Source organism: Amycolatopsis sp. NPDC043887, from assembly GCF_056435665.1.
Window position 1 is genome coordinate 531,489 of sequence record NZ_JBWKEB010000003.1, and the last position, 40,878, is coordinate 572,366.

Genomic DNA, 40,878 nt, shown 5'->3' on the forward strand with positions numbered 1-40,878 from the left:
ATCGAGGATCGCCTTGGTGACGGCCTCCGGGGTCAGCGCGCCCGGACCGTACTCGTGCGCGAGATCGATACCCAGTTGCACGGACGCCTGGTCGGCGGGATCGGTGGGATGGCCGTCCTTCCAATCGGCGGCGTTGGCGCCGGCGTGCAGGGTCCATTCGTCGATTCCGCCGACGGTGCCGACGTATCCGTAGTGGATGTTGGACCAGACGTCGTACCGGATCTGTCCCTGCAGCCCCGGCAGCGGGGTGAACGTGTTGTCCCCCGTGGTCATGTCCAGGATCCTGCCCTTGTGGTCCCACTGGGCGCCGGTGTTCACGAGGTCGTACCACTCCTTGAGCGCCTCGACCTTGTCACCGATCGAGGTGAAGGGATTCACCTTGTCCTGCAGGAGATCCCGGATGTTCCGGATATCCGTCGACTGCCCGTTGCGCACCATCTCGTCGGTGATGAACGCGAGAATGGCGTCGTATTCGGCGACCGGGTTCTCCGAAGGGTTCTGAGTGGTGACGCCCGAATCGAGACCGGTGACCGACGCGACGCCCGCGGTGAGCAGGTCCCGGACCGCGTTGGCCACGACGAGGACGAAATCGCGCCGTTCCCCTTCGTCCCGCATGTTCGCGTAGGGCTGCTCCCGGTCGTCAACCGTCGCGCGGATGGCCTGCTTCACTTGCGCGACCAGCGACGCGAAACGGCTGACGTGGTCGAACAGCTGCTGACAGCTCGTCCTGACGTTGGTGGTCGTGCGTATCGTGCCCTCGACGCGCTGCGCGAACATCTCGCCGGCCTTGTCCCGCCACGCGTCCCGAATGTCGTTCGGCTCGACCCGTACCGGCGTGAACGCCAGTGAGGCGTCACGCCAGGCGACCGCGAGCGCCTGGACCTTGTCCTCGTCGGTGTCGGGCCAGGCCATCGCGGGCTCCCGGCTCCCCCGGACCGCTTCGATCTCGGCTCTGACGGCCGCCCACAATCCGTGGGCGTTGTTCGGCGGCGGCACGACCATCCGGCCCTACTTCCCGAACCCGGAGGCGGCGTCCCGATCCGCCTGGGCGTAGGTCGCAGCGGAGATCTTCGCCCCGTAGCCGTCGGCCTGCCACAGCGCCGGGAGCGGATCGGTGTGACTCAGCACCGAGATCTCCGACGGCCGGTATTCGTCGAGGAAAGCCGTGCCGAGCGGGTCGACGCCGATCCCGGCCCGCTCGGTTTCGACGGTCCGCCGGAACTTGTCCCACTCGCGTTCCATGTCGTCGCCGATCGCGACGAGTTGTGCCCCGATCCGGTTCACCGTGGTGATATCCATGTCGACGGACATCGGCCCTCCCTTCCCTTCGGGTGATTCTCCGGCCGCTCGACGAGGACCGGGCCGTCGTGACCGGTACCGGTCAGACCGTGTCCCCGGCGTGTCAGCGCCGTGGCGGTCCGGTGTCAGGCCGGTCGGTGATCGTTGCTTTCACCAAGAGAGATCACCACCACCGAGGAGTTCGAGATGTCTGTTTTCCCCACGCCGGAGCCGATCACCGCCACGCTGACCATCGCCGGTGCCCGGGTGCGCGTCGCCGCGAGCGAGCGCCCGGACACGGTGGTGCTGGTCGAGCCGATCGACGCCGCGAGCAAGTCGGACGTGAAGGTCGCCGCGAACACCAAGGTCGGCTTCGACGACGGGAAGCTGTCGATCGAGACGAAGAAGGCGGGCGGCAAGGAAGGCTCGGTCGCGATCACCGTCGAGGTGCCCACCGGTTCGCGACTGGTGCTGAACACGGCTTGGTCGGACGTCACCGCCGAAGGGCAGTTCGGCGACTGCTCGCTGGAAATGTCGTCGGGCCGGGTCCACATCGACCACGTCACGGCGGTGCGCGGCGACCTCGCGGCCGGCGAGGTCACGATCGGGCACGTCGCCGGGACCGCGGACGTCGAAGGCGGCTCGGCCGGGGTGCGGATCGGCGAGGCAGGCGGCGTCGTCAAGTACTCGGGTGCGACCGGCAAGGTCTGGATCGGGCACGCCCGGTCCGACGTCGACCTCTCCGGTTCGAGCGGGAGTTTCGACATCGACCGCGCCGACGGCGACGTCGTCGCACAGGCCGCCAACTGCCCCATCCGCGTCGGACGGCTGTCGCGCGGTTCCGCCGAGCTGGCGAACGCGTCCGGCGGTATCGAGGTCGGCGTCGACGGGGACACCGCGTCGGTGGATGCCAAGAGCACCAAGGGTTCCGTGCGCAACTCCGTCGCCGAGGGCGGCGGCGTCAAGGTCCACGCGCGCACGCGACTCGACGACATCGTCATCCACCGCGCCGCGTGAGCCCGGTCCGAGGTGGTCGCAATCAGTCGGCTGATTGCGACCACCTTGCGCTTTGCGTTCGCTTAATGCACTTCTTCGCGTCTTCGCGCTTCTTCGCGACTTAAGCGTGCTTCGCTGCTTTAAGGTTGCTTCGCATCTGTCGTCACCGGTCCATTCGGAACACTTTTCTCCGCTGGGCCGTTTGGCCTAGCACAGGTGTTCGATTCGGAGTAATGTCGGTGTCGTGGCCAGCAACGATGCACCTCCAGGGACGTCCACCGAGTGGTGGCGCGTCGACACCGCGACGCTGCATGCCCGCAAACAAGAACTGGAAGTTCTGAAGCGTCGGGCGGATGCGGAGCAGAACGCTATTTTGGCGGAAATCAATTCCCGTGGGGTGCGTGGGCGCAGTGGTCATTCGACGTTGGCGGCGTTGATTTTCGAGGACTTCCTGGTGACGGACAAGGAAGCCAGTGCCCGGGCCGACCGGGTCCTGGCGCTGCATCCCGGCCCGGCCATCGGCGGTGAGGCTGAGCCTCCGCTGGCGCCGTTGACCGCCCAGGCCGCCGCTGAGGGTGCGATCGGCGGTAGCCAGATCGACGCGATCATCCGGACCCTGGCCCGGATTCCGTCCAGCGTGCTGGAGGAGGATGTGCGGGCCGGGGAGGCGATCTTGGTGGAGTTGGCGCGGCGGGCGGGGCCGCGGCAGATCGCCCGCGCCGGACGGCGCCTGCTGGACAAACTGGATCCGGACGGGAAAGAGCCTCGCAGCGAGGACCCGAAGGACGCCCGGCCGGAGTTGCGGTTCGTCAAGCACCGCGACGGCACCCTCGGCTTGAAAGGCACCCTCGACCTGGAAACCTATGCGCGGTTGAAGTCCGATCTGGATCCGATGGCCAAGCCTCATAAGGCGATCGACGGGGTGCGGGATTCCCGCAGCCAGGACGAGCGCTACGGAGATGCTTTCACCGACTATGTGCGGTTGAAGACCACCAGCCGCAACCTTCCGGGCCAAGCCGGCGAGGCGACCCACATTTTGGTCACCATGTCCTACGAGGACCTGATCAACGATCTCGGTGAGGCGCATTGGGATTTGGCCGGCCCGATCAGCGCCACCGACGCGAGGATCCTCGCGTGTGATGCGCGGGTGCGACCGGGTGTTCTCGGCACCGCGGGAGAACCGCTGGACATCGGCCGGTCGAAACGCACCGTGTCCCTGGCCCAGAAGTACGCGTTGACGATCCGCGATGGCGGCTGCGCGTTCCCGGGCTGCGACATGCCGGTGCCGCGCTGTACGGCCCATCACATCGTTTTCTTGCGTCATCACGGCGAGACGAAGATCGACAACCTCGTGCTGCTGTGCACGAAGCATCACCGGTTGATCCACCACAGCGAGTGGAAAGTCCAGATCGCCCAAGACGGACTTCCCGAATTCACCCCACCCGCCTACCTCGACCTCACCGGCACACCGAGACGCAACACCATGCGCCTCAGGACATAAGCCGACCCCAGCGAGAAACCGTCTAAGCTCGACGACAACTCACCTTGGAGTCGCGTGATGAAGCTGGCTTGGATGGCTGCCTCAACGGCCGCGACGTAGGCGGACTGCCCTCGGCCGATGGCCGGCGGATCCGGTTCGGCGCGTTTTTCCGATCGGACAGCCACGACCGGTTGACGACCGACGGAATCGCCGCGGTCCGCGGCGCGGGAATCGGTCGCATACTGGACCTCCGGTGGGCACGGGAGACCGTGTCGGGCCCCAGCCCGTTCGCCGGCGATCCCGTGTACCGCAACACTCCCCTGATCGCCGAATTGGCCGAGCAAGGCACCACCATGCCGGACGCCTACCGGACCATGCTCGACGAAAAACCGGCGCCGGATCACCGGCGTCTTCGTTCAGCTGGGTGACGCACCGCCCGGCCCGCTCGCGGTGCATTGCGGCGCGGGTCGCGACCGGACGGGTGTGCTCGTGGCACTCGCGTTGAGCGTCGCGGACGTACCACCCGCCTCGATCGCCGAGGATTACGCACGCACGGATGGTTGCAGCGGTGACACGATCCTCCGGACGCTGGCACATCTGAACGACCGTCACGGAGGCGTGCACGCGTACTTGCTGAAGGGCGGAGCGACCCACGCCCAGCTCGCGCAGGTGCGGAACCGCCTGCTTTCCTCTTGAGAGGTAAGACGAACGCGTCCCAGTACCCTCAGACCGCGAACCGCTCCAGCGCCGCCAGCTTCCACGCTCGTTTCACGTCGCTCGAGTGATGTCCCGAGTCGTCGTCGATCAGCAACTCCGCTCCTGGCCAGGCGCGGGCGAGTTCCCAGGCCGTGTCCACCGGGCAGCTCAGGTCCCGGCGGCCGTGGATCAGCACGCCGGGAATGTCCCGCAACAGACCGGCGTCGCGGATCAGCGCGCCGGGTTCCAGCCAGCCCGCGTGGGAGTAGTAGTGCGTGACGAGGCGCGCGAACGCGAGTTCCCACTCGCCGATCGGGCCATTGTGGACGGTCGCGCCGGGTTCCAGTGACAGCACGGTGTCCTCCCAGACGCACCAGGAGCGGGCGGCCTCGGTCCGCACCCGGGCGTCGGGATCTTCCATGAGCCGGGCATAGGCGGCGACCAGATCGCCGGTGAGATCACCGCGGAAGCGGGCCCATTCTTCGGGGAAGAACCGGCCGACGCCGTGATACAGCCAGTCGATCTCGGACGGCCGTGTCGTGCTGATCGAGCTGACGACGATCTCGGTGACCCGCTCCGGGAACCGTTCGGCGTAGGCGAGCGCGAGCGTCGTGCCCCACGAACCTCCGGTGACGAGCCAGCGTTCGATACCCAGATGCTTCCGCAGCCGTTCCATGTCGGCGACGAGATGATCCGTCGTGTTGTGCCGCAGGTCGGTCGCCGGGTCGCTCGCGTGCGGGGTGCTGCGGCCGCAACCGCGTTGATCGAACAGCACCGCGCGGTAGCGGGCCGGGTCGAACATCCGCCGCATGCTCGGCGTACAGCCCTGCCCAGGGCCGCCGTGCAGCATCACCGCCGGCTTCCCGGCCGGACTCCCGCAGGTCTCCCAATAGACGAGGTTGCCGTCACCTACATCGAGCAGTCCTTTGTCATACGGCTCGGCTGGGGGATACAGATCGATCATGAACCAAGGCTAGACCGTCAGTGAGACCCCGAAACACTTTCGCCGCAACGAAGTTCAGCACACCGGCCCTTTCCTCGCCGCGCCAGAGGAGGCAGATTCAGTGACACCGGCGAAACCACGGAACGGGGAACCATGTTCACCCTGGGTATGGAAGAAGAGTTCGTCCTGCTCGACCCGGTGGACGGCTCGGTCGCGTTGCGAGCCCCCGAACTACTCGCCGGCCTCGTCCCCGGGCCGGATGTCACCGGTGAGCTGATGCGGTTCCAGATCGAGACCGCGACCGGCGTCTGCCGCGGCCTGGACGAGGTGCGCTCGGAACTGACGCGGCTGCGGCAGATCGTCGCGACGGCGGCGCGGGCCGACGGTTGCCTGATGGTGGCGACGGGCATCCCGCCCTGCGGCCTGCGGGGAGACACGCTCACGCCCGAGCCCCGGTACCTGCGGATGGCACAGGCGTTCCCGGACCTGATCCGCGAGGCGGGGACCTGCGCCTGTCATGTGCACGTCGGTCTGCCGTCGCGGGATCTCGGCGCACGGGTTCTCGCCGGGCTGCGGCCGTGGCTCGCGCCGTTGCTGGCGCTCAGTGTCAACTCCCCGGTCGAAAACGGCATCGACTCCGGATGGTCGAGCAGGCGCTTCCCGCTCTGGGACCGGTGGCCGACGGCGCGACCACCCGACGAATGGTCCGGCGCGGCCGCGTACGACCGGAGCATCGGGGAGGCCGTGCGCCACGGCGCCGCCCTCGACTCGGCGGGGGTGTACTTCTATGCCCGCCTTTCCCCTCGATACCCCACGGTCGAGGTGCGGATCGCCGACGTCTGCCTGTCCGTCGACGACGCGGTGCTGCTCGCCGCGCTGGTGCGCGGACTGGTCGCCACCTGCGCGGCGACGACGAGACCGCCTCGCGCCCGCGGTGCACGGATCGGCGCGGCCTTGACGGCGGCCGCGCGCCGAGGGCTGGACGGGCCGGGCGTCGACGTCTTCACCGGCAGGGAGGCCGAGCAGCGTGATCTGCTCGGCGACCTCGTCGAGTTCGTCCGGCCGGCGCTCAGGGCCGCGGGCGACGCGGACGACGTCGAACGAGGATTGGAAGCGCTGTTCGACCACGGCACCGGCGCGGCCCGGCAACGCCGGTTGCTCGCGGAAGCGGCTTCCCCCGGCGAGTTCGCCGCGGAACTCGCCCACGCCACGATGACCGTCCCGGCCAGGTGAGGCGCCCCCGCGTCACAGCCAGCCGGACTCCCTGGCGATCCGCACCGCGTCGACCCGGTTGCGGGCGCTGAGCTTCGAAACGATCGTCGTCAGGTAATTCCGCACGGTACCGGCGGACAGGAACAGCTCGGCGGCGATCTCGGTCGGGTCGGAGCCGACCGACGCCAGCCGGAGCACCTCGATCTCGCGGGTGGTGAGCGGGCATTCCTCGCTGTCCCAGGCGGCGAGCGCCAGGTCGCCGTCGACGACGCGCCGCCCGGCGGCGACCCCTCGGACCGCGTTGGCGAGCCTGTCGGCGGGCGCGTCCTTGCGCAGGAAGCCGTTGACCTTCGCGGCCAGCGCCCGCCGCAGGGTTCCGGGGCTGCCGAGCGAGGTGAGGATCAGCGTGCGGACCCCGGGCAGCCGCTCATGCAGCTCGGCGGCCGCGGTGAGCCCGTCCTTGCCCGGCAGGTCGATGTCGATGAGCGCGACGTCGGGGCGCGTGGACTGGGCGAGCGGGAGGATCTCGTCGCCGCTCGCGCATTCGGCGACGACCTCGATATCGGCTTCCAAGCCGAGCAGCGCGACCAGTGCCCCCCGGACAATGTGCATGTCCTCGGCCACCAGGACCTTGATCATCGACCCCATCTGCCTTTCCGCCCGCGTCGCTCCCCCGACCGACGATACTATCCTCACATACCCGTTCCGCGAAATGGAAACCGGCCCTTGACCACCGAGGGGTGCGCGGTCAAGGGCCGGTTCTGTGTTGTCGCGGGAATACGTTCTTCGCACCACGCCAACACGGTCGGGGGGTTCCGACGTGAATGCGTTGCCAGGAATTCTGCGGCCACCCGGCGCGGGGATCCAGTGCGCGCACCATTGCCGGACCGTGGTTTTCGCATGGGCCTGCCGAGGTACGGATGACCGTGAAATTTTCATGTCGCCGCGCACATGAATTCATATCGGACGATGAATCAAGCACTTCAGGAGTAGCGGTCGCGAACAGTAGTGTCGAAACCGCAAACAACCCAGAAATCCTCGAGCGAAAGGACGGCACAATGGATGAGACTGTCCGGCGAGCCGTGGAGCGAGCCATTGGGGCCATGCACGAGAAACTGGGCGAAGAGCTCACTATCGACGACATCGCCCGCGCCGCGACCTTCAGCAAATTCCATTTCAGCAGGGTGTTCCAGCAGGCCACCGGCGTCTCTCCCGGCCGGTTCCTGTCCGCGCTGCGGCTCGACGAGGCCAAACGCCTGCTGCTGACGACCTCGATCTCGGTCGCCGACATCAGCCACCGCGTCGGCTACAACGGTGTCGGCACCTTCAGCACGCGGTTCAGCAACCGCGTGGGCCTCTCTCCCTCGGCGTACCGCCGGCAGGCTGGTTTCCAGCACCGCCTGGCGGGCGAACCCCTTCCCGGCGCGAAGCCGGCGATGGTCCGCGGTTTCGTGTCCGCGCCGCCGGAGATCTCACCCGGCCTCGTGTTCGTCGGTCTCTTCCCGACCCGCATTCCCGAGGGCGCGCCCGTGCGGCACACGGTCATCGACGTCCCCGGCCCCTATCAGCTGACCGACGTCCCGGAAGGCACCTGGCACCTCGTCGCGCACTGCGTGACCGGGCCGCTCACGCGCCGCGGCTCCGGGCTCACCGGGCACCACGGGCCGATCACCGTGGAGCCGGGTGTCACCGCGCGGCTGGCGGACCTGCGGGTGCGCCCCAAGCACCTGTTCGACCCGCCGGTCCTGCTCGCGCTCCCCGATCTGCGGCACCGGCCGGAGCCGGTCAGGCGGGCGGCCTGACCCTCACCCGCATGTCAGGAAAGGGTCGTTCAAGACGCAGGACGTCTTGAACGACCCTTTCCTGACGTCCACACCGACCTCAGGCGGACAGGCGGCCCGCCGCGGGGGCGAGACCGTCCCGGATGTTCTGCCGCCACAGCTCGTACGCGGGTGTCCCGTCCTCGGCGTCCTCGGTGACCTCGGTCGAGTCGGCCAGGTCGACGGCCTCCTCGATGCTCAGCCCGGCGAGCGTCCGCGCGGCGCGGCGAGTGTGCGGCGGGACGAACGACGAGAACGTCCTCGCCTTCACCGCGAACACGACGCCGAGACCGAGCTCGTCCCGATGCTCACCCGCCGACTCGCGCAGCCTCACCAGCCCTGGCTGGTCGCAGCCGCCCGCGAAGGTCGAGGCCAGCCCGACGCCGCTCCACAGGTCCGGGCGGCGTCCGGCGGGGAAGCGGTTCACCGCCTCGGCGACCTTCCCCGGGTCGCCGCCGTTGATGAACCACAACGCCCGCCCGATGCCCTGGTCGCAGGCGCGCGGGAAGTAGGCGGGGGCGCCCGCCCACGGGTACGGCTTGGGGACGAACTGCTCGCCGACCCACTTGCCCGTGTCGAAGTAGGCACGGTCGAAGGCGTATCCGTCGACGGCCAGCCAGCTCATCGTCGGGTGGAACGGGACGCCGTCGAGGTCGGGCAGCACCTTCTTCCACAGCGGCCGGGGCAGGCGGGCCATCGCGAACCCGATGCCGATGTAGGTCAGGAACACGTGCGGGAGCCCGGGACCGCTCATCAGTTCGGCCGTGCGGTCCTTCCGGCCGCCGGGCATGACGTCGAGGATGGTGAACGCCATCGCCGCGCCCTCGTAGGCGAAGCCGCGCATCTCCGGCTCGACCATGTCCAGCCGCCGTTCGGCCTCCCACAACGCCGGCGCGTCGATCCCCCATTCGAAGCCGCACACCACCGACTGCGGGATCGACTCCAGGCGGGCGGTCGCCGGCGTCGGCGGTACTCCGAACCCGCGCCCCTCGAAGCCGACCGAAGCCAGCGAAGGCGCGAACATCAGCTTACGCAGAGCACCCAGCAATGAGCTCATCACATACGTCCTTTGTGGATAGTGGTGAATTCGCGCGCGAACCGGCTAGTGCCGAGGACACCACGCCGCGATCTCCACCCGCTCGACGCCCGATCGAGTCGGCGCCGGGTACCGCCGAACAGGCCAACCCCGCTTTCGCGAAAGGGGGCGGATTCACCCGTTCGCCGAGCGAATTCACCTGAATGGAATGTACTCGACAGGGAAGGAAAAGCACTCGGACCACCGTTAATGCCCGCCACTGGTCATGACAGTGAGTAATCGGCCGCTCGCAGTTTCAGCACACTCGAAGCGCACCATCGGCCCAGCTCACAGTGAATCGATCATGCTGAACCTGCCGCCGCGAAAACCGCAACCTTGTATCGTGCGAATCAGATTCACTCTTACGGGTTTGCTATGTACACTGAGAGTTACGGCATTTCTGGGGAAGAGGAGGTCGGAGTGATCCGAGTCCTGTTGGCCGAGGACATGCACCTGGTCCGCGGCGCCTTGGTCGCTCTGCTGAACCTCGAACGAGACATCGAGGTCGTCGCGGAGGTGGGTTCCGGCGACAAGATCCTTCCGATGGCGGCGGAGTACCTGCCGGACGTCGCGATCATCGACATCGATCTGCCCGCCAAAGACGGGCTCACGGCCGCTTCCGAGCTCTGCCAGCAACTTCCGGACGTCCGCACCCTGATCCTCACGTCGCTCGGCCGTCCGGGCACCGTCCGCCGCGCGCTCGACGCGAAGGTCAACGGCTTCCTGCTCAAGGACGCGCCCGCCGACAAACTCGCCAACGCCGTCCGCTCGGTCGCCACCGGCCGCCGGGTCATCGACAGCGAACTCGCTTTGTCCGCATGGGAAACCGAGGACTGCCCGCTGACCCCGCGGGAACTCGAGATCCTCCGCCTCGCCGCGAACGGGCACACGGTCGCCGACATCGCGGCGGAACTGTTCCTGTCACCGGGAACGGTCCGGAACTATCTCGCCACGGTGGTGACGAAACTCAACGCCCGCAACCGGGTGGACGCCATCCGCATCGCCGTCGATTCGGACTGGCTCTGACCTGCTTCGCGTCTTCTCTTTTGCCACAACCGGATCAGCGCTCCAAGTCGTGACGATCGCATGCGAGGCAAAGAAAAAATCACGGTCCGCCATGTGTTTCCGGCACTGTTCCGAAGGTTCCGCCTCTGTCACCGTCATTGCGGGGGAGTCCGGAGGGGCAGGGGATGCACGCGATGACGATCGAACCGGGTGACACGGTCGGTGCGCCGCGCGGGGTGCGCGCGCGGCTCCTCGGCCCGCTCGAACTGCACATCGGTGCCACCGATCGTGCGCCGAGCACACCGAAACTCCTGCAACTGCTGGCGATGCTGCTCATCCGCCCCGGCAGGACGGTCCATGTCGACTCCCTCGTCCACGAGCTGTGGAACGAAGCCCCGCCCCGCAGTGTCCGCCGGACCCTGCACACCTACGTCCACCACCTCCGCCGTCACCTCGATCCCGGCGGAACCGGCGATCTGCTGGTCACCAGCCCGCCTGGGTACCGGCTCGAGATCGACCCGGGAGTGGTCGACGTGGGGGAGTTCCACCGGCTCCACCGGCTCGGCCGCGAACTGCTCGAAGAAGGCGACGACGCGGCGGCGGCGCACACGTTCCGTACCGCACTGGACCTGTGGTCCGGTCCCCCGCTGGCGAACATCCACTGTGGACCGACCTTGGCCGCCTACACCGTCTATCTGCTGGAGCACCGGCGCGATGCCCGTGACCTGTGGATCGACGCCGAGATCCGCGCCGGCAACCACCGGGAGATGCTCGGCGTGCTGCGGTCGCTGACCACGGCGGACCCATTCGACGAAACCCTGCACGCCCACCTGATCCGTGCGCTGGGGCTCAGCGGACGGCGCAGCGACGCCCTGGCGTCCTACGAATGGCTGCGCACCAGGCTCGAGGACGAACTGGGGGTGAAACCCAGCGCAGAACTGCGAGAGCTGCACCGCGAACTGCTTTCCGAGGGACACCCGGTCCGCTGACCGAGCACCACCGCCACCACCAGATCAAGGAATATGAGGAGACAAGCATGACCGCTCGCACCTATGGCCAGTTCTGCGGCCTCGCCCGCGCCCTCGAGATCATCGGGGAACGCTGGTCCCTGCTCGTGATCCGTGACCTGGTACTCGGCCCGAAACGCTTCGACGAGCTGCAACAGGGCTTGCCGAAGATCCCGATGAGCATCCTGTCGACCCGGCTCAACGAACTGGAGCGGCACGGTGTCGTCCAGCGCCGGGTGCTCTCGCAGCTCGACGCCGGCGTGGTCTACGAGCTGACCGAGTACGGCAGCGACCTCGACCAGATCGTGCTGCAGCTGGGCCTGTGGGGTGCCCGTTCGCTCGGTGACCCGACGGCGGACGACCTGTTCACCCTCGACTCGGCCGTCCTGTCGCTGTACACCACGTTCCAGCCGGACGCGGCCCTAGGCGTCCGCTGCGCGTTCGAACTGCACTACGGCGGTGAGATGGTCATCCACGCGGTGATCGAGGACGGCGAGCTGACCGCGGGCGAGGGCCCGCACCCGGACCCGGACCTCGTCATCGAGCCACGCGGCCCGGTCATGCTGAAACTGCTGAACGGTGAGATGGACGCCGCGAGCGCGCTCACCAGCGGCGCCGTGGCGGTCAAGGGCGATCCGGACAAGCTCGAGCTGTTCACCCGGATGTTCCACATCCCCTCGGCGCCGACGAAGACCGAAGGGCTCGTCACGCACTGAGGACGTTCCAGCGGCGGGACCGGGGCACCGGTCCCGCCGTTCCTATTCGAACCGTGAGGTGTCGCCGGCGCCCCGCCGCACGATCTCCGGTTCCCCGGACGAGAAGTCGATGACCGTGGTGGGTTCGACCCCGCAGTCACCGGAGTCGATCACCGCGTCCACCACGTGCTCCAGATGTTCCTTGATGTCCCAGCCCTGGGTCATCGGCTCCTCCTGGTCGGGCAGCAGCAGCGTGCTCGACAGCAGCGGTTCGCCGAGTTCGCCCAGCAGCGCCTGGGTGACCACGTGGTCCGGGATGCGCACGCCGACGGTCTTCTTCTTGGCGTGCAGCAGCCGGCGCGGAACCTCCTTGGTGGCCGGGAGGATGAACGTGTAGCTGCCGGGGGTGGACGCTTTGACCGCGCGGAAGACCGCGTTGTCCACGTGCACGAACTGGCCCAGCTGAGCGAAATCCTGGCACACCAGGGTGAAGTGGTGGCGGTCGTCCAGCTTGCGGATGCTCCGGATGCGGTCGATACCCTGCCTGTTCCCCAGCTGGCAGCCGAGGGCGAAGCAGGAATCCGTCGGATACGCGATGAGCCCGTCTTCGCGCAGGATGTCGACGACCTGTCCGATCGCGCGCCGTTGCGGATTTTCCGGATGTACGTCGAAATACCTGGCCATGCGCAGAGCTTAAGGCCACTGGGCCCCGCCCGCCGCGAGAGGCCGCACGGCGCCGCGTACACAGTGGATCTCCCCGGACCCCGTCTTCGGCTCCGGCGTCTTCCATCGTGGCATGTTCCGCGACGAAGCCGGTGGTGCGAACAGCCCACACCCGAGCGGGTGGCCGGCGGAATTTCCCTGTCCCCAGCGGGGAAAGCGTCTCCCTGTTCGCCGTTCTTCCTTGTCCGTAGGAGCAACCCGGGTAACGAACATGGGTTATGATCCGAAGCATAGCCATGGAAGGCCGTAGGGCGGCCGGGCCGTCGCGAGGGGAACGCGACCCGATCGAGCCGTCTCCTGTTACCACTGGGGTGCCTGTGCCGGACCAGCTCGCTGTGACCGCCGAACCTCTGGGAACCGCCGGGATCGACCGGCGGCCTCGCCGGGCGCTGTTCCTCGCCGGGCTGATCATCACCGTCGTCTTCGTCAACTCCTGCCTGGTCGGTCTCCTCGCGGTGCTGCTCCGGCCGGACATGGACTTCTGGCACGGGCTGCTCGCGGTGCTGTACGTCGGCCCCGTACTGGCGATCCAGCTGTTGTACTTCAGCCGTCCGGCGGTCCGCCTCGACACGGGGCGCGCGAAAGCGATGCTGGTGGTCCAGGCCTGCCTGGCCTACTTGCCGACCTTGCACTTCGACGCGGCACTGACCTCGCTGACCACGCTCGCGGCGGGCAGCGCGCTGCTGCTGTTCCGGCCGCGGACGGGGTGGACGGTGTTCGCCGTGCTCATGACGGCCACGACCTGGATCCTGTGGACGTACGACGCCACCTGGCATGGAGCAGTACTCGACAGCCTCACCGCGATCCTCTACGGCCTGGTCGTGTACCTGCTGACCTGGCTCGCGCGGCTGGTGACCGAACTGCACCAGGCCAGGACCGAGCTGGCCAGGCGCGCGGTGGCCGAACAGCGGCTGGCCTTCGCCAGGGACCTGCACGACCTGCTCGGGCTCAGCCTGTCCGCGATCGCGCTCAAGGGTGAGCTGGTGCTCCGGCTGCTGCGCAAATCCCTGGACCGGGCGCGTGCGGAACTCGCCGAGATCACTGGGACCGCGCAGCGGACGCTGTCCGACGTGCGATCGGTGGCGAGGGGTTACCGGGAGCTGTCGCTCGAGAAGGAGTCCCGGACCGCGGTGTCGCTGCTCTCGGCGTCCAACGTCGCCGTGCGGGCCGACCTCGAACCCGTCGAGCTGCCGGTGAAGCTGCGCACCGTGCTGGCAAAGGTGCTGCGGGAGGGGATCACGAACGTGCTCCGCTACACCGGCGTCGAGCACTGCGAGATCTCCGTGCGCGAGCACGAAGGCCGGGTCGTGCTGGAGATCGTCCACGACGGGACGGCGCACGAGGACCTCCCGGAGGAAACGGCGGAGAGCCTGCGCGAGGTGACCGAGGAGGTCGCCAGGCACGGCGGGGAGCTGAGCGCCGGTCCCGACGCGGCGGGCCGCTGGCGGCTGCACACCGAACTCCCGGTGCCCGACCAGATCGAGCCCGCCGAGACGGTACTGGCCGAGGCGCCCGGCCACTGGTCCCGGATCGACGCCAGGAACGTCCAATGGACGCTGACGGTGATCTTCATCCTCTTCGGTCTCTCGGCGATGACCCGGGCCTTCATGCTGACCGAGGACCTCTGGTCCATCGCGCTCATCGCCGGGTACCTCACCGCGTCGATCACGCTGCAGCTGTCCTATTTCGCCCGGCCGAACGTCCGGCTGCGCTCGCGGCAGAGCTACGCGCTGTTGTTCGTCCAGGCCTGCCTGATCTTCCTGCCGCTGATCCCGCTCGGGAACGCCTGGGTGAGCATGCCCAGCCTGTTCGCCGGCACCGCGCTGCTGGTGTTGCCGCCGCTGGCAGGCTGGACGGCGTTCGCCCTGACGGCCGCGGGCGTGCTGTGGATCCGGCTCGCGGCGGGCGCCGACTTCCTCGGCGGCTTCTACACCTTCGCGTCCATGCTGAACACGGGGCTGATGGTCTTCGGGCTCATCTGGCTGATCCGGCTGGTGACGGAACTGGGCGAAACCAGGAAACGCCTAGCCGAGGTCGCGGTCGCGGAGGAACGGCTGCGGTTCGCCCGCGACCTGCACGACCTGCTGGGGATGAGCCTCTCGGCGATCGCGCTGAAGAGCGAGCTGACCGGCCGGATCATGGACATCGACATCGACCGGGCCTCCGACGAGCTGCTGGAGATCCTCGGGCTGACCCGGCAGGCGCTGACCGACGTCCGCTCGGTCGCCAGCGGCTACCGGGAACTGTCCTTGGACCAGGAGTCCCGCTCGGCGCAGGCGGTGCTGACGGCCGCCGACGTCCAGGTGCGGCTGGAGGTCGAGCACGAGGACCTGCCGGCGACGGTGCGGACGGTGCTGGCCGTGGTGCTGCGCGAGGGCGTGACGAACGTGTTGCGGCACAGCAAGGTCGAACGCTGCGAGATCGCCGTGCGGCGGACCGGCGACGGCGTCGCGCTCGACATCGTCAACGACGGCGTCCAGAACGGGCACCCGCCGGACCCGGATCGGCCGAGACGGATCGAGGCCCCGGGCAGCGGCATCACCAACATGTCCGACCGCGTCGCCGGGCTCGGCGGGGAACTGACCGCCGGTGTCGAATCCGACGGCCGCTTCCGGTTGCGCGCGGTGGTGCCGGTCTAGCGGGTCGTACTCGGCTTAGATCCAGCCGGATTCCCTGGCGATCCGGATCGCGTCGACCCGGTTGCGCGCGTTGAGTTTCGCGACGATCGAGGTCAGGTAGTTGCGCACGGTCCCGGTGGAGAGAAAGGCCTTCGCCGCGACCTCCAGCGTGTCGCGGCCTTCGGCGGTCAGCCGCAGGACGTCGATCTCCCGCGGGGTCAGCGGGCATTCCACGGTGTCCCAGGCGGCGAGGGCCAGGTCGCCGTCGACCATGCGCCTCCCGGCCGCCACACCGCGCACGGCGTTGGCGAGTTTCTCCGCGGGGGCGTCCTTCAGCAGGAATCCGTTCACCTTGGCCGCCAGCGCCCGGCGGAGCGTGCCCGGCCTGCCAAGGCTGGTCAGGATGAGGGTCCTGACTTCGGGAAGCTGCTCGTGGATCTCGGTGGCCGCGGTGAGTCCGTCCTTGCCTGGAAGGTCGATGTCGATGATCGCGACCTGGGTCCGCGACGCCCGCGCGGCGGCGAGGATCTCGTCGCCGGACGCCACTTCGGACACCACTTCGATATCCGGCTCCAAGCGCAGCAACGCCACGAGGGCCCCTCTGACGATGTGCATGTCTTCGGCCACGAGAACTCTGATCGTCATACGCCGCCCCCTTCGTGCACACCCCCATAACCCAACATAAACACGCCAGTTCGGAACGCGTTCCACCGTTCGAGTGATGCGCCCGATCTGTCCCTTTGGGGGCGATACGCCGAATGAACCGCACCGCTACGAATTCCATGCCTCGCCCGGTCGCTTTCCGTCATCGTGCCGTGGCCTCCGCACACGAAACCGGCCGCCGCTCGCGTTCGGGGGCGCGAGCGACGGCCGGCGTGGTGCCCTCAGCTGGCTTCGGCCAGCGGCGGAGCGGTGGTGCAGACGGTGGTGAAACAGTTGAAGACCTTGCCGCACGGCTGGTTGTTCCAGTTGTCGAACCGGTCGATCACCAGCTCGACCTGGTGCTCGGCGGAAGCGGTGTCGATCCCCCGGACGGCGAAGAGCGAACGGACGTTGTCGGTCACAGCGTTCTTCATCGAATGGCTCCCAGGCTGGTCGGGTTTTCTTGTTCGATGAGGTAATCGTGCCCGAGTGCCCAGTTCACAGCCAGTGTCGTACATCATCGCGGGAATGTGCTTTTTACCTACTCCGGAAGGTTCTCCCGACTGCGCCATTCCCGCGATCAGCGCCATCGAATGGAGTAGCGCGCACCGTCATCGGTGACGGTGCGCGCCGAAGTGATCTCTTTCCGACACGGATCACCGACAGTCACGGGAATACCCCGAACAGACCAATCAAATGTCCACAATGGACAGCGGGTCAGGAGCCGAGCAGGGTCGCCAGGCCGGCGTATCCGCCCTCTTTCAGCCGCACGCCGGACGTCCGCGCGTACGCGGCGTCGGCGCGGATCCCGAGTCCCTCGACCATCCGGTTCATGAAGTTGAACAAGGCGCACACGAGCACCGCGTCGTGCAGCGCGGCTTCGTCCCAGCCCGCCGCGAAGACGGCCTCGGCGTCCTGTTCGGTCATCTGAGACGGCGTACGGGTCAGCTTGCCCACATAGGCCAGCACGGGCTTCATTCGCTCGTCCACGGGCGCGGAGCCGAGGTCGTCCAGCGCGGCCGCCAGAAGTCCTTCCGGCACACCGAAAGCCTCCGCGGTGACGGTGTGGACGCCGTGGCAGTACTGGCAGTCGTTGACGCCGGAGACGTAGGCAGCGATCAGCTCCCGTTCCCCAGGGCCGAACGCCGACGGCGCCCGCATGATCAGCTCGTGCAGGTCCAGCAGCTTCGACGCCGGAGCGGGAAACCGCTGGAACACCTGCAGCAACGTGGCGTCAGTCGGCAAAGATCCGAGATAGGACATCGTGTGTACCGCTCCCCTGTTCCGGCGCCCGCCCGTGTTCGGCGAACTCGTCGACGTCGTCGCGCCGCAGCCAGCAGGCCGCGAGGCAGGACACCGACGCCGGTCCCAGCCCGGTCACCGTGGCGGTGACCCGCGCGGTCGCGTGTTCCCATTCTCGGCGCAGGGAACCCGCCGACGCCATCTCCGGACCTGCTTCGATCAACGGGCGGACCGCGCGCCAGCGGAGGATCCCGGCGTCCACCAACGCTTCGGTGCCGAGGTCGAGCGCGTCGTGCCGGGCCTGGTCCACGGCGAGGGCGACCAGCGCGGGCTCGTCGGCGAGCCGGGCGAGCCCGACGCCGGCGAGCAGGCGTCCGGCGTCCAGGCCCAGCAGGATCACCCCTGCCTCGGTCGAGGGAGCGTCGTCGATCGACGGCAGGGTGAAGCGGGAGTCGTAAGGCTCAGACACGGGCGACGTCCTTCGTGGCCGCGCGCAGCGGGACGTCCCGGCGCAGGTTCTCGGCGACGGTGGCCGCGACCCGCGCGGTGGCGACGCGGTGACCGTCGATGTTGCGGGCTGCGGGCCCCAGCGCCATCCCCGCTGCCGCGCCGACGGCGAAGACCCGGGGCGCGCCGAGGTAGGCGAAGGTGCGTTCGTCCAGTTGTGGCCAGCCGCCGCGGTCGAGGACGGCCTCGCCGGGCATCAGGCCGTCCCCGATCGACGGCGTGGTGCCGAGCGCCAGTACGGCGTGGTCCGCGGACACCCGCGAACCGTCTTCGAGGTGGAGGCCGACACCAGGCGTCACCTTCGTGATCGCCCTGCCGCGATGCACGATCAGGCGCCCTTCGGCTTCGGCCGCTTCGAGCATCGGGCGGAACTCGAACATGATCGACGCGCGGCGGAACCGGCCCATCAGTTCGAGCCTGTCGGACCAGCTCACCCCGTCGAAACGAGCGCGGCCTTCCGGCCGGAAGAACGACGAGTTGACGTCGGCGCACTGGTAGCGTTCGCCCGCTTCACGGACCACCCAGTGCACCTCGCGGCCCTGGGCGAGCCCGTTGGAGATCAGATGCGCGGCGGTGAGGCCGGCACCGACGACGGCGAGGCGCCGCCCGTCGCCGGGAACGGGTTCGTCCCAGTAGCTCACCCCGCGCGGCGGATGGCCGCCGCCCCACCAGGTGTCCGGGGCCGACCGGCGCTCCTCGCCGAGGCACAGCACGACGTGCCGCGCGGTGACGGAGAACCGATCGGCGCGCACGGTGACGGAGTCCGGGGTCGGCAGCACCTCGCGGACCGAACCGCGCCAGGTCCGTTCGGTGACGTGGTGACTCGCCGCCAGATGACGGCAGTAGGCCTCGAAGACGTCGACGGGGACCACCGAGCGGTGCCCGGCCTGCGCCATGCGGATCTCCCGGCGTTCCACCGGGGTGAGCACCGACCAGTGCAGCCGGGCGAAGTCCAGGAGTTCGCAGTCGCGGTACCCCTCGACGCCGGGGTGGTGTTCGTACGGCGACCGCAGCACGCGCTGGCCGAGCAGATCGATCCGGTCGAAGAACCGGCCGCAGGGACGGCCGTCACGGTCGGCGACGACGATGTCGCGGACTCCGTGGTGCCACAACGCGGACGCGACCGCGAGGCCGGCCGGGCCCGCCCCGACGACGACCACGTCGGCGGCGGACGGCGGTTCGGCGGTGGCCGCCGCGCGGATGCCGGGGAGCACCGGCCACTCACGCCCGCGCGGCGATTCGAGGAGATGGGGTTCCGGGACGAAGGTGATCACCGGCGTACTCAGCCGATCACGGTCACCGGGACGATCAGCTCGATCACGGGACGCTGCTTCATCCCGTTGCCGATCATGTCGTCCAGTGTCTGCCGGGACTGCTCGGCGGTGTCGGTCGCGATCGGGCTGTAGCGGGAGTAGGAGTAGGTCGGCTTCCGCCCGCCCGCGTCCAGCGAGTACACCTTGAGCACCGCTTCGCCGGGCCGGACTTCACCGTCGTAGAAGGTGAGGCGGCGCTGATCCGGCGTCATGAAGGATTTCGAGAACTGGCGGGAAAGGACGAGCGTGTCGGCGTCGTTGACGAAGGTCGAGTCCTCGTCGGTGACGACCTGCATCGCGACCCAGGTCTTGTCGGTCAGGTTGGTCTCGGACTTGATCACCTGCCAGCGGCCAGGCTCCGGGAGATTGACACTCACCGAGATGTCGTGCTCGGTGGTGTCGATCGCCCCGGAGATCATCAGCACCCGCCGCCGGACGTCGGCGACCCCGGCCATCTGAATGTCACGTGCGCGTACCCGAGTGGAAACATCCAATCCCGGGAATTCAGGTGATGACATCTTTCACGCCTCCCAGACCTCGATATCGCAATTCAATCCCCGGCATGATCCCCCCAGCCGCAAACACCGGAAGAATTTCACGCTGAACTGGGCGATGTCAAGATGAGGAACACATGATCCACTCCCCGCCCGGACTGGGCCGTTCGGCGGTACCAGGGTCAGGATTCGTCGGATTCCTCAGCCCAGGCCGCCGCGGGTGTGCCCTGCTCCAGCGCCCCGATGTAGACGATCTCGAACGAGGAATCGGCGCGATCGATCCCGATACGAATGACGAGATCGTGTTTCACCATAAAAAGAAACTGATGCGGTTCCCTGCTGTCGCCAAAAATGTCGTAGATGAGGAAGGCGGAGCCGTCCGCCACCGCGAAAAGCGCTTCGTAGACGACATTGCGGTCGGCCTGCGGAGCATTGATCGCCCATTCTTCCAACACCTGCAAACCCGACGTGAGCTGGAGGCGCATGGCCACCGGAGGCCTCCTCGTGGTCTGGCCGGTTCGCGGGCGATCTTCATGGTCGCGCGCGCGATACCGGGCGGTCTTCTTCGTCCGTGCGCCGTGTCTAGTTGTAACCGAGGACGATGTGCTCGGCCGGGAAATCGTTTTCGACGGCCTGCCTCGGCTCCGGGACGATCGCCGCCGCGCCGGCCTCCGTGGCCCCGCGCGGGTCGAAATCATCGGTCACGACCCAAATTCGCACCTGTGCCGTCATGATGTTCCTCCCGGCCTTCGATGAACGACTCACTTGACAACCAAGGATGGACCCGTCCGATCGTGACCCGCTCGAGGACGAGCGGAGGTCTCTGTGAGCAAAGGAAAAGTCGCCGCCGACGGGCCGCCGGTAGTGCCCTTGTGGTACCTCGAAACCCAGGGAGCGCACCATGACCGAACGCCTCGACCCGTACGAGATCTACGCCGACGACGAAGTCGACGTCGACTTGCTGGGCCTGTCGTGGCCCGACCCGGCGGTACCCGAGCAGCGGGATCGGCAATGAGCGCCGCGGAGCGGCAGCGGACCTGTGCGGCCTGCGGGGGACCGTTCGAGCCTGGGGAGCGAACGGATCTGGAAGCAGTGCTCGACGGAGGGATCCTCTACGTCGCGGTGCACGCCCGCCACAGTACGTATCCACCGCGGCGGGAGACCGAGGCCGCGCGACGTCTCGCGTGAGCACACGCGAGTTCTCTTGAGAGGCAAGTCAAAGGTGGCGTGATCATGTCAACGGTGGAGTAGGCCGCCAGGAGCCTGGCGCGCTCTTGGCCATCCGCAAGGGACGCCGATCAGGCGATAGTGTCCATTTTGGGCACTTCACGAGGGGGTCGTGAGTGGCGTTTCGAGGTATTGAGGGGAAGGTCAAATGTGGCGCGATCGAATCCCTGGTCACGCGGGCCGTCTTCGCCGACTTCGTGATGAGATCGCCGCCGTAGACAACAGGGTTCCGGACTGACTTGCCGGCCGACTCCGGCGTGAAGTGTCCTCCTGGGACGCTTCACGCCGATTGTGCGCCCGATTGATGTCATGATGTCCGCTTCTTGCCGGGGTCGTGAGTGGCAAAGACGGTTAGAACGATCATTGCCACCCACGACCCTCGCACAAAACGCCCAAATCGGGCACGCAGGGGTGTTTTGTGTCCCTTGTAGACAGCGAGGTCGCGATCAGCCCGGCAGGCCGGGCCTCCAGCACGCAGCACGCAGCACGCCACATTTGACCTTCCCCTCAATAGAACCCGAAACGCCACTCACGAACCCCTCGACCCACGACCAGGGCCGAAGGCGCGGCAGTGTCCCTTGTGGACACTCAAGACGTGACCGGCTCCCATGACCAGGCTCAGCTCACCTCGTTTGCCTTACCCTTTCAAGAGCGCAGCGTCGAGGTACGCCAGGTCTCCGGGGTTCGAGGTGACCAGGCGGAGCGGTCCGGGGCCGCGGGCGGGGGCGCGGCGGAGGCCGACGCGGTGATGACGGCGACGAGTGCCGCCAGTTCGGCGTCTTCCGGGTCGCCGCGCAGGACCCGGAAGGCGGGCGCACTGTCTATTCCGGACGGTGACATGGTTCCCCCGTTCAGATCGGGTGGTTGCCGTGCTTGCGCTGAGGCGCCGCCTTTCGCTTGTCCTGCAGCATGTCCAGCGCCCTGGCGACGGCGGACCGGGTGTCCGCGGGGTCGATGATGTCGTCGACCAGCCCGCGTTCGGCCGAGTACTGCGGGTTCATGAACTCTTCGGTGTATTCGGCGACCAGGTGCGCGCGCAACGCGTCCGGATCGGGCGCGGCGGCGAGATCCTTGCGGAACAGCACGTTGACCGCGCCCTCGGCGCCCATCACGGCGATCTGGTTGGTCGGCCACGCCAGCGAGAGATCGGTCCCGATGGACCGCGAGTCCATGACGATGTACGCGCCGCCGTACGCCTTGCGCAGGATGACCTGGACCCGCGGCACGGTCGCCTCGCAGTAGGCGTGCAGCAGCTGGGCCCCGTGCCGGATGATCCCCGAGTGCTCCTGCTCCACCCCCGGCAGGAACCCGGGAACGTCCACGAGCGTCACCAGCGGGATGCTGAACGCGTCGCAGAACCGCACGAACCGCGCCGCCTTCTGCGACGCCGGGCCGTCGAGCACGCCGGCGAACACCACCGGCTGGTTGCCGACCAGGCCGACCACCCGCCCGTCGATCCGCGCGAGCGCGCACAGCACGTTCTGCGCCCATCGCTCGTGCAGTTCGAAGAACTCGCCGTCGTCGGCCAATTCCGCGAACACGTCGCGCATGTCGTACGGCTTGTTCGGCTCCACCGGGACGAGTTCGGCGAACCTGGGCCGCCGGTCCTTGCCCGCGTCCTGTGACGGCTCGCGGGGCGCGGGCTCCAGGTAGTTCGACGGCAGCAGCGAGACCAGGTAGCGGACGTCGGCGAGGCAGCTCTCCTCGTCGTCGTGCACCACGGTCGCCACGCCGGACGACGCGCCGTGCACGTCCGCGCCCCCCAGCTCGTCGTGGCTGACCCGTTCCCCGGTCACGGTCTCGACGACGTCCGGCCCGGTCAGGTACATGCGGGCGGTGTCGCGCACCATGAAGACGAAATCCGCGAGCGCGGGCGAATACGCCGCCCCGCCCGCGCATGGCCCCAGCACCACGCTGATCTGCGGGATGACGCCGGACGCCTCGACCTGACGGCGGAAGATGCCGCCGTAGCCGTTGAGCGCCATGACGCCTTCCTGGATCCGCGCTCCCCCGCTGTCGTTGAGCCCGATCAGCGGCGAACCGGTGGCGATCGCGAGATCCATCACCTTGTGGATCTTCGCCGCGTGCGCCTCGCCGAGCGAACCACCGAAAACGGTGAAGTCCTGCGCGTAGACGAACACGCGCCGTCCGTCGATGGTGCCCGAGCCGGCGATCACCCCGTCGGTGTACGGCCGGTTCTCCGCCAGCCCGAGCCCGCTCGCCTGATGTCGCCGGTAGAGCTCGACCTCGGTGAAGGAACCGGCGTCCAGCAAGAGATCCAGCCGTTCGCGCGCGGTGTGCTTCCCGAGCGAGTGCTGGCGGCGGACGCCGTCGAGCCGCCCTTCGACGATGTGCTCACGCAGCTCGTCGCGCCGGGCGCGCAGCAACGGCATCGTCGGTTGCGGTGGGTGCACCGGTTCGGCGCCGCGGGCGAGGGGGATCACCCGCCCGTCGCCCGCCCTCGGGATCCGGGAGCGCCGCAGCCGGTCTTCCGGCAGCGGCACCACCTCGGAGTCCTCCGTGCGCTGAGCGCCCGGATCACCCTGCAGGCTCACGCCGCCTCCCGCATACGGGCGTCACGCTCGAGTTCGTCGAGTTCGATCTCGCGCACGATGTCGCGCCAGCACACCCCCCGTCCGAGCCGGGGCATCGTGGTCACCACCGGCGGCCGCTCGGGCGTACGCGCCGGGGAGGGCGTCTCGTCCGATCGGGCGGTGGTGGCGGATTCGTTGATGGTCATGACATTTCCTCTCCCATTGTGGTGGCCATCGGAAGTCCTTCGGGGTGTTCGGCGGATCCAGGTTTCCGCTGGGCGTGCGGCCGCGAGGTCCTCGTACCGGTGCTGTACGCGGGCCTTGCGGCCGTGCGTCCAGCGGGAAGCTGGGCCGTCGAGACCCCTGGAGGACTTCCGATGGTGACCACTTAGGCCGATGCCCGGATCCGGCCGTCGATCTGGTGGTAGCCGCCGCCGTAGAAGACCAGCGAGTCCTGCGCGGTGCCGCGGCTGGAGGCGACCACCTTGCCGAGGAAGATCGAGTGGTCACCGCCTTCGTAGACCTCGGCCAGCTCGCATTCCAGCCACGCCAGCGCGCCGTCGAGCAGCGGGGCGCCGGTCTGCGGACCGGCCGTCCAGTCCACCGAATCGAACTGGGCGAGCCCGGCCGGGCGGCGCCAGTCGGCGAAGTACTTCGCCAGCTCCTTCTGGTCCGACGCCAGCACCGTGACCGCGTACGAACCCGCCGTCACGATCGCCTCGTGCATCCGGGCCGCGCGGGAAACGCAGCACAGCACCATCGGCGGTTCCAGCGACACGGAGGTGACGGCGTTGGCGGTCATCCCGTGGGCCCGTTCGCCGCCGGCGGTCAGCACGGTGACCCCGGTGGCGAACTGGCCCATCACCTCCCGCAGCCCGGCCTGCGCGGACAACCGGCGACGGGCGATGGGCGACGGCAGGCGTTTCAGCACGGGCCGCGAAGGCTCGTCCGGCGTGCCCACGTCATTCCCCCTTGCCGTCGACCGCGTACGGGGCCAGTGCCTCGCGCAGCTGTTCGGGCACCCGGCTGGGCACCGTGGCCGTGTTCGGGCCGCGCATGCACGCGATCCGCTGCCTTCCGCGGGCCACCAGCCGCTCGCCCTCCTCGGTGAGGTGGACGTAGTCGAAGGTGAACTGGACCTGGGTCTGGGTCAGCTCTTCCAGCCGCAGCCGGATGGACAGCTCGTCGAACGCGGTGATCTCCGCGTAGAACTCGCAATCCACCTTGAGCGTGAAGAGCTTGAGGTCGTCGCGGACCTCCTCGAGGACCGCGGGTGCCTTCTCTTTCAGGAACATTTCGCGGCACCGGCCCTGCCAGCGCACGTAGTTCACGTAGTAGACGTTGCCCACCAGGTTGGTCTCTTCGAACCCGACGGTATGCAGGATTTCGTAGTAGTCGGCCATGTCAGTTCTCCTCTCCCTGGAGCACCGCGAAGACGACGGGATCGGTCCGGTCGTTGACGGTCGTCACCCAGGTGGCGATGCGGGCGGCACCGTGGGAAAGCACCGCCCAGCCGTCCGGGTCGACCCGGTGCACGGTGAGCGCCTGCGTCATGTCCCCGGTCTTGCGCACGCATTCCAGCGCGCTCCAGACCCTGGTGTGCGCGACCGAAAGCGGCTCGCGGGCGTCCGCGGCGAGCAGTTCGCCCACCGACAGCAGATCCTCACCGAGCAGCCCGGCCCAGTCTTCGGGCGTCCGCTCGATCGCGGTTTCGACGTCGCACGCGACCCGGCCGCTGCCCGCGATCGCCAGGGTGAGGTCGGCGCTGTGCGACGCGCTCACCTCGACCCCGTCGGCCTCCGGTTTCCCGTCCGGGCGGTAGCGGATCTCGAGCGGGGCGTCGACGGCGCGGCCGGCGGCCAGTGCCGTCTGCGCCCGCCGTTCCGGCGTGGTCTCCACGGAGACGCCCACCGGGTCCGGTTCCACGACGATCGCGCGGGACGAGCCGAGCAGCCGTTCGACGGAACGCTCCAAATAGGACCCGAGCATCGACGGGACCCAAGGTCCTTCGCCGTCACGCTTGCGCACCGCGCGCAGCTTCAGCCCTTCCCACCGCTCGACCAGCTTCCCGTCGGGGTTGCGGACGTCGAGGTCGTAGAGGTAGCTGTCGCCGTCCTGCGAACGCTCGCGGGCGTCGAGGAGCACGTACTCCGGGTCCTGCTCGCCGGGTTCGGCGAGGTACAGCCGCTCGATCCCTTGCGGCAGCAGGGTCGCGTCCGGGACACAGCACTGGATCGCGTGCATCATCGCGTCGCGCGTGCCCGGGTCGGCCAGGAGCTTCTCCTGCGGGAGGAACGGCGCGAACCAGTCGACCTCGGCGCCGGTCGCGATCTCCGCGACCGCGTGCCGCGCGCTGGCCCGCCGGTACCCGGTGACCCGCTGGAATCGCTTGCCCTGGAACAGGACCGTGCCGTACAGCTCGGTCGTCGGGTCGACCGGGACGGGCGGCAGCGCGACGTCGCGGACGACGGTCTCGCCGAGCGGATCCGGCCGGGAGAACCGCAGCCGGGCCCGGAAGTGGTCGGCGCTGAACCCGGTCTCCCCGCTGCGCAGCACCACGTCCACCGTTTCGGCGTCCCTGGCCAGCGCGGCGAGCCGGATCGTGGTCGCCCCGCCCGGCGAGACGATGATCGGGCGCAGGAACTCGACGTCGGAGAACACCGGCGCCGGCAGCGTTTCCGCACCGAGGGCGGCCTTGGCGACCTGGGTCATCGCCTCCATGCCGATCACCGCCGGGAACAGCAGCTGACCGTCGAGCAGGTGGTCGGCCAGATACGGGTCGCTGCCCGCGGACAGGTCGGCCTCGGTGATCAGCTCGACCCCCGGGTAGTGGACAACGGCCCGGTCGACGAAGCGGGTCAGCGGCAGTTCGCGCTTCTCCACCGGCAGGGTGACCAGCCCCGCGGTCCGGCCGCAGACGACCAGTACCGACGGGGCGGCCGGATCGCCGACGACCTGGCGGAGGATCTCGATCCCCTCCTCGGTCGGGATCGGGGTGATGCCGTCGCGCATCAGAGCACTGACGACACCGAGCTTTTCGCCCATGCCCGTGCCCGACCAGACCGACCATTCGAGGGCGATCGCCCTGGCCTGGGGGTGCTCCTGGCCGAAGCGAACGGTCAGTTCGGTCATCCAGTCGTTGGCCGTGGCGTAGTGCGCCTCACCGCGCAGGCCCGCCCGTCCGATGATGCTGCCGAAGGTCACCAGCAGCTTGATCTTGTCCTTGTCGACGGCGTCGAGGACGGCGTTGAGCCCGCCGATCTTCGGGGCCAGCGTCTTGCGGAAGCTCTCCTCGGTCAAGGAGAACAGCGCGGCGGGCTCGTTGCGGCCCGCGCCGTGCAGCACCGCGGTGACCGGGCCGAACTCGGCCTGCACGCGGCCGATCGCGTCGGCCACCTGACGGGCGTCGGTGACGTCGGCGCGTTCGTAGCGGTAGGTGATACCCGCCGCCGCCATACGGCCGAGGTTCTCCGACAGTTCGGCGTCGTCGGCCGGGTCGCTCCGGCCGAGCAGCGCCAGTTTCGCGCCGGAGTCCTTGGCCAGCGCCAACGCGCTCTCGGCGGTGATGCCCTTGCCGCCACCGGTGACGAGCAGGACGTCTTCGGTCCCCAGCGGGGTCCCTTCGGCCTCGGACGGGGTCAGGGCGGCGAGCTTCGGCACCGTGCGGACCCCGGCGGCGTCGTAGCGGACCTCGCTGAAGTCGGTGGTCGCCGCCACTTCGGCGACCACGGTGGACACCGCGGCGCCGATGGCATCGAGGTCGACCGGGTTGATGTCGGCGAGATCGACGATCGTGGTGCGGGCCGACGGGTCCTCCAGCCGCAGCGTCTTCGCCAGACCGGAGGCACCGAGACCGTGCTGCACCACCACGAAGCGGGTGCCGTTGGGCGCGGCCAGCACCGCGCGGCCCGCGTCGAGGAACAGGCCGACGTCGCCGGCATCGCTGTCCGCGTTCAGGCAGAGGAGGACACCGTCGCCGGCACCCGAGGTGGCCAGTGCCGCGCGCAGCGGCTCCGCCAGCGGATGCCCGTCCGGCGCGAACGCCGTCCACTCGGCCGTGGAGAGGCCCGGCGTGAGATCGGGCGACGGCTTCGGCGCGACCACGTACTCGACCCCGAACGGCCGGACCCACGGTCCGACGCCGGCGACCTCGGCCTGGTTGCTCTCGGCGGGTTTCGCGGTCTGGGCGAGTTCGTCGATCATCTCGGCGAGTTCGCCGAGACAGACGGTCGCGAAGTTCGGCATGCCCTCCAGCGCCGGGCGGCCGAGCGCCCGGGTCACGTCGTTGACGAGCTGCCCGACCGTGATCGACGAAAGGTGCAGGTCGTCGAGCGGATGCGTGTCGGCGGTGACCGCTTCGAGCGGCAGTTCGACCCGCTCGGAAGCGAGCTTGCGCAGCAGGTCGAGGGTGCTGCTGCCACCGCTTTCCGAAGCCGTTCCGGCCGGGGCCTCGGCAGGGTCCGCGGGGTCGGCGACCCGATCGCGGGTCAGGTCGGCACCGATGGACGGCGCGGCCTCACACGGGCTGGCGAGGAACGAGAACTCCCCGTCCAGCGGCAGGGTCCGCACGATCCGGCCGTCGAACAGCGCGGAGGTCTCCAGCGGGGCACCGAACGCGAACGCGGCGCCGGCGACCTTCAGCAGCGCGGCCAGTTTCGGGCTGTCGGTGTCGATCGCGAGCACCGGCTTGCCGGGCGCGATCTCGCCGAACAGACCGGTGAGCACGTGGCCGGGGCCGACCTCGATCACCAGGTCGCTGCGCTCGGCGACCTTCGCGGCCGCCTCGCGGAAGCGGACCGGCAAGACCACCTGGTCCCGCAACAGGTCGCGCAGATCCTCGGCGGCGTGCAGGACGTCACCGGTCACCGTCGAGACGACGGGCCGGTCGAGCCTGGCGAAGTCGAACGCGGCGAGCTCCTCGGTCATCGCCTCGGCTGCCGGGACGACCGCCGGCGAGTGGAACGCGTGCGAGACGTTGATGCGGGTGGCGGTGACGCCCTCCGCGCGGGCACGGGCGACCACGCGGTCGATCGCCTCCGCCGGTCCGGAAAGGACGGTCTGCTCGGGCGCGTTGTAGCCCGCGATGACGACGTCTTCGCCCTCGGCGAACCGCTCGGCGACCCCCGGCCCGGCGGCGATCCCCGCCATGGCACCGTTCCCGTCGCTCGCGGTCGCCATCACCTTGCCGCGGATCTTGGCCAGCTTGAGGACTTCGCGTTCGGTGAGCGCGCCGCCCCAATGCAGGGCGGTGAGTTCGCCGAGGCTGTGGCCGGCGACTGTCTGCGCCTCGATGCCGAGGCTCTTCAGGACGCGGAGCCCGGCGAGCGAACCGGTGACGATGCGCGGTTGCGCGACCTCGGTGGCGACCTGGTCGGCGCCGGTCGAAAGGCCCGCCGCGCGATAGATGTCGTCGGCGTGGGCGAAGCGCTTGCGCAGCGCGCCGACCGTACCGCGCCCGGAACCCTGGCCGGGGAACAGGAACCCGATCTTCGGGTCCTTGACGCGGGAGCCCGCGAAGATGCCGTCTCCGGTGGAGAAGACTTCCGGCTCTCCCTCGCCGAGGAGGTCGAGCAGCTTGGCCAGCTTGCGCTCGGCGTCCTCGGGATTGGTCGCGACGATCGCGGCGCGGACCGGTTTCCCGGACAGTTCCGTGGAAAGCGTGGCCGCGAGGTCCCCGAGCTCCGCCAGCGAGAGCTTCGGCACGACTTCCAGCAGACCGGTCAGCCTGCCGCGCAGCGACGCGGCGTCGTCGGCGTCGAGGAGCAGCAGTTCGCTGTCCTGCCGTCCGGCGACCAGCGAGCGGGTCCGCTCGTCGAGGTCCTTGCGCCGGGCCGCGCCCGGCGCCTCGGTGACGGTGACGTGCGAGTTGATGCCGCCGAAGCCCATCGCGGAGACACCCGCGCGGACCGGGTGGTCCGCGGGCCACAGCCCGGCCTCGGTCGGGACGTACATCCGCGCGGAGTCGCCGACCAGCGACTCGTGTGGCTCGAAGTGACCGGTCGCGGGCGGGATGACCTGGTGGTAGACCGCCAGCGCGGCCTTGATCAGCCCGGCGACACCGGCCGCGGCCTTGGTGTGGCCGATATTGCCCTTGATCGTGCTCAGCGCGGCGCGGTCGGCGAGCGGGTCGGCGTCGCGGCGGGCGGTGGAGAGCGCCTCGATCTCGGTGGCGTCGCCCAGCGCGGTCCCGGTGCCGTGGCCCTCGAAGTAGGAAACGGTCTCGACGCCGTAGCCCGCCTTCTCGTAGGCCCTCTTCAGCGCGAGACGGTGACCCGACGCCTCGGGACGGGTGATGCCGCCCTTGCCGTCGGAGGAGACGCCCCAGCCGCCGATGCTGGCGTAGATCCGCTTGCCCTGCGCGATCGCGTCCTCTTCGCGCATCAGCACGAGCATGCCGGAACCCTCACCGGGCCAGAACCCGTTGGAGTCGGCGTCGTAGACCTTCATCTCGCGCTTGGCGAGCGCGCCGGTCTTGGCGAAACCGATCACCTCGAACGGGTCGATCGACAAGTCGACACCGCCCGCGATGGCGACGTCGAGGTCACCCTCGGAAAGCGCGTTCGCCGCCGTGACCACGGAAAGCAGCGACGACGAGCAGGCGCCGTCCACGGTGAACCCGCCGCCACCGAAGTCGAAGAAGTTGCAGACGCGGCCGGCGATCGTGTTCGCCAGCCCGCCCGCGAGCGTGTCCTCGTCGATCGCGGGGAACGGAGCCTTGTACTGCGCCTCGAGGTCGTGGAGGAAGGCGGCGGTGTCACTCTCGGCCCAGCCGCGCTCGGCGAGCGCCGCCGCGACCGTGCGGCGCACGTACGGCCAGCGCAGCCGCATGATGTTGGCGCGCGAGAACTCGCCGGTGAGGCTGTTGCCGATGACCACGCCGGTGGCGGACCGCGGCAGCCCCTCGCCCTCGGGGAACCCCGCGTCCGCCAGCGCCTGCGCGGCGACGTCGAGCGCCAGCCAGTGCGTGGTGTCGGTCGACCGGAACGTGCTGCCCGCGACCTTGTACTTGATCCGGTCGAATTCCCAGTCGCGGAGGACCGCGGCCTTCTGGGCGTAGAAACGGTCCGGCGCCTTCGGGTCGGGCGAGTAGTAGTCCTCGCGGTTCATCCGCTCGTCGGGCAGTCTCCGGAACGCCCTGCGGCCGGCGAGGACGTTCTCCCACAGTTCTTCCGGGGAACCGGCGTCCGGGTATCGGAGACCGATACCGACAATCGAAATCCGCTCAACGCTCATGCCACCGCACTCCCCTAGCTCTCAAGACTCAAGTCACGGAATCCGGTCCCGGCGCCGGGCTCTGTCCCCAGAACCACGGCCGCCGTCCGTTCGCGCAGTCCGGTCAAGCATGAACCGGCGGCAGGCGCGAAGTCTTCTCTCTGGTTGTTGACCAGGGCCGGTCATCCGGCCGAGCGATCCGGCCAAGGGCACTAGCGGACATGCCAAAGAGGCTTGGCGCACCCTTGACCGTCCACAAGGGACACAAATCGACGCCGACGCGCCCGATTCGGGCACTTTGCGCGGCTCCGCGACCGGGTCGTGAGTGGCAATGATCGTTCTAACCGTCATTACCACTCACGACCCCAGGACACAGCCAGCCCGCCTGCGCCCGGAATCACGCCGCGAAGGCCTTCCTTCCCACGTCGCGAAAGTGGCTTTCGCAACACAACACCTCGCCCTCGCTAACCATGAAGCCGGGCGAGCGCGACAACGCGGGCGGCGGCCGCGAAACTCGCCCACCCCACCAGTTCGACCAGCTCTCGATCAGCCAGCCCCGCGGCCGCGACCAAGGCATCGTCGACCTGATACGGCGCCTTGGCCGTCACCAAGGCCAACCGGACCCCGGGATCGTCGAAGGCATCCACCCAGGACCGGCTCAGTCCAGGCGGCGATCCGTCCCAAGTGGACAATTCACCCTCCACGACCTCCCGTACGGCCGGAGGCACCGGCAGTGCGGAGAACGCCGACGAAGCACGGGAGAACGCGTCGACGATCAACGGATTGCCCACGGCCCAGCCGAAATCCCCCGAGCCCGGAGGCAGCAGGTCCAACGACTCCCCCGGCGAAGCTCCCTCCACCGGGCGAAGGAGCCGCCCCAGAACCGCTTTGGCCTTGGAACGCGCCGAATCCGGCACGGACGAAGGCAGCGGCGACGGCCCCAGGAACACGCTCACCACCCGGTTCAGGTAGTGGAACGCGAACGCGACCGCGGTCAGCTCCGCACGGGCACCCGACGGCAAGGACCCCGCACGAGGATCGGCCACCGGAAGTCCTTCGGCGATCGCCGACGCCTCCGAAGAGCGCCCGAGCGAGTCCAGCGCCATCCCGTGGACCTCGACACAGTACGGACAAGAGTTCTCTCGCGACACCAGTGTCGCGACGACCTCCCGGTCCGCCCGGCTCGTCGCCCCCTTCGCCACCAGCGATTCCCGCAGCATCACCCAGCTCGCCGCGAGCACCGCCGGCGACGGAGAATGCAGCGCCACCGGCGGGGCCAGCATGCCGAAGTCGCGTTCCAGCTGCCCGTAGACGTCGCGCACGAGTCCGGTCGCGCGGCCGAAGGGCACCGGCCGGACGTACCGGACTTCGTGCAACGCCCGCCGCAGCGCGAGCTTCACCAGCGCAGGCGCCATGATCAGGTCCCGGACACCAGCGACAGCTTGCTGACGGCGCGCCGCCCGGTGATGGAGCCGTCCGGGGCGGGAGCACCGTAGGTGACGTCGACGCCGCGTGCCTGAAGCGCCCGCACGATACCCGGCACCGAGCGTTCGGCCAGCGCCGCGATCGTCATCGCCGGGTTCACCGTCAGCGCGCCCGGCACGGAGGCGCTGTCGGTCACGAAGATCCCGGGGTGATCGCGGAGTTCGTGGTTCGGGTGCAGCGCCGAGGTCTCCGGGTCGTCACCGATCCGGCACGACGCCAGCGGGTGCACGGTGTACGCGCCGACGACGTCGTTGGTCCACGGCGCCACCTTCGCCAGGCCGTCCTTCTCGAGGATCTCCTTGCACTCCGCGTCGGCCAGCGCCCAGCCGTGCCGGGTGTTCGGCGTCGGGTCGTACTTCAGCGGACCGCGGCCGAGCATCTGCTGCGAGATGCGGTAGGCGTTGCCGGTGGGCGGCGGCGTGCCGAAGACACCCTCGTTGTCGTCCTCGGTCATCAGGAAGATGGTCAGCCAGGAGGCCCACTTCTTGAGGATCTCCTTTTTTTCCACCCCGAACCAGCGCGGTACATCTTTATCGGATCCAGCACCGTCGGGCACCTGGGCGAGAATCGTGCCGAGCCCCGGCGGGAAGTACAGCTGCTCCAGCGAGTACCGCTCGTACTCCGGCAGCGAACCGTCGAGCTTGTCCCAGTTCGCCACGGTCGGGCCCTTGCCGATGTGGTTGGCCTCGTAGACCTTCCCGTCCTCACGGGACAGTCCGAGCACCTCGCGGACCCGTTCCTCGTTGATGATCGCGGTGTTGAGCCGCTCACCGTTGCCCGAGAAGTACCGGCCGACCCCATGCGGCATGGTGCCCAGCGCCGCCTCCGAACGCTGCAGGATCACCGGGGTCGCGCCGGCGCCCGCGGCGATGATGACGATCTTCGCGTCGATCGTCCCGCTGCCGGACTGGAGCCGGTAGTCCTCGTCGTCCACGATGTTGAAGTGCACGCGGTAGTCGCCGCCGTCGACCCGCTCGATCCGCTGGACCTCGTGCAGCGGCCGGATCTTCGCGCCGTGCGCGAGCGCGGCGGGCAGGTAGTTGGTCAGCAGCGAGCGTTTCGCGTCGAACCGGCAGCCCGCCATCATGAAGTTGCAGTTCACGCACCGGTCGTTGTCCACCGCGACCGGCGCCGGGTTGGCGGTCCGGCCGGAGTGGTCGCAGAACGCCGCCCACAGCCCGCCCGCGTACGAGACGTCGTTCCAGTCCTGTTTGGACACCGGAAGCGATTCCGAAACGCGGTCGTACCAAGGCTCCAGCGAGTCCCGCGTGATCTCCGAAGGCCACATGCGGCGGCCGATGCTGCCGTGGCGCTCGAACACGAACTTCGGCGCACGCGGCATCGCGGCGAAGTACACCACGCTGCCACCGCCGACGCAGTTCCCGCCGAGCACACTCATCCCGTCGCCGACGACGAAGTCGAAAGCCCGGGTGTAGGACGAGCCGAGCAGATAGTCGTGCTCGAAGTCCTTCGTCTCCAGCCACGGCCCGCGTTCCAGCACGGTGACCTTCGCCCCGCCCGCGGCCAAGTGGTAGGCGGGGATGGAGCCACCGAACCCGCTGCCGACGATGACGACGTCGGTCTTGTCGTAGGCAGTCATGCGGGGCTCCCGGAAGGTGTCGTGTCGGGGTGGAGCCGCGCCAGCTCGCGGCGATAGGAGAACTTCGGGAACCGCCACAGCCCGTCCTCATCCGGCGCGGTGTACCCCATCGCCAACAGGCCGGGGTGGCCCTCGGCGATGGCTTCGGCGGTGTGCTTGTGCGCGGCGCTGTCGAAGGACATGTTGCAGAACAAGGCGAGGCTCACCCAGCCGTCCTTCTCCGGATGCCCGGGCGCGGTCAGCGACCGCACGAGCGCCGTCCTGTCGGCGAAGGACAACGCGACGAACGGCGGCAGCGACTCGTCGAGGGTGAGGTCGTGTTCCTTGGCGTAGCCCTTCGCGTGTTCGTTGAGGGACTGCGCCAGATACGGCAGCCCGACGGTGACCCCGGTCGCGTCGGTGTGCAGCAGTTCGAGCGCACCCGCCACGACCGCGCCCGGCCCCTCCGCCGCGCCGGCGATCGCGTGGTCGCCGGGGAACCGCTTCTCCCCCGGCAGGATCGTGTCCGCGTAGGCCTCCAAAGTGGACACCTTGACCTGTTCGTCCGAATCCACGGAACCTACCTCCTGTTCCTGGTGTGCACGGTCATCGGCAGCCCGCCCCGCACCCGGAGCGACAGCATCGCCTCGGGTACCACTTCGTAGCCGGGGAGCTTCCTGAGTTCGAGGTCGCGCAGGACCATCGTCAGCACGAAGACGGCCTCCATCACGCCGAGGCTGTTGCCGATGCAGAACCGCGGCCCGGCGCCGAACGGGATGTAGGCGTAGCGGGGCCGCCCGCTCGGCCGGTCTGGGTCGAATCGGTCTGGGTCGAACTTCTCCGGCTCCGGCCAGAACTCCGGATGCCGGTGCAGCGTGTAGGGCACGACGACGACGTCGGATCCGGCGGGGACGTGATAGCCGCCGATCTCGTCGTCGGCCTGCGCCACCCGCGGCAGCAGCCACACCGGCGGATACAGCCGCATGACCTCTTCGACCACCCTCGCCGTGTACGGCAACCGGTGCAGGTCGTCGTGCGTCGGCAGCTGGTCGCCCAGTACCGCGTCCGCCTCGGCGCGCAGTTTCGCCGCGATCTCCGGATGTTCGTCGAGCAGGTGGAACGCCCAGCCCAGCGTGCTCGCCGTCGTCTCGTGCCCGGCCAGCAGCAGCGTGATCAGCTCGTCCCGCATCTGCTCGCGGGTCCCGTCGGTCGCGATGAGACGGGAGAGCACGTCCTCACCGTTCTCGACCGGGTTCGCCAGCCGCTGTTCGACGAGTTCGTCGGCGATACGGCGGAGGTCGGCCCGCGATTCCCGGAACCGCAGTTGTTTCTTCAGCGGGGCCCACTGCGGGACCATGCTCAGTGTCACCGCTTCGAACATCGCCTGGTCCTGCACGGCTTCGAACGAATGCCCCAGCGACGTGAAGCCGCCGAGGTCCGCGTCGAGCAGCGTCTTGCCGAGCACACCGAGGGTCAGCCCGGTCATCTCGTGCAGGATCTCCACCGGTCCTTCGGTGTCCCGCAAGCGTTTCACGAGCCCTTCGACCTCGTTCGCGACGACCGAGGCCTGCCGCGCGATCCGCTTGGGCTGGAACACCGGCTGAATGGTCCGGCGCTGTTTCTTCCAGACGTCACCGTCACTCGTGAGCAGCCCGTCACCGAGTGCCCGCCTCGCCTCCTGGAGGCCGATTCCCTTGTGGTAGTTGGCCGCGTTGTCCGCGAGCACGTGTTTCGCCAGATCGGGGTGGTTCACCAGGTACATCGTCTTGGGACCGATCGCGATCCGGACGACGTCCCCGTGCGCCTCCGCCGAGTCCGACATGAGCGCCAGCCGGTCGGTGAAGAGCTTCTTCAGCAGACCGAAGGTCGCCCGGCGCGGCGGGCCGGGCGGCGCGAGACGCGCCGCCCGGCTGGTTTCCGCACCGTGGGTCATGCCGCCACGGCCCCGGTTTCCGTCTCCGGCTTCTCGGCCGGCTTGGGCAGGGAGGTGACTTCGGCCGACTTCGCCTGCTCGGCCTCCCACTTTTCGGTGGCCTTCTTGGAGAAGTGCAGGCCCCACAGGAACGCGCCGCGGATGAGGCAGACCAGCGCGGTGGCGAGGAACAGGCCGTAGGCCACGTGCACGACCATGAAGAACCCGTACGCCAGCGCCACACCCGAACCGAACAGGACCTGTGACGCGGGCTTCGACGGGGTCGTGCCCGGGTCGGTGACCATGTAGTTCGTGTAGAGCACGAACGCCACGCCGGTCATCATCCCGAGCGCGCCGGGGATCGCGGTGTCGAACACCAGACCACGGATGATCGCCTGGAGCGCGAAGGTGATCAGCCAGGCGCCGATCAGCCACATCCGCTGCGTCAGCATCGCGTTGAGGACGGTGCCCGAGACGATGATGATGCCGACGATCAGCCAGCCGACCCACGAGTCGACCTGCTCGGTGAAGTGATACGGCGGCGCGATGCTCGCCCAGGGGAACACCAGCAGGATGATCGTGATGCCGAAGTTCGACGGGTTCATGTAGTGCCGCAACCGGCCGCGCACCGGGGCTTGGAGCACCCACTTGGCGCCGACGGCGACGACGACGCCGAACATCATGACCAGCACCTGGTCGTTGACGTAGGTGAGCATGTTCAGCGCGAGACCGGTGATATGCGCCGGGAACAGGAACTCCACGAGTCCCTTGAAACCGTTGCCTCGGAAGCGGACGCCCCGGCCCTGTGTCCGGGCGCCGATGATCTCCAGCAGGATTTCCGTGGCGTAGGCCGTGGCCAGCGCGATGAACGGATAGGTGTAGGGCTGCTCGAAACCGAGCACGGTGTAGCCGATGATGTTGAAGATGGTGATCGAGATCGCGAACCGGCGAAGGGCCGTGATCGTCTTGTTGCTCTTCGGTGCCGTGAGTGTCTGCTCAGCCATGACGGTCATTTCTCCTTAGCCTGAGCGCCGAGCTGGAGGGTGTGGCTGCCCGGGGTCAGCTGGACTTCCTGCGTGCGGATCTGCCCGGTCAGGTCGCGCCACTGCAGGCAGACCTTCACCGGCCCGGTGACCTTGCCGAGTCCGATCTGGATCTCGTGGCTGCGTTTGCCGGAGTGGCCGCTGCCGCCGTCGACCCGGTCCATGTACTTCTTGCCGTCGGGGGTGATGACAGTGACCTGCGCGCCGATCGCCGCGGTGCCCGCCGCCTTGAGCGGTCCGTCCGCCGAAGCCTTGTCGTGCACCAGCTTCAGGTTCAGGTACGACCCGGAGTCGGGGCTGACGTTGCGGTAGAAGATCGGCTGCTCCCACTGGCGTGCCACGGCGAAGTCGAGCTTGCCGTCGCCGTCGGCGTCGCCGGTGGCGATACCGCGGGTGGGCACCGGGACCGCGAGCCCGAGGCGCGGGGCCAGGTCGGTGTAGCGGCCGTCGGCGCTCTTGGCCCAGAAGTGCAGGGTGTGGTCGCCACCGACGTCGTCACCGGCCACCATGTTCGGCCAGAAGGACGGGTGCTTCAGCAGTTCGTCGTTCGAGGTCGCCAGTTCCTGCAGCTGCGGCCAGCGGTTGACGTCACCCTTGACGAACCCGGTCGCCTGCGTGATCACCGATTCGCCGCTGTTGTTGTAGTCGGCGATCTTGACGTCCCAGCCCCAGCCGGACCACGCGGTGCCCGCCTGTGCGCTGCGGTCGACCCACGGCGCCTCGCCGCCCTGCAGACGGCCGCGCAGATCCGCGGTGTCCTTGGCGGTGTTCATGAACTGGAAGTGGCTTTCCTCGATCCCCCAGGACGTCGTGATGTTGCTGACGTACAGGTCGTAGAGACCGTCGTGGTCGAGGTCGGCGAAGTCGACGCCCATGCCCTTGAAGGAGTCGTTGCCGAGCACCTTGGACTTCGGGTCGTTGGGCCCGCGGACGCCCTTCACCTCGGCGAACTCGACGTGACCGGGGCGGGACTTGTTGTACAGCAAGCGGTCGTGCCCGAAGTCGTTGCCGATGTAGAGCTCCGGCAGGTTGTCCCCGTCGACGTCGGTGGCGCTGGCCGCCAGCGACCAGCCTCCCTGGGCGTCGGCCGGGATGGCCTTGTCGTCGAGGGCGAACGACGCGGTCGGCTTCGCGCCCTGGGTGGCGCCGGTGAACCGCAGGATGTACTTGCCGCCGGCGTTGTCCGCGTGCGACATCGACTTGTTCATCTCGACCCCGCCGGAGACGCGGTCGTCCAGCACCGCGCTGTCGGGGAAGTAGTTGCCGATGAAGATGTCCTGGTGGCCGTCGCCGTCGAAGTCACCGACCGAGGCGGCGTTGGTGTTCCACAGTGGACCGGAGTATTCGCCGTTCTTGGAGTTGTTGCCCGGCACCAGTTCCACCGGCTCGTAGGCCTTCGGCTCCAGCTTCGTGGCGCCCGGCTTCGAGAGGAACAGGATCGGGGTGCGGCCCCAGTAGTAGGCCAGCAGGTCGACCCGGCCGTCCTCGTTGTAGTCCGCGGGCACACAACCCATGGGCGCGATGTACTTGCCCATCGGCAGCGGCGCCGCGTCGAGCGCGAACGGCGCGTAGCGGTCACCGCCCTTGCCCGGCGTCGGGGTGATGACGACCTGGTCGCTACGCGGGTCGACGAAGCACAGGTCGTTCGCGAGCCGGTCGCCGTCGAGGTCGTTGACCGCGATCGCGGCGCCGACCGACGAGATCCAGGCCCGGATGTGCTCGTAGTCCTTGTTCACCGTCCGGATCGACTGGCTCTTCGCCGCTTCCGGCAAGGCGATCGTGAGTGGTTCGAACGCGTACTTCGAGGCCATCGTGTCGGCCTCGGCGGTCGAGACCGTGGGCAGCTGGGCCACCACGAACAAACCCGCCATCAGCACCAACGCCACGATGCCCGCAAGCTGCTTGCGGAGCCAGCCCAAGGTCGCGGTCATTTCCCTGCACCTCCAGAAGTGAGTACCTCGGTGGCGATGCGCTGTCGCCAGGTTTCGAATGCCGGGAGTTCGCCGTCGACCACGGTCGCGGGGCGCACCTCCTGGGTGATGGCCGCCGCCCGCTCGGCAGGCAGCCCGCAGATCGCCTGCGTGGCGACCTCCGTCTCGGGGATCAGCAGCCCGGCGCGGACGCGGGCTTCGGCGGCGAATGCGCTGCCCTGGGCGAGGTTCCCGCGGTGCTCACCGGCGAACTCGGCCAGCTTCAGCAGTTCGTCGGAAGTGACACCGCACGCGTAGGTCGAGGCGAGCCCGACGCCGGCGTAGAGGTCTCCGTGGCGCCGCTCCGGGAAGCGCGCGATCGCGTCGGCGACCAGATCGACGTCGGTACCGCAGATGAACCACAACGCCCGCCCGATGCCCTGGTCGATCGCCCGCAGCGAGTACCCGTCGTTGCCGGGCGGCCAGGAGAAGTCCGGGTCCTGGAACTGCCCGTCGATGTACTTCGCCGTCTTGAAGTACGCCTGGTGGAAGCCGTAACCGTCGAGCACCAGCCAGCGCAGCAACGGATCGAAGTCCTCGGCGGAGGGCCAGCGGAAGCGCGGCAGCCGCGCCATCGCCCAGCCGACGCCGACGTAGATGATGTAGTCGTGCTTCTCACCGGGCCCGTCGAGGAACCCCTCGATGTGACGGCGTCCGCCGCCCGGCAGCCCGTCCAGCATTCCGTAACCCATTCCAGCGCCTTCGTACGCGAAGCCGCGGTATTTCACCGGAATACGTTCGAGCCATTCTTCCGCCTGTTCGACCGAACGCGCTTCCACCGCGTGCGCGTAGCCGAGCAGGAATTTCTCACCGACGGTCTCCAGCAATTCTTGAGCGGCCGGGCTCTTCTTGTGGAAACCGCGCTTTTCCAGTGACGTCTCGGAGACGTCCGGCGTGATCATGCGGCGTCTGATCGTGCGCCAACCATTGCCCAACGCACTCTCCCCCTAACGGGTGGATTCGAATTCCGGATCACTTAAAGCGTCACATGCGTGGTGATAGCCCAGCTACTCCACGGTTGCGTCCGCGTTCTCCCGGTTTGCGAGGCCAGGAGAACGCGGCACCGACTTCGATCAGGCCACCGCGCGCAGGTACCCTGGCGCCGGCGCGGCCATGCGGTTCCCTGCCGACGTCGGGCCACCGGCGAGGGTGATCGCCATCGGCGCGTCGGTCGGCAGCGGGGCGCGCATCGGCATCCGCAGGTGGACCATGCCGTACGGGGTGATGTCGACGCGGCCGGGCAGGGTGCCCACGGAGAACGAGGACGCCGCGGTCCCGGCGGCGTGCTCGGCCACCCCGATGACGGTCCACCGGCCCTCGGGGACGTTCTGGATCTCGATGTCCGCGGACAGGACGTTCGCCCTGCCACCGAAGGCGACCGGGCCGCACTGCGGGATCGACTCGGCGAACAGTCCGATGAGTACGGTCGCCGGGCCTGCCCCGCGCGGGGTCTCGACCCGCACACTGACCGTGCCGGTGCCGCTGCGCATCGTGGGGCTGCCCATTCCGGCGCTGTGCAACGCTTCCAGGGTCGGAAGCCGTTGGAAATGCGGTGCCAGCGCGACGAGCAGTTCGCCTACCTCGGGGTCGCGGTACTGGGTCGGGGTCATCCCGACCGCACGGGTGAAGCGGCTCGTGAACGTGCCGACACTGCTGTAGCCGACGCTGCACACGATGTCCGACACCGTCAGCGATGTCGTCAGCAGCAGTCGTTTCGCTTCGAAGAGCCGGATCGCGGTGAGATACCGGCCAGGGGTGACACCGGTCGCCTTCGTGAAGATCCGCGAGAAATGGAACGGGCTGACGAAGACTTCCTGTGCCAGGTCGCTCAAGGTGATCGGGTCGAAATACCTCGCGTGCATCGCGGAGATGGCCTGCAGCACCGCGGGTTGCAAGGGGGACGCCGGCTCAGGATGCCGACCGGGTTCGGTGACGCCTTTCTCGTTCGCCGCCATGGCGACTGTTCGTAGCTGCATCAGACCAACCTCGGATTCGCTGTCGCTTTTCTCTGTACGCCAGCTAACGCGCCGGCGATTTCAGCGGGCTCGACAAGCGATCGAGATGGGTCCTGCGGTCTTGTCCGAACTTGCGCGATCGGCGGACGGTCGTGGGTGGTGAAGAAGGGTCTCACCGTCTTTCCCACCCCCGACCCCCCCGCCAAGAAACCCGC

The 40,878-nt window shown here is 68.6% G+C and carries 39 protein-coding genes (1 of these 39 cut by a window edge); 11 read left to right on the plus strand and 28 right to left on the minus strand.

Features of this window, described 5'->3' with window-relative positions:
* A protein-coding gene (locus tag AC069H_RS11910; protein ID WP_478232229.1) for a WXG100-like domain-containing protein crosses the window boundary here: on the minus strand, positions 1-1,002 show its 5' portion. The gene continues 45 nt to the left of window position 1, outside the view; only the first 1,002 of its 1,047 coding nucleotides appear in the window; it begins with the start codon at positions 1,000-1,002; its stop codon lies off the left edge, out of view.
* A 6-nt stretch (positions 1,003-1,008) separates the two neighbouring features.
* On the minus strand, positions 1,009-1,311 hold the full coding sequence (locus tag AC069H_RS11915) for a hypothetical protein (RefSeq protein ID WP_478232230.1): 303 nt from the start codon (positions 1,309-1,311) through the stop codon (positions 1,009-1,011).
* 174 nt (positions 1,312-1,485) lie between these two features.
* Here AC069H_RS11915 and AC069H_RS11920 point away from each other — a divergent pair, with 174 nt between their 5' ends.
* The 4 genes from AC069H_RS11920 (at position 1,486) to AC069H_RS11935 (ending at position 4,450) form a co-directional block, all read left to right on the plus strand.
* Complete coding sequence (locus AC069H_RS11920; RefSeq protein ID WP_478232231.1) at positions 1,486-2,295, plus strand: DUF4097 family beta strand repeat-containing protein; 810 nt, start codon at positions 1,486-1,488, stop codon at positions 2,293-2,295.
* Between the two features lie 223 nt (positions 2,296-2,518).
* A complete protein-coding gene (locus tag AC069H_RS11925; protein WP_478232232.1) occupies positions 2,519-3,775 on the plus strand; it encodes an HNH endonuclease signature motif containing protein in 1,257 nt (418 codons plus the stop codon).
* A 68-nt stretch (positions 3,776-3,843) separates the two neighbouring features.
* The gene (locus AC069H_RS11930; RefSeq protein ID WP_478232233.1) at positions 3,844-4,182 is read left to right on the plus strand and encodes a tyrosine-protein phosphatase; all 339 of its coding nucleotides are present in this window, start codon (positions 3,844-3,846) and stop codon (positions 4,180-4,182) included.
* Positions 4,175-4,450: a tyrosine-protein phosphatase gene (locus tag AC069H_RS11935; RefSeq protein WP_478232279.1), complete on the plus strand. Its 276-nt coding sequence runs from the start codon at positions 4,175-4,177 to the stop codon at positions 4,448-4,450. Before AC069H_RS11930 ends, AC069H_RS11935 begins: the two co-directional genes overlap by 8 nt.
* A 28-nt stretch (positions 4,451-4,478) precedes the next feature.
* On the opposite strand, the gene pip is transcribed toward AC069H_RS11935, so the two are convergent.
* Positions 4,479-5,414 carry a prolyl aminopeptidase gene (gene pip / locus AC069H_RS11940; protein WP_478232234.1) on the minus strand — a complete coding sequence of 312 codons (936 nt, stop codon included), beginning with the start codon at positions 5,412-5,414 and terminating at the stop codon, positions 4,479-4,481.
* Positions 5,415-5,546: 132 nt separating this feature from the next.
* Here pip and AC069H_RS11945 point away from each other — a divergent pair, with 132 nt between their 5' ends.
* Positions 5,547-6,626: a carboxylate-amine ligase gene (locus AC069H_RS11945; protein ID WP_478232235.1), complete on the plus strand. Its 1,080-nt coding sequence runs from the start codon at positions 5,547-5,549 to the stop codon at positions 6,624-6,626.
* 12 nt (positions 6,627-6,638) lie between these two features.
* On the opposite strand, the gene AC069H_RS11950 is transcribed toward AC069H_RS11945, so the two are convergent.
* Positions 6,639-7,244 carry a response regulator transcription factor gene (locus AC069H_RS11950; protein ID WP_378444891.1) on the minus strand — a complete coding sequence of 202 codons (606 nt, stop codon included), beginning with the start codon at positions 7,242-7,244 and terminating at the stop codon, positions 6,639-6,641.
* 464 nt (positions 7,245-7,708) lie between these two features.
* On the opposite strand from AC069H_RS11950, the gene AC069H_RS11955 reads away from it, so the two are divergent.
* Complete coding sequence (locus AC069H_RS11955) at positions 7,709-8,407, plus strand: AraC family transcriptional regulator (protein ID WP_478232280.1); 699 nt, start codon at positions 7,709-7,711, stop codon at positions 8,405-8,407.
* Positions 8,408-8,486: 79 nt separating this feature from the next.
* Here the strand turns inward: AC069H_RS11955 and AC069H_RS11960 are convergent, their stop codons facing one another.
* A complete protein-coding gene (locus AC069H_RS11960; RefSeq protein WP_478232236.1) occupies positions 8,487-9,482 on the minus strand; it encodes a DUF1702 family protein in 996 nt (331 codons plus the stop codon).
* A gap of 438 nt (positions 9,483-9,920) precedes the next feature.
* Between AC069H_RS11960 and AC069H_RS11965 the strand changes: the two genes are divergently transcribed.
* The 3 genes from AC069H_RS11965 to AC069H_RS11975 all read left to right on the plus strand — a co-directional run bounded on the left by AC069H_RS11965 (position 9,921) and on the right by AC069H_RS11975 (position 12,228).
* Positions 9,921-10,526: a response regulator transcription factor gene (locus AC069H_RS11965; protein WP_478232237.1), complete on the plus strand. Its 606-nt coding sequence runs from the start codon at positions 9,921-9,923 to the stop codon at positions 10,524-10,526.
* Between the two features lie 164 nt (positions 10,527-10,690).
* On the plus strand, positions 10,691-11,494 hold the full coding sequence (locus AC069H_RS11970) for an AfsR/SARP family transcriptional regulator (protein WP_478232238.1): 804 nt from the start codon (positions 10,691-10,693) through the stop codon (positions 11,492-11,494).
* A gap of 47 nt (positions 11,495-11,541) precedes the next feature.
* On the plus strand, positions 11,542-12,228 hold the full coding sequence (locus tag AC069H_RS11975; protein ID WP_478232239.1) for a winged helix-turn-helix transcriptional regulator: 687 nt from the start codon (positions 11,542-11,544) through the stop codon (positions 12,226-12,228).
* Between the two features lie 42 nt (positions 12,229-12,270).
* On the opposite strand, the gene AC069H_RS11980 is transcribed toward AC069H_RS11975, so the two are convergent.
* A complete protein-coding gene (locus AC069H_RS11980; RefSeq protein ID WP_478232240.1) occupies positions 12,271-12,891 on the minus strand; it encodes an L-threonylcarbamoyladenylate synthase in 621 nt (206 codons plus the stop codon).
* Positions 12,892-13,247: 356 nt separating this feature from the next.
* Here AC069H_RS11980 and AC069H_RS11985 point away from each other — a divergent pair, with 356 nt between their 5' ends.
* Positions 13,248-15,569: a sensor histidine kinase gene (locus AC069H_RS11985; RefSeq protein ID WP_478232241.1), complete on the plus strand. Its 2,322-nt coding sequence runs from the start codon at positions 13,248-13,250 to the stop codon at positions 15,567-15,569.
* Positions 15,570-15,584: 15 nt separating this feature from the next.
* On the opposite strand, the gene AC069H_RS11990 is transcribed toward AC069H_RS11985, so the two are convergent.
* The 8 genes from AC069H_RS11990 to AC069H_RS12025 all read right to left on the minus strand — a co-directional run bounded on the left by AC069H_RS11990 (position 15,585) and on the right by AC069H_RS12025 (position 20,451).
* Positions 15,585-16,193, minus strand: coding sequence for a response regulator transcription factor (locus tag AC069H_RS11990; protein ID WP_478232242.1), 609 nt, complete (start codon positions 16,191-16,193; stop codon positions 15,585-15,587).
* Between the two features lie 239 nt (positions 16,194-16,432).
* The gene (locus tag AC069H_RS11995) at positions 16,433-16,624 is read right to left on the minus strand and encodes a hypothetical protein (RefSeq protein ID WP_478232243.1); all 192 of its coding nucleotides are present in this window, start codon (positions 16,622-16,624) and stop codon (positions 16,433-16,435) included.
* Positions 16,625-16,907: 283 nt separating this feature from the next.
* Positions 16,908-17,453: a carboxymuconolactone decarboxylase family protein gene (locus tag AC069H_RS12000; RefSeq protein ID WP_478232244.1), complete on the minus strand. Its 546-nt coding sequence runs from the start codon at positions 17,451-17,453 to the stop codon at positions 16,908-16,910.
* Entirely contained in the window at positions 17,425-17,901 is a 477-nt protein-coding gene (locus AC069H_RS12005) for a DUF6187 family protein (RefSeq protein ID WP_478232245.1), read from the minus strand. The genes AC069H_RS12000 and AC069H_RS12005 overlap by 29 nt, the downstream gene beginning before the upstream one ends.
* Positions 17,894-19,213 (minus strand): FAD-dependent oxidoreductase, encoded by a 1,320-nt coding sequence (locus tag AC069H_RS12010; protein WP_478232246.1) that lies wholly within the window; start codon positions 19,211-19,213, stop codon positions 17,894-17,896. Before AC069H_RS12010 ends, AC069H_RS12005 begins: the two co-directional genes overlap by 8 nt.
* Positions 19,214-19,221: 8 nt before the next feature.
* Positions 19,222-19,707, minus strand: coding sequence for a DUF6423 family protein (locus AC069H_RS12015; protein ID WP_478232247.1), 486 nt, complete (start codon positions 19,705-19,707; stop codon positions 19,222-19,224).
* 221 nt (positions 19,708-19,928) lie between these two features.
* Positions 19,929-20,231: a DUF6235 family protein gene (locus AC069H_RS12020; protein ID WP_478232281.1), complete on the minus strand. Its 303-nt coding sequence runs from the start codon at positions 20,229-20,231 to the stop codon at positions 19,929-19,931.
* A gap of 97 nt (positions 20,232-20,328) precedes the next feature.
* Complete coding sequence (locus tag AC069H_RS12025) at positions 20,329-20,451, minus strand: hypothetical protein (protein WP_478232248.1); 123 nt, start codon at positions 20,449-20,451, stop codon at positions 20,329-20,331.
* A gap of 306 nt (positions 20,452-20,757) precedes the next feature.
* Here AC069H_RS12025 and AC069H_RS12030 point away from each other — a divergent pair, with 306 nt between their 5' ends.
* The gene (locus tag AC069H_RS12030; protein WP_478232249.1) at positions 20,758-20,934 is read left to right on the plus strand and encodes a hypothetical protein; all 177 of its coding nucleotides are present in this window, start codon (positions 20,758-20,760) and stop codon (positions 20,932-20,934) included.
* Between the two features lie 684 nt (positions 20,935-21,618).
* Here the strand turns inward: AC069H_RS12030 and AC069H_RS12035 are convergent.
* The 14 genes from AC069H_RS12035 to AC069H_RS12100 all read right to left on the minus strand — a co-directional run bounded on the left by AC069H_RS12035 (position 21,619) and on the right by AC069H_RS12100 (position 40,684).
* A complete protein-coding gene (locus tag AC069H_RS12035; RefSeq protein ID WP_478232250.1) occupies positions 21,619-21,813 on the minus strand; it encodes an acyl-CoA carboxylase subunit epsilon in 195 nt (64 codons plus the stop codon).
* A gap of 11 nt (positions 21,814-21,824) precedes the next feature.
* The gene (locus AC069H_RS12040) at positions 21,825-23,528 is read right to left on the minus strand and encodes an acyl-CoA carboxylase subunit beta (RefSeq protein WP_478232251.1); all 1,704 of its coding nucleotides are present in this window, start codon (positions 23,526-23,528) and stop codon (positions 21,825-21,827) included.
* The gene (locus AC069H_RS12045; RefSeq protein WP_478232252.1) at positions 23,525-23,713 is read right to left on the minus strand and encodes a DUF6222 family protein; all 189 of its coding nucleotides are present in this window, start codon (positions 23,711-23,713) and stop codon (positions 23,525-23,527) included. The genes AC069H_RS12040 and AC069H_RS12045 overlap by 4 nt, the downstream gene beginning before the upstream one ends.
* Before the next feature lie 182 nt (positions 23,714-23,895).
* Complete coding sequence (locus AC069H_RS12050; protein WP_478232253.1) at positions 23,896-24,468, minus strand: flavin reductase family protein; 573 nt, start codon at positions 24,466-24,468, stop codon at positions 23,896-23,898.
* A gap of 1 nt (position 24,469) precedes the next feature.
* On the minus strand, positions 24,470-24,910 hold the full coding sequence (locus AC069H_RS12055) for an acyl-CoA thioesterase (protein WP_192745962.1): 441 nt from the start codon (positions 24,908-24,910) through the stop codon (positions 24,470-24,472).
* Position 24,911: 1 nt separating this feature from the next.
* Complete coding sequence (locus tag AC069H_RS12060; RefSeq protein WP_478232254.1) at positions 24,912-30,740, minus strand: type I polyketide synthase; 5,829 nt, start codon at positions 30,738-30,740, stop codon at positions 24,912-24,914.
* Positions 30,741-31,183: 443 nt separating this feature from the next.
* Positions 31,184-32,134, minus strand: coding sequence for a carboxymuconolactone decarboxylase family protein (locus AC069H_RS12065; protein ID WP_478232255.1), 951 nt, complete (start codon positions 32,132-32,134; stop codon positions 31,184-31,186).
* Between the two features lie 2 nt (positions 32,135-32,136).
* Positions 32,137-33,804, minus strand: coding sequence for a GMC family oxidoreductase N-terminal domain-containing protein (locus tag AC069H_RS12070; protein WP_478232256.1), 1,668 nt, complete (start codon positions 33,802-33,804; stop codon positions 32,137-32,139).
* Positions 33,801-34,358 (minus strand): DUF5987 family protein, encoded by a 558-nt coding sequence (locus AC069H_RS12075; RefSeq protein WP_478232257.1) that lies wholly within the window; start codon positions 34,356-34,358, stop codon positions 33,801-33,803. Before AC069H_RS12075 ends, AC069H_RS12070 begins: the two co-directional genes overlap by 4 nt.
* Before the next feature lie 5 nt (positions 34,359-34,363).
* Positions 34,364-35,716 (minus strand): cytochrome P450, encoded by a 1,353-nt coding sequence (locus AC069H_RS12080; RefSeq protein ID WP_478232258.1) that lies wholly within the window; start codon positions 35,714-35,716, stop codon positions 34,364-34,366.
* Positions 35,713-36,708 (minus strand): enediyne biosynthesis protein, encoded by a 996-nt coding sequence (locus tag AC069H_RS12085; protein WP_478232259.1) that lies wholly within the window; start codon positions 36,706-36,708, stop codon positions 35,713-35,715. Before AC069H_RS12085 ends, AC069H_RS12080 begins: the two co-directional genes overlap by 4 nt.
* On the minus strand, positions 36,705-38,669 hold the full coding sequence (locus tag AC069H_RS12090; protein ID WP_478232260.1) for a CRTAC1 family protein: 1,965 nt from the start codon (positions 38,667-38,669) through the stop codon (positions 36,705-36,707). Before AC069H_RS12090 ends, AC069H_RS12085 begins: the two co-directional genes overlap by 4 nt.
* The gene (locus tag AC069H_RS12095; RefSeq protein ID WP_478232282.1) at positions 38,666-39,622 is read right to left on the minus strand and encodes a DUF1702 family protein; all 957 of its coding nucleotides are present in this window, start codon (positions 39,620-39,622) and stop codon (positions 38,666-38,668) included. Before AC069H_RS12095 ends, AC069H_RS12090 begins: the two co-directional genes overlap by 4 nt.
* A 159-nt stretch (positions 39,623-39,781) precedes the next feature.
* Positions 39,782-40,684, minus strand: coding sequence for a helix-turn-helix domain-containing protein (locus AC069H_RS12100; RefSeq protein WP_478232261.1), 903 nt, complete (start codon positions 40,682-40,684; stop codon positions 39,782-39,784).
* Positions 40,685-40,878: the final 194 nt, after the last annotated feature.

What these genes read in the sequence shown, in the direction of transcription:
- AC069H_RS12055 (WP_192745962.1), bottom strand. Translation starts at nt 24,910, where the DNA reads ATGGCCGACTACTACGAAATCCTGCATACCGTCGGGTTCGAAGAGACC.
- AC069H_RS11970 (WP_478232238.1), top strand. Translation starts at nt 10,691, where the DNA reads ATGCACGCGATGACGATCGAACCGGGTGACACGGTCGGTGCGCCGCGC.
- AC069H_RS11990 (WP_478232242.1), bottom strand. Translation starts at nt 16,193, where the DNA reads ATGACGATCAGAGTTCTCGTGGCCGAAGACATGCACATCGTCAGAGGG.
- AC069H_RS12070 (WP_478232256.1), bottom strand. Translation starts at nt 33,804, where the DNA reads ATGACTGCCTACGACAAGACCGACGTCGTCATCGTCGGCAGCGGGTTC.
- AC069H_RS11950 (WP_378444891.1), bottom strand. Translation starts at nt 7,244, where the DNA reads ATGATCAAGGTCCTGGTGGCCGAGGACATGCACATTGTCCGGGGGGCA.
- AC069H_RS11960 (WP_478232236.1), bottom strand. Translation starts at nt 9,482, where the DNA reads ATGAGCTCATTGCTGGGTGCTCTGCGTAAGCTGATGTTCGCGCCTTCG.
- AC069H_RS12080 (WP_478232258.1), bottom strand. Translation starts at nt 35,716, where the DNA reads ATGACCCACGGTGCGGAAACCAGCCGGGCGGCGCGTCTCGCGCCGCCC.
- AC069H_RS12045 (WP_478232252.1), bottom strand. Translation starts at nt 23,713, where the DNA reads ATGACCATCAACGAATCCGCCACCACCGCCCGATCGGACGAGACGCCC.
- AC069H_RS11980 (WP_478232240.1), bottom strand. Translation starts at nt 12,891, where the DNA reads ATGGCCAGGTATTTCGACGTACATCCGGAAAATCCGCAACGGCGCGCG.
- pip (WP_478232234.1), bottom strand. Translation starts at nt 5,414, where the DNA reads ATGATCGATCTGTATCCCCCAGCCGAGCCGTATGACAAAGGACTGCTC.
- AC069H_RS12060 (WP_478232254.1), bottom strand. Translation starts at nt 30,740, where the DNA reads ATGAGCGTTGAGCGGATTTCGATTGTCGGTATCGGTCTCCGATACCCG.
- AC069H_RS12100 (WP_478232261.1), bottom strand. Translation starts at nt 40,684, where the DNA reads ATGCAGCTACGAACAGTCGCCATGGCGGCGAACGAGAAAGGCGTCACC.
- AC069H_RS12090 (WP_478232260.1), bottom strand. Translation starts at nt 38,669, where the DNA reads ATGACCGCGACCTTGGGCTGGCTCCGCAAGCAGCTTGCGGGCATCGTG.
- AC069H_RS11995 (WP_478232243.1), bottom strand. Translation starts at nt 16,624, where the DNA reads ATGAAGAACGCTGTGACCGACAACGTCCGTTCGCTCTTCGCCGTCCGG.
- AC069H_RS12030 (WP_478232249.1), top strand. Translation starts at nt 20,758, where the DNA reads ATGAGCGCCGCGGAGCGGCAGCGGACCTGTGCGGCCTGCGGGGGACCG.
- AC069H_RS12035 (WP_478232250.1), bottom strand. Translation starts at nt 21,813, where the DNA reads ATGTCACCGTCCGGAATAGACAGTGCGCCCGCCTTCCGGGTCCTGCGC.
- AC069H_RS12015 (WP_478232247.1), bottom strand. Translation starts at nt 19,707, where the DNA reads ATGGCCGGGGTCGCCGACGTCCGGCGGCGGGTGCTGATGATCTCCGGG.
- AC069H_RS11915 (WP_478232230.1), bottom strand. Translation starts at nt 1,311, where the DNA reads ATGTCCGTCGACATGGATATCACCACGGTGAACCGGATCGGGGCACAA.
- AC069H_RS12000 (WP_478232244.1), bottom strand. Translation starts at nt 17,453, where the DNA reads ATGTCCTATCTCGGATCTTTGCCGACTGACGCCACGTTGCTGCAGGTG.
- AC069H_RS11920 (WP_478232231.1), top strand. Translation starts at nt 1,486, where the DNA reads ATGTCTGTTTTCCCCACGCCGGAGCCGATCACCGCCACGCTGACCATC.
- AC069H_RS11955 (WP_478232280.1), top strand. Translation starts at nt 7,709, where the DNA reads ATGCACGAGAAACTGGGCGAAGAGCTCACTATCGACGACATCGCCCGC.
- AC069H_RS11975 (WP_478232239.1), top strand. Translation starts at nt 11,542, where the DNA reads ATGACCGCTCGCACCTATGGCCAGTTCTGCGGCCTCGCCCGCGCCCTC.
- AC069H_RS12020 (WP_478232281.1), bottom strand. Translation starts at nt 20,231, where the DNA reads ATGCGCCTCCAGCTCACGTCGGGTTTGCAGGTGTTGGAAGAATGGGCG.
- AC069H_RS12065 (WP_478232255.1), bottom strand. Translation starts at nt 32,134, where the DNA reads ATGGCGCCTGCGCTGGTGAAGCTCGCGCTGCGGCGGGCGTTGCACGAA.
- AC069H_RS12085 (WP_478232259.1), bottom strand. Translation starts at nt 36,708, where the DNA reads ATGACCGTCATGGCTGAGCAGACACTCACGGCACCGAAGAGCAACAAG.
- AC069H_RS11945 (WP_478232235.1), top strand. Translation starts at nt 5,547, where the DNA reads ATGTTCACCCTGGGTATGGAAGAAGAGTTCGTCCTGCTCGACCCGGTG.